General features: G+C 44.0%; 42 protein-coding genes (2 of these 42 cut by a window edge). 20 read left to right on the top strand and 22 right to left on the bottom strand.

Annotation, left to right across the window (positions count from 1 at the left end):
- Together ACWYVB_RS00505 and ACWYVB_RS00500 are read left to right on the top strand one after the other, a co-directional pair.
- On the top strand, positions 1 to 493 hold the 3' portion of the coding sequence (locus tag ACWYVB_RS00505) for a trypsin-like serine protease (RefSeq protein WP_457527532.1). It extends 839 nt beyond the left edge of the window; the window shows 493 of its 1,332 coding nt (coding positions 840–1,332); its start codon lies off the left edge, out of view; it ends in the stop codon at positions 491 to 493.
- Between the two features lie 388 nt (positions 494 to 881).
- A complete protein-coding gene (locus ACWYVB_RS00500; RefSeq protein WP_457527530.1) occupies positions 882 to 2,327 on the top strand; it encodes a bifunctional NUDIX hydrolase/phosphatase PAP2 family protein in 1,446 nt (481 codons plus the stop codon).
- 162 nt (positions 2,328 to 2,489) lie between these two features.
- Here the strand turns inward: ACWYVB_RS00500 and ACWYVB_RS00495 are convergent, their stop codons facing one another.
- Positions 2,490 to 3,299, bottom strand: coding sequence for a Cof-type HAD-IIB family hydrolase (locus ACWYVB_RS00495; RefSeq protein ID WP_164666881.1), 810 nt, complete (start codon positions 3,297 to 3,299; stop codon positions 2,490 to 2,492).
- Between the two features lie 216 nt (positions 3,300 to 3,515).
- Here ACWYVB_RS00495 and queE point away from each other — a divergent pair, with 216 nt between their 5' ends.
- Both queE and queC read left to right on the top strand, forming a co-directional pair.
- Positions 3,516 to 4,166 (top strand): 7-carboxy-7-deazaguanine synthase QueE, encoded by a 651-nt coding sequence (queE, locus tag ACWYVB_RS00490; protein WP_041852955.1) that lies wholly within the window; start codon positions 3,516 to 3,518, stop codon positions 4,164 to 4,166.
- A gap of 14 nt (positions 4,167 to 4,180) precedes the next feature.
- Positions 4,181 to 4,876: a 7-cyano-7-deazaguanine synthase QueC gene (gene queC, locus ACWYVB_RS00485; protein WP_046874947.1), complete on the top strand. Its 696-nt coding sequence runs from the start codon at positions 4,181 to 4,183 to the stop codon at positions 4,874 to 4,876.
- A 12-nt stretch (positions 4,877 to 4,888) separates the two neighbouring features.
- Here queC and ACWYVB_RS00480 read toward each other — a convergent pair whose 3' ends face one another.
- The 4 genes from ACWYVB_RS00480 to ACWYVB_RS00465 form a co-directional block, all read right to left on the bottom strand.
- The gene (locus ACWYVB_RS00480; RefSeq protein WP_457527528.1) at positions 4,889 to 6,862 is read right to left on the bottom strand and encodes a diguanylate cyclase domain-containing protein; all 1,974 of its coding nucleotides are present in this window, start codon (positions 6,860 to 6,862) and stop codon (positions 4,889 to 4,891) included.
- A 187-nt stretch (positions 6,863 to 7,049) separates the two neighbouring features.
- On the bottom strand, positions 7,050 to 7,403 hold the full coding sequence (locus ACWYVB_RS00475; protein ID WP_005395049.1) for a DUF2750 domain-containing protein: 354 nt from the start codon (positions 7,401 to 7,403) through the stop codon (positions 7,050 to 7,052).
- 167 nt (positions 7,404 to 7,570) lie between these two features.
- Positions 7,571 to 8,185, bottom strand: coding sequence for an OmpA family protein (locus tag ACWYVB_RS00470; RefSeq protein WP_457527526.1), 615 nt, complete (start codon positions 8,183 to 8,185; stop codon positions 7,571 to 7,573).
- Positions 8,186 to 8,187: 2 nt separating this feature from the next.
- A complete protein-coding gene (locus ACWYVB_RS00465) occupies positions 8,188 to 9,498 on the bottom strand; it encodes a TolC family outer membrane protein (RefSeq protein WP_005395046.1) in 1,311 nt (436 codons plus the stop codon).
- Positions 9,499 to 9,898: 400 nt separating this feature from the next.
- Between ACWYVB_RS00465 and ACWYVB_RS00460 the strand changes: the two genes are divergently transcribed.
- Complete coding sequence (locus ACWYVB_RS00460) at positions 9,899 to 12,802, top strand: tandem-95 repeat protein (protein ID WP_457527524.1); 2,904 nt, start codon at positions 9,899 to 9,901, stop codon at positions 12,800 to 12,802.
- On the top strand, positions 12,780 to 17,699 hold the full coding sequence (locus tag ACWYVB_RS00455) for a tandem-95 repeat protein (protein ID WP_457527522.1): 4,920 nt from the start codon (positions 12,780 to 12,782) through the stop codon (positions 17,697 to 17,699). The genes ACWYVB_RS00460 and ACWYVB_RS00455 overlap by 23 nt, the downstream gene beginning before the upstream one ends.
- A gap of 87 nt (positions 17,700 to 17,786) precedes the next feature.
- Here the strand turns inward: ACWYVB_RS00455 and ACWYVB_RS00450 are convergent, their stop codons facing one another.
- Both ACWYVB_RS00450 and ACWYVB_RS00445 read right to left on the bottom strand, forming a co-directional pair.
- Entirely contained in the window at positions 17,787 to 18,401 is a 615-nt protein-coding gene (locus tag ACWYVB_RS00450; RefSeq protein WP_046874950.1) for an OmpA family protein, read from the bottom strand.
- 2 nt (positions 18,402 to 18,403) lie between these two features.
- Positions 18,404 to 19,720 carry a TolC family outer membrane protein gene (locus ACWYVB_RS00445; protein WP_048626423.1) on the bottom strand — a complete coding sequence of 439 codons (1,317 nt, stop codon included), beginning with the start codon at positions 19,718 to 19,720 and terminating at the stop codon, positions 18,404 to 18,406.
- A 402-nt stretch (positions 19,721 to 20,122) separates the two neighbouring features.
- Here ACWYVB_RS00445 and ACWYVB_RS00440 point away from each other — a divergent pair, with 402 nt between their 5' ends.
- On the top strand, positions 20,123 to 25,891 hold the full coding sequence (locus ACWYVB_RS00440; protein ID WP_457527520.1) for a Calx-beta domain-containing protein: 5,769 nt from the start codon (positions 20,123 to 20,125) through the stop codon (positions 25,889 to 25,891).
- Between the two features lie 70 nt (positions 25,892 to 25,961).
- On the opposite strand, the gene ACWYVB_RS00435 is transcribed toward ACWYVB_RS00440, so the two are convergent.
- The gene (locus tag ACWYVB_RS00435; RefSeq protein WP_170903338.1) at positions 25,962 to 27,155 is read right to left on the bottom strand and encodes a class I SAM-dependent methyltransferase; all 1,194 of its coding nucleotides are present in this window, start codon (positions 27,153 to 27,155) and stop codon (positions 25,962 to 25,964) included.
- 162 nt (positions 27,156 to 27,317) lie between these two features.
- Positions 27,318 to 28,721, bottom strand: a complete 1,404-nt coding sequence (locus ACWYVB_RS00430) for a methyl-accepting chemotaxis protein (RefSeq protein WP_457527518.1) — start codon at positions 28,719 to 28,721, stop codon at positions 27,318 to 27,320.
- Positions 28,722 to 28,811: 90 nt separating this feature from the next.
- Between ACWYVB_RS00430 and yccX the strand changes: the two genes are divergently transcribed.
- Positions 28,812 to 29,084 carry an acylphosphatase gene (yccX, locus tag ACWYVB_RS00425; protein ID WP_176319437.1) on the top strand — a complete coding sequence of 91 codons (273 nt, stop codon included), beginning with the start codon at positions 28,812 to 28,814 and terminating at the stop codon, positions 29,082 to 29,084.
- A 3-nt stretch (positions 29,085 to 29,087) separates the two neighbouring features.
- Here the strand turns inward: yccX and ACWYVB_RS00420 are convergent, their stop codons facing one another.
- A complete protein-coding gene (locus ACWYVB_RS00420; protein ID WP_005377396.1) occupies positions 29,088 to 29,417 on the bottom strand; it encodes a TusE/DsrC/DsvC family sulfur relay protein in 330 nt (109 codons plus the stop codon).
- A 408-nt stretch (positions 29,418 to 29,825) separates the two neighbouring features.
- On the opposite strand from ACWYVB_RS00420, the gene ACWYVB_RS00415 reads away from it, so the two are divergent.
- Positions 29,826 to 30,200, top strand: coding sequence for a chromosome partitioning protein ParB (locus tag ACWYVB_RS00415; RefSeq protein WP_457527512.1), 375 nt, complete (start codon positions 29,826 to 29,828; stop codon positions 30,198 to 30,200).
- Between the two features lie 77 nt (positions 30,201 to 30,277).
- Here ACWYVB_RS00415 and ACWYVB_RS00410 read toward each other — a convergent pair whose 3' ends face one another.
- The 4 genes from ACWYVB_RS00410 to ACWYVB_RS00395 form a co-directional block, all read right to left on the bottom strand.
- Entirely contained in the window at positions 30,278 to 30,940 is a 663-nt protein-coding gene (locus tag ACWYVB_RS00410; RefSeq protein ID WP_005396571.1) for a Bax inhibitor-1/YccA family protein, read from the bottom strand.
- 250 nt (positions 30,941 to 31,190) lie between these two features.
- Positions 31,191 to 31,940, bottom strand: coding sequence for an amino acid ABC transporter ATP-binding protein (locus ACWYVB_RS00405; protein ID WP_005377400.1), 750 nt, complete (start codon positions 31,938 to 31,940; stop codon positions 31,191 to 31,193).
- A 23-nt stretch (positions 31,941 to 31,963) separates the two neighbouring features.
- Positions 31,964 to 33,061, bottom strand: coding sequence for an amino acid ABC transporter permease (locus ACWYVB_RS00400; protein ID WP_248380753.1), 1,098 nt, complete (start codon positions 33,059 to 33,061; stop codon positions 31,964 to 31,966).
- A gap of 1 nt (position 33,062) precedes the next feature.
- A complete protein-coding gene (locus ACWYVB_RS00395; RefSeq protein ID WP_258640104.1) occupies positions 33,063 to 34,268 on the bottom strand; it encodes an amino acid ABC transporter permease in 1,206 nt (401 codons plus the stop codon).
- 71 nt (positions 34,269 to 34,339) lie between these two features.
- Between ACWYVB_RS00395 and ACWYVB_RS00390 the strand changes: the two genes are divergently transcribed.
- The gene (locus ACWYVB_RS00390) at positions 34,340 to 34,480 is read left to right on the top strand and encodes a hypothetical protein (RefSeq protein ID WP_005396568.1); all 141 of its coding nucleotides are present in this window, start codon (positions 34,340 to 34,342) and stop codon (positions 34,478 to 34,480) included.
- Between the two features lie 6 nt (positions 34,481 to 34,486).
- On the opposite strand, the gene ACWYVB_RS00385 is transcribed toward ACWYVB_RS00390, so the two are convergent.
- Complete coding sequence (locus ACWYVB_RS00385) at positions 34,487 to 35,515, bottom strand: amino acid ABC transporter substrate-binding protein (protein ID WP_005396567.1); 1,029 nt, start codon at positions 35,513 to 35,515, stop codon at positions 34,487 to 34,489.
- Positions 35,516 to 35,975: 460 nt separating this feature from the next.
- Here ACWYVB_RS00385 and ACWYVB_RS00380 point away from each other — a divergent pair, with 460 nt between their 5' ends.
- Positions 35,976 to 36,896 carry a precorrin-2 dehydrogenase/sirohydrochlorin ferrochelatase family protein gene (locus tag ACWYVB_RS00380; RefSeq protein ID WP_048626418.1) on the top strand — a complete coding sequence of 307 codons (921 nt, stop codon included), beginning with the start codon at positions 35,976 to 35,978 and terminating at the stop codon, positions 36,894 to 36,896.
- A gap of 103 nt (positions 36,897 to 36,999) precedes the next feature.
- Here ACWYVB_RS00380 and ACWYVB_RS00375 read toward each other — a convergent pair whose 3' ends face one another.
- Complete coding sequence (locus tag ACWYVB_RS00375) at positions 37,000 to 37,482, bottom strand: YajQ family cyclic di-GMP-binding protein (RefSeq protein WP_005377415.1); 483 nt, start codon at positions 37,480 to 37,482, stop codon at positions 37,000 to 37,002.
- Positions 37,483 to 37,503: 21 nt separating this feature from the next.
- Entirely contained in the window at positions 37,504 to 38,562 is a 1,059-nt protein-coding gene (locus ACWYVB_RS00370) for a 3-deoxy-7-phosphoheptulonate synthase (protein WP_006743262.1), read from the bottom strand.
- 374 nt (positions 38,563 to 38,936) lie between these two features.
- Here ACWYVB_RS00370 and ACWYVB_RS00365 point away from each other — a divergent pair, with 374 nt between their 5' ends.
- Positions 38,937 to 39,434, top strand: a complete 498-nt coding sequence (locus ACWYVB_RS00365) for a DUF4442 domain-containing protein (protein ID WP_046876210.1) — start codon at positions 38,937 to 38,939, stop codon at positions 39,432 to 39,434.
- Between the two features lie 27 nt (positions 39,435 to 39,461).
- On the opposite strand, the gene ACWYVB_RS00360 is transcribed toward ACWYVB_RS00365, so the two are convergent.
- Positions 39,462 to 40,814 (bottom strand): hypothetical protein, encoded by a 1,353-nt coding sequence (locus ACWYVB_RS00360; RefSeq protein WP_006743263.1) that lies wholly within the window; start codon positions 40,812 to 40,814, stop codon positions 39,462 to 39,464.
- A 192-nt stretch (positions 40,815 to 41,006) separates the two neighbouring features.
- On the opposite strand from ACWYVB_RS00360, the gene ACWYVB_RS00355 reads away from it, so the two are divergent.
- On the top strand, positions 41,007 to 41,840 hold the full coding sequence (locus ACWYVB_RS00355) for a CvfB family protein (protein WP_005396561.1): 834 nt from the start codon (positions 41,007 to 41,009) through the stop codon (positions 41,838 to 41,840).
- A 283-nt stretch (positions 41,841 to 42,123) separates the two neighbouring features.
- Here ACWYVB_RS00355 and rsmF read toward each other — a convergent pair whose 3' ends face one another.
- From rsmF to ACWYVB_RS00335, 4 genes are all read right to left on the bottom strand, one after another.
- The gene (gene rsmF, locus ACWYVB_RS00350) at positions 42,124 to 43,560 is read right to left on the bottom strand and encodes a 16S rRNA (cytosine(1407)-C(5))-methyltransferase RsmF (RefSeq protein WP_046876211.1); all 1,437 of its coding nucleotides are present in this window, start codon (positions 43,558 to 43,560) and stop codon (positions 42,124 to 42,126) included.
- 150 nt (positions 43,561 to 43,710) lie between these two features.
- The gene (locus ACWYVB_RS00345; protein WP_457527507.1) at positions 43,711 to 46,359 is read right to left on the bottom strand and encodes an MlaD family protein; all 2,649 of its coding nucleotides are present in this window, start codon (positions 46,357 to 46,359) and stop codon (positions 43,711 to 43,713) included.
- Positions 46,352 to 47,602 (bottom strand): paraquat-inducible protein A, encoded by a 1,251-nt coding sequence (locus ACWYVB_RS00340; protein ID WP_109168316.1) that lies wholly within the window; start codon positions 47,600 to 47,602, stop codon positions 46,352 to 46,354. The genes ACWYVB_RS00345 and ACWYVB_RS00340 overlap by 8 nt, the downstream gene beginning before the upstream one ends.
- Before the next feature lie 24 nt (positions 47,603 to 47,626).
- On the bottom strand, positions 47,627 to 49,423 hold the full coding sequence (locus ACWYVB_RS00335; RefSeq protein WP_053807440.1) for an ABC transporter ATP-binding protein: 1,797 nt from the start codon (positions 49,421 to 49,423) through the stop codon (positions 47,627 to 47,629).
- 92 nt (positions 49,424 to 49,515) lie between these two features.
- On the opposite strand from ACWYVB_RS00335, the gene ACWYVB_RS00330 reads away from it, so the two are divergent.
- The 7 genes from ACWYVB_RS00330 to ACWYVB_RS00300 all read left to right on the top strand — a co-directional run.
- Entirely contained in the window at positions 49,516 to 49,989 is a 474-nt protein-coding gene (locus ACWYVB_RS00330) for a GAF domain-containing protein (protein WP_012841805.1), read from the top strand.
- A gap of 98 nt (positions 49,990 to 50,087) precedes the next feature.
- Complete coding sequence (gene proQ, locus ACWYVB_RS00325) at positions 50,088 to 50,714, top strand: RNA chaperone ProQ (protein ID WP_046876216.1); 627 nt, start codon at positions 50,088 to 50,090, stop codon at positions 50,712 to 50,714.
- A gap of 17 nt (positions 50,715 to 50,731) precedes the next feature.
- A complete protein-coding gene (prc, locus tag ACWYVB_RS00320; RefSeq protein ID WP_457527504.1) occupies positions 50,732 to 52,738 on the top strand; it encodes a carboxy terminal-processing peptidase in 2,007 nt (668 codons plus the stop codon).
- Positions 52,739 to 52,935: 197 nt separating this feature from the next.
- On the top strand, positions 52,936 to 53,601 hold the full coding sequence (locus ACWYVB_RS00315) for a hypothetical protein (RefSeq protein ID WP_005396553.1): 666 nt from the start codon (positions 52,936 to 52,938) through the stop codon (positions 53,599 to 53,601).
- A gap of 228 nt (positions 53,602 to 53,829) precedes the next feature.
- Positions 53,830 to 56,436 (top strand): aminopeptidase N, encoded by a 2,607-nt coding sequence (pepN, locus tag ACWYVB_RS00310; protein WP_457527502.1) that lies wholly within the window; start codon positions 53,830 to 53,832, stop codon positions 56,434 to 56,436.
- A 64-nt stretch (positions 56,437 to 56,500) separates the two neighbouring features.
- A complete protein-coding gene (locus ACWYVB_RS00305; protein ID WP_046876238.1) occupies positions 56,501 to 56,719 on the top strand; it encodes a DUF2835 domain-containing protein in 219 nt (72 codons plus the stop codon).
- Positions 56,720 to 56,920: 201 nt separating this feature from the next.
- On the top strand, positions 56,921 to 57,671 hold the 5' portion of the coding sequence (locus ACWYVB_RS00300; RefSeq protein ID WP_457527500.1) for an NAD-glutamate dehydrogenase. Its footprint extends 4,091 nt past the window's final position; the window shows 751 of its 4,842 coding nt (coding positions 1–751); its start codon is at positions 56,921 to 56,923; its stop codon lies beyond the right edge, outside the window.

Genomic DNA, 57,671 nt, shown 5'->3' with positions numbered 1-57,671 from the left:
CGAACAGACATTGGCATCATTTAATGTTGGCGAGTTGCAGCAACATAGTTTTGTTATCAAAAATTCAGGTAACACGACGTTCACTGTAGAAAACGTTCGCGCGCTTGCTTCTGGCGTTGCTGATGCTGCCGTTATTGCTAATGATCAGTGTTCTCAGGCGACGTTAGCAATGAATGCAAGTTGTCGTGTCGATGTCGAATTTGGAGCAGCTCAGGCGGGAGAAGCAAGAGTTGCTTTGAACTTCAACGTTGATAAGACCAGTACACAATATCAGGCGCTAGTGTCGGCTCAAGCGAAAACAGTGACAACGCCTCCAACAGATAACTGCGCAGCAGAATGGCAAGCGAGTACGGTGTATCTCAAAGGGGATAACGTTACTTGGAATGGCAAAGTGTGGCAGGCGCAGTGGTGGACTCAAGGCGATAACCCAGCAGACTCTGGACCTTGGGGTGTTTGGCAAGAAGTTCGCGACGCACATTGCAACTCTAACTAACCATCAGGCATTCAAAAGCTGATTCGTTGGTGACTTGAGGTAGAATTCATTCTTGGTTTCAACGAACAGCGCATAGTTATCATAAGCAGGGTTTATTGTTTTCGAATAATAAGCCCTTTTTTATTGTTCCACCTTTGAGAACCCATAAAATGTGTATGACTTTATCCTGACGCTACCTTCATATAACTGGCAGAATTGCGATCAACATTTCATGTTTTGTCTGATTTTTGTCAGGTTTGCATTAAATTACTCTCCAATGAGCTTCAAGATCATGCTTTATTCGATCAACGTTGTTTGGCATAACTCGTTACTTAATTTTTATCGAAAAAGATAAGATTAACTGCCATTATTCATTGGTTATCATAATGTTTACTTAAGGTCATATTTTGTGTTGAGACAGCTGTTATTACTCATCCTTTGTTTTATTTTGTTACCTGTTTCACCAATCTCTACGGCTAAAGCTGCCGTGAGCGAAGTAAAAGGGGCACTCTGCGTTGTTCGTGCTGACGACAAGTTAGTGCTAGTTCATGAAATATTGACGGATAAGATTTCTCTACCTGGTGGGACAATTATTGATGGAGAATCCCCCAAAGTTGCTGCGCAAAGAGAAACGTGGGAAGAAACGGGTTTAGTGGTCACGGTTGGGGAGGAACTTGGCAGAACAGACACCGCGGTTTATTACGATTGCATATCAGATTCTGAGATTATTGCTTTTTCGATGAACAATTCCTTAGGTGGGAATGAGTTACCTATTTGGTTTGCTCCTCACTACGGAGTAGAAATCGCATCAGCAATGTTACTTGGACCATCCGAGTTGCCATCATTTTTGTACCGCTATCCCGCTCAATGGCCACAAGCCATTCAGTTTTTTGAACAAGCTACTCAGCAGTCCGCATCTTATGTGACTCAGCTGATCGAATCCGCGCCTTCATTTCGTCAGATTGAATTGAGGTGGATGAAAGACTTACAAAGCTGGGTAGGGGCTTTATCAGAAACGAGTTTCGAGGTAGCGAATCAGATCTCAAATCTTGTTATAGAACTGACAGAACCTACGATACTGCTTTTTCTATTTCCGTTAGTAATGATGCGTTTTGGCAGTCGATTTGTATTCCGACTCTTTTTCGCTATTAGCGCGACGTCCCTGATGGTACTTGTAGCTCAACAGGGCTTTGCGCTTCCTCGCCCGCATGTCTATATACCAATGATGGAGTTAACACACAGCTTTGGATTTAGTTTTCCAAGTTTGCCTATTGCCGTTTGGTTTTGTGTTTTAACCTTTTTATTTCAGAGAACACATTATTTCGGTTTGAATGGTACGACCGCTGTCATGATGCTCGTCACGCTTACTATTATGTTATGTAAGTTTTTCCTTGGTAGCGCCTTTTTCTTAGATATGTTGTTTGGTGCGCTGTTAGGAAGCTTGGTAGCCTGGCATGTTCTGCGATTGGAAACAAATCAAGACGTGAATGTTGATCAAGTGCTGAGCTCAAAAGGCGTCTGGTTCATTATGACTGCGGTAACGGCGGTCATCTCTGTTATCTGGCCATTACCTGTGTTTGGCCGCTGGTTAGCTATTTTAATTACGGCATCAGCGTTGGTTATGACGTTTAGAGAGTCAAAAGTGCATTTGGATTCTCGTCAGATGATTTTTGTAACGCTTGCGTTGGTATTCGTTGAGCAACTTTATTTATACTCAAGCTCTGTTGTCTCGTTTAGTGGTTTGTGGTCATTGGTATTGTCGACGTTGCATTATCCATTGTTGATGTTGCTGTTTATCTTGCTTGCAAGAAAGCTGATTCATGAAAAACAACAGAGAGAAACAGTGCTAGATTGATGGTTGTATGCTTTCTTTCTCAGGCATACGAGTAAAAAGAAAGCCTTGCTTTACAGCAAGGCTTTTTTGTACGTTGAGTAGCTCAACAATGTGGCTTTGCGTATATCTGACGCCATGGCTGAGTTAAAGGTAATAACGTTGACGCCATAGCGGCGGAGAGAATTAAGCGTTAAGGACGAATTTTTCAATCGCTTTAGCTACACCGTGTTCATCATTACTTGCCGTAATGTAATCAGCGATTTGTTTGGTCTCTTCCATCGCATTTGCCATCGCGATACCAAGGCCAGCGTACTTCAGCATGTGGTGGTCATTTTCAGCATCACCCATACAGATCACTTCTTCCGGTTGAATACCTAGATACTCAGCAATTGCAGCAACACCAATACCTTTGTTGCTCGCTGGGTTAAGAAATTCCAGGAAAAACGGGGCGCTTTGAACCACCGTAAACTCTTCACGTATTTCAGACGGAAGCGCAGCGATGACCTCAGTTAACTTACTTGGCTCGGCAACCATCATTGCTTTGATGATTGGATGATCATCTTCTAGCGATTCAAAATTAATCTCTGTTACATTTAAGCCATTAATGTTGGCTTCGATGTCAGTGTATGGGTTTTTCTCATTGGTGATCAAGCCATGTACTTGGCTGAATGCGTGCACATAAGCGCCTAATTCTTTCGCTTTACGAGCGACTAATTTAGCTGCCTTACCATCAATGATTTGCTGGTGGATGATTTCATTTGTTCCTACGTTCTTAACCATAGAGCCATTGTAGAAAAGGACAAAATCTTTATCGGAATGGATATTCAGTTCGTCGAGCTTGCCTTGCATTCCTTCTAATGGGCGACCAGAAGCGAGAACGACAGTAACGCCTGCTTCTCGAGCCTTTGCGATCGCTTGTTTGTTTTCTTCAGAGATTGCTTTATCACTATTGAGCAGTGTGCCATCCATATCTAATGCGATCAGTTTATACATCATTTCTTACCTTAAAGTTTTTGGGAACTGTAAGTGAATAAGGTTTGGTATAACGCTAACCAGAAACCTACGCTCACCGCGACTATGAAACTACAAAATGGTCTATTTTAACAATTAATTTTTGGTTTAAATTGACCTAGACACGTGTGTCCATTAAGGTCTTCGCCTCGAAGTATTATGAGTTGAGTGAGTTCTACGTTGTATAAGCTAAATGAGATGTTTGAAACCATCCAAGGGGAAGGGGTTTTCACTGGAGTTCCTGCTGTTTTTGTTCGCCTTCAAGAGTGTCCGGTTGGTTGCTCATGGTGCGATACCAAACAAACGTGGTATGCAGATGAAAATGACCAACGTCAAATTGGTGATATTTTGGTGAAGACGGAAGATTCTCCGACATGGTGCGTCGCATCTGCCGAGAACATCGTAGAGCAATATCAACTGCAAGGCTTTAATGCTAAACATATCGTGATTACTGGTGGGGAGCCTTGTATTTATGATCTACGCCCTTTAACAAAGGCGTTTGAGGATATGGGTTGCCAATGCCAAATCGAAACGAGTGGCACATCAGAAGTCATCACGTCAGAAAATACATGGGTGACCGTGTCACCAAAAGTGGCGATGAAGGGTAAACTGCCAGTTCTCAATAGCGCGTTAGAGCGTGCGAATGAGATTAAGCACCCAGTTGGTACGCAAAAAGACATCGACCACCTTGATGAGCTATTGGCAAATGCGAATGTCGCGGTTGAGACTGTCATTGCATTGCAGCCTATTAGCCAAAAGCCTCGTGCAACGCAATTGTGTATTGAAACGTGCATTGCTCGCAATTGGCGTTTGTCTGTTCAAACTCATAAATACTTAAGTATTGCTTAAGAGCGGAGAGAGAAATGAAAAAAGCCGTTGTTGTTTTTAGTGGTGGTCAGGATTCCACGACTTGTCTGGTTCAAGCACTTAAAGAGTTTGATGAAGTTCATGCCATTACTTTTGATTATGGTCAGCGCCACAAGTTAGAGATAGAAGTGGCACAAAAGATCGCAAAGGATCTTGGCGTCAAAGCGCATAAAGTGATGGATGTTGGCCTTTTAAACGAACTTGCGATTAGCTCTCTCACGCGTGATGACATCCCTGTCTCACACGAATTGCAAGAAAACGGCCTACCAAACTCTTTTGTTCCTGGCCGGAACATCCTATTTTTAACGCTCGCAGGAATCTACGCCTACCAAATTGGGGCTGAAACCGTAATTACTGGCGTGTGTGAAACCGACTTTAGTGGTTATCCAGATTGTCGTGACGATTTTGTGAAAGCAATGAACACGGCTTTGGTGCAAGGGATGGACCGTAACCTGACGATCAAAACACCGCTAATGTGGCTAAATAAAGCAGAAACGTGGGCGTTAGCTGATCAATATGACGCGTTGCAACTGGTTCGTGAAAATACGTTGACCTGCTACAACGGGGTCATTGGTGATGGTTGCGGTGAGTGCCCATCGTGCGATTTGCGCAAAGCTGGCTTAGATGATTACCTAAACAATAAAGAGACCGTAATGCAGTCTCTTGTGAACAAGCAGGCTGCTGACGTTTAGTCGTGCCTTGCTTTACTGGCTAACATAGTCAGAACTTAGGCTAATTGGCTCATTGTATGCGTCTATAATGATGTTTTTTCCCTGCTTTTTAGCCTGGTATAAAGCTTGGTCTAGTATCGAATAAAGTTCATCAAAGTTGGTAAGCGGCATTGATGTTGAGAGATAGGCCAAGCTAGCAGTTACACTCAAATCACTATTATTTACCGTGCGTACGCACTTCTCTGAAATCGTTTTGTGTAGGCTTTGCACCCGGAAAGGAACGTCAATTTCATCGACGTTTTTCAATAATAAGATAAACTCTTCTCCACCCAAACGGCCGATATACTCTCCCTTATTGAGCTTAGCTTTAAGCACTTGGCAAACTTGCTGTAACACCAAGTCGCCAGTCGGATGACCGTATTGATCATTTATCGTCTTAAAGTCATCAAGGTCGATTAATGCTAAAACATAGCGGAAGTCTTCGTCCGCTTTGGAGGTTTGACCTTTGATGGTCTCTATAATTGCCGCTCTATTCAACGCACATGTTAGACTATCTATTTTGGCTTTTTGTCGTGTTTGTCGCTGAAGTATCAATGCCAGAATGAGCAAGACCAACAAACAGGAAACCACAAAATTATAAGTGCGCTTTTGATCGGTAAGCTTCTCAAATTGATGCTGATTTAAGCTTTTTTCATTATTCAACCGAGCGACTTGAAGATCATATTCGTACTCTTTCTTTGTGAGGTCTAATGCCTCTAATGCTTTAATATTGCTAGCGTCTCGGTTGGCCAATTCAATGTTTGAATAGGCTTCGTGGTGCTCTAATGCCAGTTTATAATCACCTTGGGCTTGGTACGCTTTGGAAAGGAGTAATTGAGCTTGTGCCTGTAATAATGGCCTAGAGTTATTGATCGCTAGTGTTAACGCGACTTTGCCATGTGCAATCGATTTTTCAGTAGCATGGTTTTTCAAATACGCGAACCCAGCAGCTAAATGCCCTTCCGTTTCGAGGTGCGTATTTTCATACGTTTCAGCAATGTCTAAAGCTTTTCTAATGTAATCTACTGCGGTATCCAGTTGCCCACTTTCGGCTAAAACCGCAGACAGCCCTAAGTAGCTTAACCCTTGACCATATGGGTAGTGGAGCTGGTTGAGTATTGTTAATGCATTTTGATAATGATTGATGGCTTTATCGAATTCTTTGGATTTCTTATACATTGCCCCAAGGCTATGTTCGACCTGGGCGACTTTGAGTGGTGTCCCTTCATCTTGACGAGCAAGTAGGGCTTGGATGAGATATTGTTCTGATTGTTCAAACTGCCCAAGCTCTGCTAGCAAATTTCCGACGTCATTGTAAATGCCAGAAGGATCGCTTTGAGCAGACATGTTGGCCAGCAGCTTTCGATAAAGGCTCAGCGCTTTTTCATAGTCACCACGATAGTTATAGTTATTCGCTACCACACGTAACGCGAGATCAATAGGGAAGTTTTCTTGGTGTTGTTGACTTAGATGGCTTTCTAACGACGAGCAATAAAAGTTTGCTTTGTGATAACGACCTTGTTGATTCAACGTATAACAGAGCTGATAGTTCATCAAAGCTTTGCCTTCAGAATCTGAAGTCTGCTTCATTTTTTGTCGCAATGAAGAAAAGCTATTTACTGAGGCGTCATAACTACCATGCTTACGTTCATTTAAGGCAAGAATGTACTCTGACTCTAACTGAGCAAAGTTATTGTTGAGAACTTGGCTGCTTCCATAGTACGGCTGCTTTATGTTCGACATGTATTCATAAATCAGCCCGCTGACGTAGAGTTTTTCGCTGTGCGATTTCGCGGTGTGGTATCGATCTTGAAGCATGCTTAATGCTGAGTCAGGATTACTTCTCAATGTGGTTTGATAAACGGCGTGCCACTGCGTGATATTTTGTTCTGGCTCAATATCTTGAGTGTCACTAGCATGTACCGGGGCGAGTAAGAGTGACGCAAGCAAAGGATAGAGCGTGCGCATATTTAAACGTGCCTTATGTTCTTTTGTTGCTTTGGAATTGGAGAATCATAGCGCTATTAATTGATCAGCGTTGTGATTGAGTTGGGTGTACGAAGAAAAAGAATAGGAAAACTATGCACTTGGTCGATATATCAAAAAAAGAGCATCAAAAGAAAGACCCCAACATAAAGTTGAGGTCTAGGAGTCGTTATGCAATGTAAAGCTTTGCTAGATCTTGAGGCTCCATTTCTTTGCCTTCTAGCTGATCGTTCCAGTTAGTACCAACAAGAACACCATCTTCTGCAAGAGTTAAAAGCCAATCTTCAACAAAGATATCTAGTGGGATTTCTAATACAGTGAAGTCAGCCCATTCTTCAACATTGTGCGCTTCTGCATCTTCTTTCGAAGACCAGAAAGGCATGACTTCACTGTTTTCGAATTCAGTTGAATCGCAAGATAGCCAACCTTCTTCATTGCGTAAACCCCAAACCAGTTGGTTTTCTTTTGTTTCTGCAACAAAAAGGTCAAGGTTTGCTTGGATATCTGATGTAAGTTTGCTCATTTCAAAACTCTCGTTGTTATGACGCCGCTAGGGTAACACTAAAGTGCCGATTCCTAAAGCATAATACGGTTATTGAAATGAGTAAAAATAAAGGAGCCGAAGCTCCTTTTCTTATGTCGTTCTAGGTTTATTAATGCTTGTTTGAACAAACATTAATACAGATATTTTTACCTTTCAGGGAGAGTAGTGAATATTGTCCACTCTTTTTTAATCTCGCCTTTATAACCAACGACAGAAGCAGTTACTCGGCGGTTTAAAGCGTGGCTGACTTCATCGGTACCTTGTTGCGCTAGGTGAGTATCTCCAAAGCCAATAATACGAACTCTGCTCGGTTCGATGTTGTAGCTCAATAGCGCCTCACGGACATTGCGCGCTCGTCTCTCTGATAGATCTTGGTTGTGCTGAGAGCCACCAACTTTACTCGCGTAGCCGTGCAGTTCGATCGACGTAGTAGGGTATTCTTTTAAAAAATCGGACAGTTCACGTACTTGTCTTCTGAACACGGGATTGATTTCATCAGAATCATTGGCAAAAAGTATTCTCACTTGCATGTTATCTGATGCTTTAATGTATTCGCCGCAACCGTCATTGTCGACTTCTGAGCCTCCAGGTGTGCCAGGGCACATATCTCGAGCGTTGATGACGCCATCGTTATCTTCATCTTGAAGGTCAGCAATTTGTTCTGCACTTGGTACAGGTCGATAGTCATACTCGTCTTCAGCAACAACCTGTTGAGTAACGGCGAGAAGACTTAATACAAATAGAATTTTCATTGGTTTCATGATCAGTACTCCACCTTTTCATTCCATTCCGTAGGCACATCGACTCGCAAGGCATTTAACAATTGGCCGGTCGCATTCATTACACGGTATTTCGCGTATTGCTCTGAATATCGAGCATCCAAGTAGTTTTTTCTCGCTTCAAATAACTCGTTTTCAGTATTTAACAAATCCAAAAGGGTTCGTTTACCGATGCGATACTGTTTCTCGTAGGCGATAACAGTTTCAGATGCCGAATCTACGTGATCCGCCAGAAACTCTTTTTGCTGAAGCGTTAAATCTAACGCGCTCCATGATAGACGAAGCCCTTCTTCAACGCTGCGGTATGCGCGTTCTCGTAAATCTTTGGCTTTGTTTAGTTGATAGGCAAAGTTTTCAGCATTGGCGACATCACTACCACCATTAAAGAGGTTGTAACGCATACGCAGCATCGCTGTCGTTTCATCACTGCTTCCTTCGATACCGCTTGCATCATCACGCCACGTTTGAGCCGCTTCTACAGATATCGTTGGATAGTAAGTTCCCTTAGATTGCTTATATTGGAACTTAGCTGAGTCTACATCTGCCATCGAAATTTTGATTACTGGATGCGATTCAAATGCCAAGTCAATTGCTTCATCTATGGTGTAGGGAATAAAGTTCTGGTCCGCTCGCGGAAAAATCAATCCTTGTGGGGACTGTCCGACAAGGCGTGTAAACGTGGTGTGGCTGTCATATAAGTTGTTCTGAGCCGCCACCAAGTTACCGTGAGCTTTTGCTAAACGAGCTTCTACTTGAGTTAGGTCAGCAGTAGACCCAAGTCCTGAGTTAACTCGCTTTTTAATGTCTTCGTAGATCTTCTTATGAACCTTCAAGTTGTTTTCTGAAAGTGTAAGAATTTCATAAGCTTTTACTGAATCTAAGTAAACCTTTGCCACTTCGAGTGCCGTGTCTTGAGCATCAGCGAGCAGTTGATAACGAACTGATTCTGCGTCAGCTGCTGTTCGATCCATATCGTTAAGTGTCGCAGAACCGTCCCATATCAACTGGGTTAGTGTCACGGTGGCTTCTTTTCTTGTCAGATCCGTTGAATCTCGCCCTGCTTCTGCTGGGTTAATGCCTTCATAACCGATACCGGCGTCTAAATCTACGGATGGGAGGTAAGCACCGCCAGATGCTTCATTCACATACTGCTTGCTAACGAATTCATTGAACGCACTTTTGATGTCAGGATTGGTTTTTAATGTGTTTTCAACCGCTTGCTCTAGTGTTTGCCCAAAAGCATGACTAGCTGCGAACACACCAATGCAAAAGGCGTTGGCACGAGTCCACTTCACTGTGATTCTCCTAGATAATAATAAAATTTCTCGAGGTGAGAGGGCTTATAAGTGGGATACCTATAAGGGCGTCAATAATTTAGCGCACAATAACATTAATACACGATGAAGTAACCTGTTGATTCATTGTTCATTTGTTTCATTCTTGATAAATCAATTCATTTGGTGGGTATAAATTTTGAATAAGGATCCCAATTTTAAAGTGAAATTGATGTTTAACAAGAGTTGAGTGGCTTTTATTAAAACAAGACAAATATGCGCATAGATTCCTATTGATGTATGACACATAATTACTTAATTGAGCATCAAATTGCTGTTATTGCACTATATAATCAGGCAATATATAGCAAATTAGTATTGTTAGTCAAAAACTTGACAGTTATTTAGGGTTAAGATTTATATGGATCGTACAGCGTTAGTGTCACTCGGTAATCAAGTCGTCGTAATAGGTTTAGATGGGGAGCTGAGAGTCCTAACAGAAGGACAGCAGCCTCTACCAGGTGAAGTGATAGTGGCAATGACAGATGCTGCGCCTCAAGACCTGAAAATTCAGCTTGCTCAAGAGCAAGGTTTAAAAGATATTTCAGACGATGTGGCACAGATTATTAGTGCTATTGAGCAAGGTCAAGACCCTTCTGCTATTGATGAAGAACTCGCACCTGCAGCCGGTGAAAATAGTGGCTCCAGTTTGCAAAATAGTGCCACGATTGTACGAGATGGTACTGAAGTGCTAGCCTCAACAAACTTTGAAACTATTGGTCTAGAATCCCTCGGCTTATCTGAAACACAAGCGTTGACCTTAAATGACTTCTTCACAACAGGTATCGAGACAAGTGGGGATGGCTCAAGTAAGCCACTTACTAATTCTCCAGTGACATTAAGCGCTGTTGAGGAAGATAGCGATCCAATCACGATAACTACTGAAGAATTACTATCGAATGTCAATATTGATGATGCCGATACTCTTGTCATTACAAACGTCACTATTGAGAGTGGGAATGGCACCTTAATTGATAACAGCGATGGATCTTGGACTTATATACCAGAAGCTGATGATGATACTGAAGTGTCATTCTCCTATGACATCATTGATGACGATGGGGGTGTTATTAATGGCACTGCTAATTTAGATATTAAGCCTGTTAATGATGCGCCAATAGCGACTAACGATGCGATTCAAACTGACGAAGATTCCCAGGTTGTAATTGATGTGCTCGCTAACGACAGTGACATTGAAGGTGACGATTTATCCATTACTTCTGCTTCTGTATCAGAAGAGCAAGGTATCGTTGAGATTGTCGATGGTAAGCTTGTTTTCACTCCGGCTGAAAACTTCAATGGTAATGCAACTATTAGCTACACTATCTCAGATGGTGAGCTAGAGGATGAAGCTCAAGTCTCGGTAACAGTAAACTCAGTTAACGATGCGCCTATTGCCCTTAATGACGCAACAATTACAGAGGAAGATACCTCAGTAACGATTGATGTTCTGCCAAACGACACCGATATTGATGGCGATAAGCTGTCTATCCAATCGGCGTCTGTGCCGAGTGAGCAAGGGACAGTCGAGATTGTTGACGGCAAGTTGGTGTTCACACCAGCTGAGGACTTCAATGGCGACGCCGAAATCACTTACACCGTCACCGATGGTTCGCTGGCCGACCAAGCAACGGTCAACGTCACCGTGAATGCGGTGAACGACACGCCTGTGGTTGAAAGTAGCATTGCAGACCAAGCCTTGGCAGAAGACTTTACGCCATACAGCATCAATCTAAATACCGCCTTCAGCGATGTGGATAACGTGGATGGCGATCTGACCTTCAGTGTCTCTGGTAATAGCAACATTCAAGTGGCAATCGTCAATGGCATTGCTACGTTCACTCCAACTGCGGACTGGAACGGCTCAGAAGCGCTGACGTTTACTGCTACCGATCCAAGCGGTGAAAGCGTCAGCCAAACGGTGAACTTCACGGTAGCGCCTGTGGCGGACATCGTGGCAGATAAAGCGACGGTTGTGGAAGACACGCCAACCATCATTAACGTCTTAGGTAACGACACGTTTGACGGCGACGATAAAATGGTGTCGCTGGATAGCAATAACGGTCCAGCCAACGGCACGGTCTCGGTCAACCCGGACGGCAGCGTGACTTACACGCCAAACGACAACTACCACGGGGCAGACAGCTTTACTTACATCGTCACGTCAGGTGGGGTATCGGAGTCCACCACGGTGAACGTCGATGTCACACCAGTGAATGACGCGCCAGTGGCAACCAATGACACGGCAACAACACAAGAAGATACCGCTGTCACGATTGATGTCCTGCCAAACGACGCCGATATTGATGGCGATACGCTGTCTATCCAATCAGCGTCCGTACCTGAAGCACAAGGTAAGGTTGAGGTTGTTGACGGCAAACTAGTGTTCACACCGGCTGAGAACTTCCATGGCGACGCTGAAATCACTTACACCGTGACCGATGGTTCGCTGACCGACCAAGCGACGGTCAACGTCACCGTGAATGCGGTGAACGACGCGCCTGTGGTTGAAAGCAGCATCGCAGACCAAACCTTGGCGGAAGATTTCACGCCATACAGCATCGATCTAAATACCGCGTTCAGTGATGTGGATAACGTGGATGGCGAGTTAACGTTTAGTGTCTCTGGCAACAGCAACATTCAAGTGGCGATCGTCAATGGCATTGCTACGATCACTCCAACGGCAGACTGGAATGGCTCTGAAATCCTAACCTTTACGGCTACCGATCCAAGCGGCGAAAGCGTCAGTCAAACGGTGAACTTCACAGTTACTCCTGTGGCAGATATCGTGGCAGACAAAGCGACGGTTGTGGAAGATACGCCAACCATCATTAAGGTCTTAGGTAACGACACGTTCGAAGGCGACGACAAAGTGGTGTCGCTGGATAGCAATAACGGTCCAGCCAACGGCACGGTCTCGGTCAACCCGGACGGCAGCGTCACTTACACGCCAAACGACAACTACCACGGGGCAGATAGCTTCACCTACATCGTTACGTCAGGTGGGGTGTCAGAGTCCACCACGGTGAACGTCGATGTCACGCCAGTGAACGATGCGCCAGTGGCAAAAGATGATGCGGCAACAACACAAGAAGATACCGCTGTCACGATTGATGTTCTGCCAAACGACACCGATATTGATGGCGATAAGCTGTCGATTGACTCGGCATCTGTGCCGAGTGACCAAGGTACAGTTGAAATTGTTGACGGTAAATTGGTCTTCACACCGGCCGAGGACTTCAATGGCAACGTTGGAAGTCGCTGATACCGATACGCCAGAAGAGCAATTAACCGTTTCTTTAGAAAACAACTCAAACGGCTACTTTGCGCTAGTTGGCGATGAAGTCAAACTGACTCAAGCGGGTGTTGACGCGGTTAACAACGACGAACTCAACCTTAAAGACCTAACGATCAGCGCATCAGTATCGGATGGTGTTAATCCAACGGTTAGCGACAGTGATAGTTTGATTGTGAATCGCGTTAACGATGCACCAACAGTCGATAATGTGATTTCAGATCAAGTGTTAGCAGAAGATTTTACGATCTACACGATTGATTTAAACGACGCATTTAAAGACAGCGACTCCGCACTGAACTTCTCAGTGTCCGGCAACAGCAACGTGTTGGTTTCGATTGAAAATGGCATCGCGACCATTAGCCCAACTGCGGACTGGAACGGCTCAGAAGCGTTAACCTTTACTGCTACCGATCCAAGCGGTGAAAGCGTCAGCCAAACGGTGAACTTCACGGTTGCGCCTGTGGCGGACATCGTGGCAGACAAAGCGACGGTTGTGGAAGACACGGCAACCATCATCAAGGTCTTAGGTAACGACACGTTCGAAGGCGACGATAAAGTGGTGTCGCTCGATACCAACAACGGTCCAGCTAACGGCACGGTCTCGGTCAACCCGGACGGCAGCGTCACTTACACGCCAAACGACAACTACCACGGGGCAGATAGCTTCACCTACATCGTTACGTCAGGTGGGGTGTCAGAGTCCACCACGGTGAACGTCGATGTCACACCAGTGAATGACAGGCCTGACAGTGAGGACTTTACGCATGTTACTGACAAGCCTTTGACGCAAGTTGTATTTGATACTGATACGAAACCTTTAGGTGATGGCGACTCTCAGGATCATATAGCGGATATTGAAGATGACTTAAATGGCAACGATTTGCATGTGCGGATTACTGAACTACCGACCTCAGGAACATTGTTCTTCAGAGATAACAACGGTGAACTGCATGAAATAAAAGAAGTCAGTGACACTCTTTATGAAAAAGATAGCCTTTACTATGAAGCTGATAATGTGGGTTTCTTATTAGGTATCAAGGATCGCCCAGATACACCAAATAGCTTCGAGTCTACAACAGATTTCAATAATTGGGGGCTAAGTGAGGACGGAGGTCCATCACACTCCCGTACTGAACATTTAGTTAATGGTTCCTCCATCACTATATCTTCTGATAGTGGTGAACTTGCTCAATACAACCGCCAAGTGTCACATATCGGAAACGGTATTGCTGACAATGATGGGCAGGGTATTGAGAAAGGCGAGACAATTACGATCGATTTGTCTAATAACCCTGTGGGCAGCGTAAACCTTGGCTTAGATGGATTAGGTGGATTGTTTGATTACGGTGATGACAACGCTGCGCTTATTACGGTTACGTATTTAGATTCAAATAATATCGAACAGACTCAAACGTTCGAGTTCTTGAAGCCTGAAGGCAACTTCATGCTATTCCAAGAAACAAGCGTTGGTTTTGGGCAAGATCTAGCTCTTCCTGAAGGTTCGGTCATTACTCAGTTAGATTTTTCTACGAAAAATGAAGGGAACTGGGAGTTACGTTATGTAGAAGGTATTCCTGCCGGAGATAGCTTTGGATATGTGGCAGTCGATTCTGAAAGTGGTGTTAGTGATCCATCTACGGTCAATATCGTTAACGAAATACTAGATGGTAATGTTGCGGAAAATGGACCTGTGGTGGAGAGCATTGCAGGTGTTACTGTTGTTGAGGGTGACGATGTCACGTTTTCTGTTTCTCTAAATAACGCAACAGATCAGACCGTTAAGTATCAAGTGGATTTCTCTGCAGAGGATTCTAGTACGAGCTCTCAAGACATTGATTTGTCGAACGCAACTTTTACTAATGGCGTGAAGTATTTGGGCGGATACCTTATTGTTCCAGCCGGAGTGAATGGCTTTGAGATTACCATTCCAAGTATTGATGATCAGTTGGTTGAATCAACAGAGAGTCTTGTGATTAAAGTCGGAGATGTATCTGGCGTTGGCTATATTGATGATAATGATGTTCCGCCAGCAGTTCAAAGCAACGAAATTTCCGGATTAGAAGACGAAGCTATTGTTATAACACTAGAACATTTAGGCATCGTTGATAGTAGTATAAGTGTTGAGTTTGACACTTCTGTTCTAAATGGCTCACTGCAAGTAAAAGGTTCTGATGGTTGGGAAGCGGTTTCTGGCAGTGTGCTCGCTTCTGATATCGAAAATGGTCTTGTTCGCTACGTTCCTGCTGAACATGAATCTGGTGCAGATGTTTTCGATAAAGATGGTGTTGGGAACGGCTTGGATACTTACGAGCAGATTCATTTCACGGTTAGTGATGGCAATTCTTCTGCTTCAGGTACGTTGAGTATCGACATAGAGCCTGTCGCGGACCCAATTAAGATTGACCTTACTTTCGGTCCAGTAACGTCTGTACCTGTGACACTAGGCGGAAGCTGGTCTACGGACGAAGAACTTAAAGATCTGCTTGAGGCAAGTAATTTACCAGGGCTTGACTTTGAACATGTGGTGACACAAACGTTTAATAACGGACATGTTGGTAATGACTTAATGCTAAGCGGTGACACTGAATCGCCACTGAGCTTTGTCGGAGATCAACAAGCAGGTGCGAACGTTGATGCTCAAGGCAGTGATATCTTTGTGACTGGAGGAGGTAATGATTCTATCTATGGCGGTATTGGTTCATTAGATGATCAAGCGGAGACGGACACAGTTGTTTACTCTGGCAAGTTGTCTGATTACAACTTCAACTATTACCCTGCATCTGACCACTCAGAGGTCCCGTATTGGATTGTCGAAGATAGCCGATTTATTGATACAAAAGATGTTGTTTCGAGCACTCATAAAGAGTCGGGTGACCACCTTTATGAAATTGAACAACTTATCTTCCAAGATGCCATTATCAAGCTAAATAACAACACAGGAGAGTATGTTGTACTTACAGAGCAGCAAGTCTCTTTTGAGCTGAACCTTGATCTTATCGATGTGGATGGCAGTGAGTTATTCATTAACGATAGCGTCACCTTAACGGGAATTCCTTCAGGGCTAACATTAGAGGTGAATGGCAAAACGGTTACTGAAAACAGCGATGGTTCTTACACGGTTGACCTTTCAAGTGAACCAAATCAAACCAGTCATCAACTAAGCGGTACGATTACTGTACCAGCCGATTACAATGGTTCGTTAGATTTTGATGTAACAGCGACGGCAGGAAGTGTTGAAGTTAATAACAATACTCAAATGGGAACGGACACGGCTTCTGTTTCAGTTCGAGATTATGATTTTGTTTCCGGTACGCATGGTGATAACAAGATAGCTGGATCTGATAGCAATGATGTGATTGTTGGCGATGTTCAAGGATTACAGATTGTCGAGGGGCAGGACTACAACATTGCTTTTATGCTCGATACATCAGGCAGCATGGGTTACGACGTTGGTCTAGCGCTAGGTGAGCTAAAAACAGTGCTGAATACTCTTACCGAAAGTGCTAGTGGCCCTCATTCGGGCAAAGTGAACGTTTTATTGACCACATTTGCTACTGGGAGCTCTCAGGTACTTGAATTAGATTTGAGTGCTGACAACGCAACATCGCAAATAGAGTCTACATTGGATGCAATTTTACAAATCGGTGATGGTAATACAAATTATGAAGCCGGGTTCCAATCTGCACTAGACTGGTTTGCTAATGCCGATAGTGGCGCAACAAACCTAAGTTATTTCATATCTGATGGTCAACCAAACCAAGCTACGGATAACAATACGAGTTGGTTTAGTGGTTGGGAGGGTGTCGTACTTGGCGTGTCAGAACAAAAGTTAGTGACGCTAGCGGATGTCTTGCCAAGTGATTACAGGTTTGGTGATACAGTCACATACAACAATAAAACAATCATAGATTTTCGCGGGGCGGTGTATTCGCTCTCTACTGGTGAACAGGTGGGGAGAATGCTTAACTCATATGTCTATGATGATTATGGAAATAATGTTCTATCTCAAGCGAATAACGCATATCAAGCATTGGCTGAATTTAGTGAGGTTCGTTCGATAGGTCTTGGTCGCTACTTAGATGAAGATTCGTTAGAAAACTTCGACTCTGATGGTGTAGTAAGAGCTAACATAGATGTAAACCAACTAGCAGAAGTGATCCTTGGTAAGGAAGTTTCATTGATGCAAGGCAAAGATGAGATTAACAGCCTTGATGGAAATGACATTATTTTTGGTGATGCCATGCGTTTCGACGTCGATGGTGAGCAAGGAGTTTCCGCGCTACAAAACTACGTAGCATCTCAACTAGGTAAGGATGTTTCGTTAGTTACGAAAGAAGAAGTTCATCACTACATTACTGAAAACCAAGCAGAATTTGAACAGTCTCGTTATTACGACCAAGCAGACACCATCTCTGGTGGTTCAGGTGATGATATTTTGTTTGGACAAGGTGGTGACGACAAGCTGTTCGGTGGTGCAGACAATGATATTTTAATTGGTGGTTTCGGCAATGATATTTTGACAGGGGGGGACGGTGAAGACATCTTTAAATGGATTGATGTGTCCAATGAACGCGACACTGTCACTGACTTCAATAAAGATGAAGACACTCTAGACTTCTCTGATCTCTTTGATGACTTATCTAAAGATGAAATTGGAGAGCTTCTTAATGATCTTCAATCAGGTGATCATACTGGTGATGTCGGAGAGTATCACGTAGAAGTGGCACCAGATGGCGGCTCGGAAGCGAACTTGAGTATTACGAAAGGTGGCTCGACATTGGACATCCATTTTGATGGTGCAAGTGTCGATGATGTGACTCAAAGTCTGATTGCAAGTTTAGAAGCGCAATACAAAGACATGTAGCATGTCTAGCCACAGGTGAAATTGAAAATCAAAAAAGGTCTAGCATTTTGCTAGACCTTTTACTTTTAAACTCAGTTCATCGCGATGTTAGCTCTTAGGAAGTGTCGTGAAAACGGTCCACTCTTTCTTCACTTCACCTTTGTGGCCAATCACCGTTGCGGTGACTCGACGGTTCAACGCATGGCTCACTTGGTCGGTGCCTTGTGTTGCAAGTACTGTGTCTCCGTAGCCGACAATGGTGACTCTATCCCCACTAATGCCATTCTTCATGAGTTCTTTTCTAACGTTCTCAGCGCGGCGCTTGGATAAGTCGAGATTGTGCTCTGCAGTACCAGTACGACTGGCATAGCCCTGAATCTCTATCGATGTATTTGGATACTCTTTCAAGAAGTCGGATAGTTCTCGAATTTGCTCCGTAAAGATAGGATTGATCACATCGGAATCATTCGCGAACAGAACTCGAATTTGCATTTCTTGCGAGGAGTCGACATACGAACCGCAGCCATCGTTATCTATCTCGGCACCTAAAGGAGTACCCGGACATAAATCGCGCTCATTAATGACTCCATCAGAATCATCATCAAGATGATCTGCCCACTGATCGGCAATTGGCGTATCAATATAATCATATTCATCGCCTTTATCGGATGAACTGCATGCCGAAATCATCAATGAGAGTGCAATAAGAGTTATGTATTTCATAATTAATACTCCACTTCTTCTAGCCATTCTTTAGGCATTTCAACCCTTAATGCACTCAACAGTTGACCTGTTGCGTTCATCACTCGATATTTGGCGTACTGCTCTGCATATTTAGAATCTAAGTAGTCTTTACGTGCCTCAAAGAGTTCGTTTTCAGTATTCAATAGATCAAGCAGTGTTCGCTTACCAATGCGATATTGTTTTTCATACGCAATAACGGTTTCAGATGCCGAGTCTACATGATCTGACAAGAACTCTTTTTGCTGTAGGGTCAAATCCAGTGCGCTCCATGAAAGCCTTAACCCTTCTTCAACATTGCGATAAGCACCTTCACGTAAGTCTTTCGCTTTATTTAACTGATAGGCGAAGTTTTCTGAGTTTGCAGCGTCACTGCCGCCATTAAATAGGTTGTAGCGTAGACGTAGCATGGCAAGTGTCTCATCACTGCGGCCTTTTAAGCCATCAGCGTCGTCACGCCATGTTTGTGAAGCTTCAATGGAAATGGTTGGGTAATTAACACCTTTAGATTGTTTGTATTGAAACTTAGCAGAGTCTACGTCTGCGAGCGCGACTTGAATGACAGGGTGTAGTTCAAATGCCAAACCTACCGCTTCATCAATGGTGTATGGAATGAAATTCTGATCCGCTCTTGGAAAGATCAACCCTTGCGGGGTTTGACCCACTAAACGAGTGAACATAGTGTGAGAGTCGTACAAATTATTTTGAGCAGCTGCCAAATTACCGTGCGCTTTTGCCAAACGTGCTTCTACCTGTGTTAAGTCAGCGGTAGAGCCGATACCTGAGTTGACTCGTTTTTTAATGTCTTCGTAAATATCTTTGTGAACCGCCAAGTTATTTTCAGAAAGCTTGAGTATTTCGTAAGCTTTTACTGCGTCTAAATACACTTTGGTGACTTCAAGTGCTTTATCTGATGCATCGGCCAAAAGTTGAAATCTAACTGACTCTGCATCGGCTGCGGTACGATCGATATCATTTAAGGTTGCACTGCCATCCCATATGAGCTGAGTTAGTGTTACCGAAGCTTCCTTTCGAGTGTAATCTGTATCCCCACGTCCCACCTCGTCAGAAGGGTCTAATCCCTCGTAACCAATGCCCGCATCTAAATCAATAGAAGGTAAGTAGGCGCCCGAAGAGGCTTCATTTACGTATTTTCGACTGGTGAACTCGTTAAATGCGCTCTTAATGTCAGGATTGTTTTTTAACGTCAATGCCACGGCTTGCTCTAAAGTTTGACCGAAAACGGGTAAAGACACTATTAAACTACAGCAGCAAGCAATATTTAGTCGGTTCCATTTCACGGTATTTCTCCTAAAAATTCGTGTTGCTTTTTGCTATTTCATCTCATAACTGAGACGAAACATCATAAATAACAGTGCTTGAGTAAGGGATTTATCAACCTACTGTTAAAACTAGGCTTTTGTTTAAAAATTCCAGAATTTCGCCTTTTTAAACCTTAGCACATATGGCAAATGTTGCTCAGCAACACAGCATGTTTAGGCCAGAGAAAAGCGTGAATTCTTAATATCATAGCGTTTCGCAGCTAGCGTAACTCTGTACTTTTTGAATAACTCCGCCCCTTGAGTTACCAAGCATCCCACGAGCTGCGCATACAACGAAAAAATGATGATTTTGACTAAACTATAGACGTAAATGTAGGGGTGACAAACTTTTGACTTGGTTTGAAGTGGGGCGAGGTAGATATGGATCGAGTAACTTTGAGCTCATTGATGGGCAACATCGTGGTTATCGGGCTGGATGGGGAAATTAGGACCCTAGAAGAGGGACAACTACCTCAACCAGGAGAGTTAATAATTGATGAGGTATCAGATACTTCTGAGCTTGTGATCGAGCAGGTGACACCACAAGGAAGTTCGATAAACGTAACTGATGATATCACAGCGTTAATTGAAGCAATTGCTAGTGGGGAAGACCCGACTGAGCTGGGTGAAGAGTTTGATCCTGCTGCAGGTGAAGGAAACGGGTCTAGCCCACAAAATACGGGGGCTATAGATCGCACAGGTGCTGAATTACTCGCCAGTACCAATTTTGAGACAGTGGGAACTGACGGAACAGGATTTTCAAGTACTCAGGTAGAGACGCTACTCGATATTTTCCAAATACAACCACCAGAACCAACAGCAATATCAGTTCCTGCAACAGTAATTGTTCAAGAGATTTCTAGCCCAACTGTCAATGAGGGCGATCTGGTTTCCTTCGACGTCACACTTAACCAACCAACAGAAGACAATATCAATATCACTTTTTCTCTGTTCGATCAGACTGCGACTGGTGGATCTACTGACGAGAGCGGAAGTGACTACGTCAACGAGAGTGTTCTCATAACATTTTCCGATGGCACAACAGAAGAAATCTCAGTCGATGACAACGGTATTTTTACTGTGTCGGTCCCGTTAGGTGAAAATGGTTTTACGGTTTCTCTCGATTCTATAAATGACTCTATATTCGAAGGTCCAGAAACATTTACGCTTTCTGGCAACACAGAAGAACAAAGTACACCTGCAACTGGGATTGCAACCATTGTTGATGATGGTAGTGGGCCAGGTTTAAGTCCTGATGATGATCGCCCAACGGTAACGATGAGTGATGCAGGGACGATTAATGAAGGTGAGTTAGCTAGTTTTAAAGTGTCGTTATCTAATCCATCAGCTATAGATGTTGAGGTTGAACTGACTCTCAACTTAGGCGATACCGAAGCCGGTGACTTAGGTTCCTTAGAATACAACACGGGAAGTGGTTGGGTCACGGTGCCAAACGATGGTGTGGTGACCGTGCCAGCAGGGCAAACTGAGTTTGATGTGCGTATTGCTTCTATTGATGACGCCGTTTATGAAGGCCCTGAAGATTTCAGTGTGACAGTAACTGGCATTGGCGCGGTGCAAGGCAGCGATACAGGTACGGCAACGATAGTGGACGACGGCAGTGGTCCGGGTCCCGATCCAGACGATGACCGTCCGAGTGTGGCTATTACCGACGCTGGCACCATTAATGAGGGTGAGACTGCGAACTTCAAAGTCACCTTATCGAATGCTTCCGAGTCGAGTGTTCAAGTTGAACTTGGCCTCAACTTAGGCGATACCGAAGCGGGTGACTTAGGCTCCTTAGAATACAACACAGGCTCCGGTTGGGTTACGGTGCCAAACGACGGTGTGGTGACCGTGCCAGCAGGGCAAACCGAATTTGATGTGCGTATTGCTTCTGTTGATGACGCCGTTTATGAAGGCTCTGAAGATTTCAGCGTGACGGTAACCGGCATTGGTGCGGTGCAAGGCAGCGATACGGGCACGGCAACGATTGTGGATGACAGCAGTGGTCCAGGTCCCGATCCAGACGATGACCGTCCGAGTGTGGCTATTACCGACGCTGGCACCATTAATGAGGGTGAGACTGCGAACTTCAAAGTCACCTTACCGAATGCCTCAGAGTCTACTGTTCAAGTTGAACTTGGCCTCAACTTAGGCGATACCGAAGTCGGTGACTTGGGCACCTTAGAATACAACACGGGAAGTGGTTGGGTTGCAGTGCCAAACGATGGCGTGGTAACGGTGCCAGCCGGACAGACCGAATTTGATGTGCGCATTGCTTCTGTTGATGACGCCGTTTATGAGGGTCCTGAAGATTTCAGCGTGACGGTAACTGGCATTGGGGCGGTGCAAGGCAGCGATACGGGCACGGCAACGATTGTGGATGACAGCAGTGGCCCTGGACCTGATCCCGATGATGACCGCCCAAGTGTAACTATTACGGATGCTGGCACCATTAATGAAGGTGAAACAGCTAACTTCAAAGTCACGTTATCGAATGCCTCAGAGTCAACAGTTCAAGTTGAACTTGGCTTCAACTTAGGCGATACCGAAGTTGGAGATTTGGGCACCTTGGAATACAACACGGGAAGTGGTTGGGTCACAGTGCCAAACGATGGCGTGGTGACGGTGCCAGCCGGGCAAACCGAATTTGATGTGCGTATTGCTTCTATTGATGACGCCGTTTATGAAGGTCCAGAAGATTTCAGTGTAACGGTAACGGGCGTTGGTGCGGTACAAGGCAGTGATACCGGCACGGCAACGATTGTGGATGACAGCAGTGGCCCAGGTCCCGATCCAGACGATGACCGTCCGAGTGTGGCTATTACCGACGCTGGCACCATTAATGAAGGTGAAACAGCTAACTTCAAAGTGACGCTATCGAACGCGCCTGAAGCCGAAACGCAGGTGGAGTTGGGTCTTAATCTCGGCGATACCGAAGTTGGAGATTTGGGCACCCTAGAATACAACACGGGAAGTGGTTGGGTTGCAGTGCCAAACGATGGCGTGGTGACCGTGCCAGCCGGCCAGACTGAGTTTGATGTGCGTATCGCTTCCATTGATGACGCGGTTTATGAAGGCCCAGAGGATTTCAGCGTTACGGTGACGGGCATTGGGGCGGTGCAAGGCAGCGATACAGGTACGGCGACGATTGTGGATGACGGCAGTGGTCCAGGTCCCGATCCAGATGATGACCGTCCGAATGTCTACATCGTTGAAGATAGCGTGGGTGTTAACGAAGGTACCGATGCTGTGTATACCGTTAGATTGTCGGCGGCGGCCGATATCGATGTGACCGTCAGCTTGAACACCTCAACCGACGGCAGCAACACGGCGGAAGCGGACGATATAGGTAGCTTTGTGGTGACCCTTGCTGATGGTGTGACAGTGGTGAATGCCAACAGTGACGGTACGTATACCATTCCCGCCGGTGAGAAAGAGCTGAAAGTCACTGTGCCAACCACAGATGATGGCGTCTACGAAGGGGATGAAACCTTCACTGTGGCGGTACAAGGTGACACGGGCGTCCTAGGCAGTGACAGTGCGCTGGGCATTATTTACGACGGTGGTAACGGCCCTGGTCCCGATCCAGACGATGACCGTCCAAGTGTCTATATTGTCGAAGATAGCGTGGGCGTGAATGAAGGTACTGAGGCTGTGTATACCGTCCGGTTGTCGGAGGCTGCCGATATTGACGTGACGGTAAGGTTGAGCGCATCAACAGGAGGAACTAATACGGCAGAGCCTGGCGACATTGGTGCTATTAAGCTGACATTATCTGATGGAGTAACTGTGGTGACCGCCAACAGTGATGGCACGTATACTATCCCAGCAGGTGAAACCGATCTCAAACTGTTTGTCCCAACCACGGACGACGATGTGTATGAAGGAGATGAAACCTTCACGGTTGCAGTGCAAGGTGCAACTGGAGTACTTGGTACTGACACGGCGTTGGGTATTATTTACGACGGCGGTAACGGCCCTGGTCCTGACCCGGATGATGATCGCCCGACCGTATCTATCTCAGATGCGGGTATCGTAGATGAGGGTGATATCGCGACGTTTACCGTGTCATTGAGTAATGCTTCGGAAGTTACAGTCCAGGTGCAGTTGACCTTAAACCCAGACGAAACAGAAGTGGATGATCTTGGCTCGCTAGAATATAACACCGGAGCAGGTTGGGTTGCTGTGCCTGTCGATGGCATCGTAACAGTGCCAGCAATGCTTACCGAATTTGATGTGCGCATAGCGACCATTGATGATGAAGTTTATGAAGGTCCGGAAGACTTCAGCGTGACCGTGACGGGTTTGGGCGCAGTTCAGGGCACCGATACTGGTTTGGCGACCATTGTGGATGATGGCACTAAAACGGATGACGATCGACCAACTGTGTCTATCTCGGATGCGGGTACCATTGATGAAGGTAATTTCGCTACATTTACCGTGTCATTGAGTAATGCCTCAGAAGCAGCGGTCCAGGTTCAGTTAACGCTGAATCTGGATGAAACAGAAGTAGGTGACCTTGGCACTCTAGAGTACAACACCGGTTCAGGTTGGGTAAGTGTACCTGTAAGTGGCATTGTGACGGTGCCGGCAGGTATGACGGAATTTGATCTACGCATCGAATCAATTGATGACGGTGTGTACGAAGGCCCTGAAGATTTCAGCGTTACAGTAACTGGCTTGGGAGCAGTGCAAGGCAGCGATACTGGTCTGGCGACCATCGTGGATAACTCACCACCTACAGCCCGTGATTTCATCATTTCGCTCGATGTTCAAAATGGTGTTTTCCCGGTTCAGGATGTTGAGTTTGATGGATTAACGACGTCTGGGGAACAGCGTGTTGAAGATCTCGAAGATGACGCAGTTACTGCAAATGATGATGATATTTTAATTCAGGTCGTTAGCCTTCCTGAACACGGTGAGCTGTATTATGTGGATGGAAATGGACAGGAAGTCATTATAGACGAAACCACACAGTTCCCTGAAAACACAGAGGTTAGGTATCGTCTGACTGAAGATTTCTTTGAGGAGCAGAGCTTTGACTCAGCCGACCTTCTTGAAGAACAAGGGAAAGATATCTTGGTGGGATCCTACACTCCTCCTAACTCGAACTTAACGTTCACTGGAGGTCAGATCACCACCATTGGCAACAGCATCATCTTTGATTCCGACGCTCAGATTTCAGTCGATTTTGCGAATCAACAGGTCGGGTTGGTTGTCGTTTCGCCAAATGAAACGGGTCAGGGTGATGAAATCAGTACTGGTGAATATATTACGTTAGAACTGGATGAGGATTTATCAGCTAACGAAGCGAAACTGAACTTAGCCAGTCTGAATGACCGCTTCAACAGTGGTGGTGCATGGTTAACGGCATACATCTTCCTAAATGGTGCACTTGTTGATGTTCAGCAGTTTTACTCAACGGATATTACTTATACCAGCAACCACGAAGGTTCTATTACCGTTGCGTTAGCAAATGGCAGCTTTGATGAAATTCGACTTACTCCAGAAACCGATAGCGCGAGTGATAAAGCGGGCTTTACCTTGGTGGGGACTGAAATTACCAGCTTTACTGATGTGAACGATGACTTTACTTATCAGGCAATCGACACTGATGGTGCGGTAAGTAACGAAGCTACGGTAGCGGTTGATTTCGAGAACGTCACGGTAGAGGCTGTTACGGCGCTTGGTTATCAAACCATGGCCTTAAATTCGGATCTGAATCTGGTTATGGGTACAGATGGCGATGATATTCTGGTTGGTAGTGAAGGCAATGACCTGATCATCGGTGGTTTAGGTAATGATATCTTGACTGGCGGTGAAGGTGATGACGTATTCAAATGGACAGAAATGCAATCCGCAACTGACACCGTGACGGATTTCAGTGACGGGGATCAGCTCGATTTTACCGATGTATTTGATGATATGAGTGGTACTGATATTTCCACATTACTTGATGATCTCGGCTCGGGCGATTATCACGGAAGCGTGGATGATATCACGGTGGCGGTGACTGAAAGTGGAGGTAACTCAACTCTGACCATCAATAAAGATGGACAACAGTTGGAGGTTAATTTTGACGGAGCTTCTGCTTCTGATATTGCCAATAGTTTGATTTCTAATCTTGAACAATTACGAGAGTAAATGATTCAAAATGAAAAACGGAGCGAAAGCTCCGTTTTTCATTTAGTAATGCAGTAAGTTCGGGCAATAATTAAAGCACTTTACATGCAAAACCTTTTAAGTAGAAACCCTCTGGATATGCTGTATCGGTTGGGTGGTCAGCAGCTTGTTCAAAGCGCTCCACAAACTTTACTTGGCGGTTAGCATCTACGGCTGCGTCAGCAATGATTTTCTGGAACAAAACTTGATCCATCAAGCCAGAGCACGAATAGGTCAGTAGGGTACCGCCAGGTTTTAGGATTTGCATTGCTAGCATGTTGATGTCTTTGTAACCACGACATGCGCCGTTTAGTTGGGCTTTACTGTCTGCAAACTTAGGTGGATCCATGATAACTACATCGAACTGAGTTCCTTGGTCACGATACTCACGAAGCAGTTTAAACACGTCTGCGTTTAGGAACACGGCGCGCTTCTTCGAGATATCAAATTCATTCAGTTCTGCGTTGAACTTCGCAGTGTCTAGAGCAGGTTGTGATACGTCAGCGTTTATCACACGCTTTGCATCACCTTTCAGAGCGTAAAGTCCGAAGCCACCTGTGTAAGAGAAGCAGTTAAGAACTTCCTTGCCTTTCACATATTTCATCGCTTGCTGGCGACTATCACGTTGATCTAGGTAGAAACCTGTTTTATGGCCGCCAACGATATCTACACTAATCTTTACGCCATTTTCTTCGATGACGACCGATTTAGGTGGCTCTTCGCCGTGCAAGACGCCCGTGGTTTCTTTCAAACCCTCTTTCTTACGTACCGCGACGTCAGAACGCTCGTACACATTACAATCAGGGAAGCACTCAACTAGAGCATCAACAATAGCCTGTTTATTGTGTTCTGCGCCAGCACTGAGAAGTTGACACACAAAGAAGTTTTGGTAACGGTCAATCGTAACGCCTGGCATACCATCAGACTCTGCCGCGATAAGGCGGTAACCCGTAAGGCCATCACGTTCGATAATGTCTTCACGAAGAAGTTGTGCGTCTTTTAATCGTTTTACGAAAAACGCGGTGTCGATTTCTTCTTTATCAAAACTCCAAATACGAGCACGAATTTGTGAAGCTGGCGAATATGCCGCTTTAGCTAGCCATTTACCGTCGTGAGTGAATACATCAACCGTTTCGCCAAGAGCGGGTTCGCCCTCAACTTTGTTGATGCCTCGAGAGAAGATCCAAGGGTGCTTGCGCTTGACCGATTTCTCACGACCTTTTACCAAATAGATAGCAGCTGTCATTTCATTAGCTCTTGTTGAATTTTGAAAGGGGCGTATTGTCCGGGATGTGAATGGTAAAAGCAATATCCCTCGGCAATCCAGTACATTGTAGTGGCTTTTAAATACAAAAAAGGGCCACCAAAGTAACCCTTTTATTTGAACTGGTCGTAACAGATTACGTTGCTACGCTTTAAGTCCAGTAAGGAGCGACTCCATGGTGTCGCTTTGCTTACGCAGTTGATCCACGTTTTGTGAAGTCGTGCTGATCATATTGCACACGTTATCTGCTTGAACTCGAATCTCTTCAACGCTTGAGGCGATATTGTCCGCGACTACACCTTGTTCTTCAGCTGCTGTTGCAATTTGAATGCTACTGTCGGAGATAGTTTGATTTTTATCTGCCAAAGAGCCGATTTCGTGACTCACTTCCGTCATGAGGTTTTGTCCCTCATTTGCATTGTTGACAGTCACTTCCATCAGTTTAGTAAGTGATTGACTGTTACGCTGTAATGATTCGATCATCGCTTGGATTTCAACGGTCGCTTGCTGAGTGCGTCCCGCAAGAGCGCGAACCTCATCCGCAACGACCGCAAATCCACGACCTTGCTCACCAGCACGTGCTGCTTCAATGGCTGCGTTCAATGCAAGTAGGTTAGTTTGCTCGGAAATCCCATTAATGGTTGTCACGACTTCATCAATTTGTGCGGCATTAGCATCTAACTCCGCTACTGCCTGAGACGCAGATTGAATCTCATTAGAGAGGTTCGAAATCGAGTGCAGTGTATTCTCTACTTTTACTTGTCCAGACTGAGCCACGCTACGCGCATCATCGGTTTGCGCGCTTGAATCGTGAGCTAATGTCGCGACTTCTCGAATCGTTGATGCCATCTGTTCTGTTGCACTCGCAAGAGAGTTGAGGTGCTCTTGTTGCGTCGCAGAAATATCTGAACTGTGATGAATTGATTGATTCAGGTCTGAGCTAATTTGTTGCATTAACGCCACAGACTCTTGAATCGACAGCACCATTTGTTGCTCTCGTTCTGCAACTTTGTCTATCGTAATAGCAATTTCACTAAACTCGTCGCGAACTGGGAAGAAGTTCATTCTCGCGGTGAGGTCACCTCCCGCAAGGGTGTTTAATGCTTTATTCATCGTGAACATTGCGCCGCCGATAAACGTCATGATGTAGTAAACGCCAAGCGCGAGAATAAACAAGCTCACACAGATGATGCTCACTTGAGTCGTTGATAGGGCAGTCCATAAAGAAAGTTCATGGTTTGCAACCAAGCTGTACGCACCATTTAGAACAGACACGGATTGCGGCCCTGAGCCAATAGAAACGGTTTCTGAACTAGCTATGAGGTTTGCTACTTGCGATTGAGAAAGGTTGCCTGCCTCTATCAGACCTTTCATAAGCATGAGCTCTTCTTGGTACATACTTGAGATCAACGTATTAGCCGCGCTATTAAGGACGAGAGTGAGAATGACTAAAGCAAGAAGAGGGAGAACGAAGAGCAAATAGAACTTTTCTTGAATCTTTAAGTGAATGAGATACTTATCAATCCAGCGGAATGGAATTTCTTTCATAATTATAATAACCGTGCAAAAACCCACTATCCTTAGTGGGGTGAATAGACGAAAAGAATATATCACTCAGTAAAAAGAAGCGGTACAAAGATGAACGTAAAGTGTGAGAGATTTATAGTAAAAGGTCACGTTCAAGGCGTCGGCTTTCGTTACCATACTTCCCATCAAGGATTGAAACTGGGTTTGACGGGTTACGCGAAGAACCTAAACGATGGTGATGTTGAAGTGATGGCGTGTGGAACAGACGCACAAATAGTTGCGTTTTCCGAGTGGTTGAAAGAAGGCCCGCGAACGGCAACAGTAGAGAGTGTGATACAGGAGTCTGCGTCATATAAGCCGTTGCGCGGTTTTAAGATTTTGTAAATTCTACAAGCATTTAGCTGGCTTTGGTAGGCCGGCTAATTTAGTCGCTTGTTTGGCTGGCCCCTTTTTAAACAGCTTGAATAGATACTTACTGTTACCTTTTTCTGGACCGTGCGCTTTTTCCATTGCTTTGACAAGCATACGCACAGCAGGGGAAGTATTAAACTCTTCATAAAAATCTCGCACAAAGTGCACAACTTCCAAATGAGCATCCGTAAGCTCGATGTCTTCTTCTTTTGCTAAAAGCTCAATCATACCTTCTTCCCATTGAGTATGATCCAGTAAGTAGCCTTGAGCATCAGTTTCAATTTCTTTGCCGTTGTAAACGAACATAACGTTTTATCCGTTAAGTGAACATGGATGTTTATAGATTAGCGACAGGTGAGGATGTTCTCAACAAAAGAATCTCGAAGTAGTGCCGAGCGAAGCAAAAGCGTACAAAATGGTGAGTGCTTTTTGACTAAGCGAGGTGCTTTGATATAAATGCTCTTTTATTCAAATAAATAGGAAACTATTCAGTTTGTTAGAAATTTTTCGGGGTGAGTACCAATAAAATTGCATGGATATCCAGGCTTATTCATTTTTGTTTTGTTTTTTTCTTGGCTACTTGTCTGAATATGGAATTTTATCTGTGAATGAATAGCTTACGACGTTGTGTTTGCTCTTATAGACCGATATTCTCTTGGTTGATAAGCAACCTACATTCTGGCTGTAAACAATAACGATGACAAGGAGTTAGTCATGTCGAAACAACGTTACATTGAAATAAATGACAACGTAAAATCCATTTGGTCTATTGAGCGTATTTGGGAGATCGCGGAGTCCCTACCTGTAGAAGAAATTGCTATTGATGATATCAAAGGCCCTAATGAAGTGACCTGGTTTAGTGATGATGGACCACAGCCAACCTGTCGTGAGATCGCGAAGCATTGCCAACGCATCAACAATGCCGATTTGTCGTATCCCGTAATTTTAACCAATGATTACCGCGTTTTTGATGGTATGCATCGAATCGCCAAGCAAATCATGTTGGGTGAAGATACGATTAAAGTGAGACGTTTTAGAGAAAACCCTGAGGCTGATGAAGTTATCGAGTTAGCAGTCGAACAGGCGTAATGTACTTAATCACTGACAAAGAAAAAGCCCGAAGGAAAATACCTTCGGGCTTTTTAAATTCATCTTGTGTTGAACGATTAATCGTCGTTCATAATACCTAGAATGCTTAGTAGGCTGATGAAGATGTTGTAGATTGATACATACAAAGTTACTGTCGCAGAGATGTAGTTTGTTTCACCGCCACGAATAATGCTTTGTGTTGTCATCAGGATCGCCATCGTAGAGAAAATGATAAACAAGCTGCTCAACGCCAAGTGTAAAATGGTTGATTGAATAAAGAAGCTTGCAATCATACCCACAACAAGCACAACAAACAGCGATAGCATCAAGCCGCCCATCATAGATAGGTCACGTTTTGTTGTTAGTGCATAAGCTGATGCCGCCATGAAAGATAGCGCCGTACCACCTAGAGCGGTTAATACGATATCGCCCATCCCAGCACCGATGTACATGTTTAAGATTGGACCAATAGTGTAGCCTAAGAAACCAGTGAATAAGAACGTAAACACAAGGCCAAGGCTGTTGTTACGGTTTTTCTCTGTTAAGAATAACAGGCCGTAGAAACCAACCAACATTAGGATGATTCCTGGATGTGGCAGGTTAAATGCCATTGCTACGCCAGCAACGACTGCCGACCATAAAAGCGTCATTGAAAGTAGTGCGTAAGTATTACGCAACACTTTGTTTGTTTGTAGAGCACTTTCTTGTGTTGAAGTGCGGGTAAACATTGGACTGTTCATAATCTTCCTCGATAAGAGACTTTCTTTTAAGTACATTTATGGGATTGAAAGTTCAAAAAATCAAGCCCTAACCATGCGTAACTTAGATAAAATAATAATAGAAATAAGATGTTATGTATTTGACAACTTGTAACACAATATTACTGCAGAGCAAAGTCATAGTGATTGTCACACAGAATTTTGAATTTAGTAACAAAAAGCACCGACTTCATTGAAATCAGTGCTTTTATTATGCCAGTTGGAAAAGATCTTAGTGATGTAAGATTTGCGCTAGGAAATTTTGAGTTCGATCTGATTGAGGGTTTTCAAAGAAATCAACAGGGTTGTTCTCTTCGATGATCTCTCCTGCGTCCATAAATATCACGCGATCGGCAACCTCTTTCGCAAACCCCATTTCATGTGTCACACAGAGCATGGTCATGCCTTCCTCGGCGAGCTCGACCATTACATCCAACACTTCGCGAACCATCTCCGGATCAAGTGCTGATGTTGGTTCATCAAAAAGCATGACTTTAGGGTTCATACACAAAGAGCGAGCAATCGCCACGCGTTGTTGCTGACCACCAGACAACTGGCCAGGATATTTCTCTGCTTGGTCCGGAATTTTAACGCGTTCCAGATATTTCATCGCGACCGCTTCTGCTTCGTCTTTTGGCATCTTCTTCACCCAAATAGGCGCAAGCGTGCAGTTCTCTAGCACGGTTAGATGAGGGAAGAGGTTAAAGTGCTGAAAGCACATGCCCACTTCACGGCGCACAGCTTCAATATTTTTTAAATCTTCAGTTAACTCCGTACCGGAAACATAGATGCTACCAGCTTGGTGCTCTTCGAGGCGGTTAATACAGCGAATCATCGTTGATTTTCCTGACCCTGATGGGCCACAGATTACGATTTTTTCCCCGCGCTTAACATCGAGGTTAATATTCTTTAGTACGTGAAACTCACCATACCATTTATTCATGTCCTTCAATTGGATCATATAGTCTTGTTGTTGCGTCATAATACGTCCTTGAGCTTGATGAGTTATCGTTTGTGACCGGTATGAAGTTTGTTTTCAAGCCATATCGAATAACGCGACATGCCAAAACAAAATACCCAAAACACCAACGCGACAAATACATAACTTTCAGTAGCAAAGCCTAGCCAGTCAGGGTCGGTGTTTGCTGCTTGTCCTATACCTAGTACGTCAAACATACCAATGATAAGAACCAAACTGGTGTCTTTAAACAATCCGATAAACGTGTTCACGATAGAAGGGATCGTAATCTTCAGCGCCTGTGGCAAGATAATAAGCCCTGTTTTTTTCCAGTAACTTAACCCAAGTGCGTCGGCAGCCTCATATTGGCCTTTTGGAATCGCTTGTAAGCCACCCCGTACTACTTCGGCCATGTAAGCCGAGGCAAACATCACTACACCAATAAGAGCGCGAATAAGTTTGTCTGTCTCTGATCCTTCGGACATAAACAAAGGCAGCATAACGGAAGCCATGAACAGAACGGTAATCAGTGGCACACCACGCCAAACTTCAATATAGACGGTACAAATACTGCGAATGATGGGCATCTCTGAACGTCTACCGAGCGCGAGTACCACACCAATCGGTAATGAAACGACAATACCGACTAGCGCAATGATGAGCGTAACGAGTAATCCGCCCCATTTGTGTGTATCGACCACTTCTAGCCCAAATATCCCACCATATAACAGCCCAGCGATAATGAATGGGTAGATGTTTACGAAGAAAAGCCAAATCCAAATCCGTTTCGGTGTCTTTTCATACGCTAGCAACATAGTAAATATAGCCAATGTGATATAGAAAAGGCGAGGGCGCCACAGTTCAGACTCAGGATAGAAACCGTACATGAACTGCTCCCAGCGCACGCTGATAAATACCCAGCAAGCACCTTCTCGGCTGCAGTCGTCACGCGTCGAACCAATCCAGTCCGCGTTGATAAACGCCCAATCAACGATATGCCAAATTGCACTAAAGACAAGATAAGCAAGAATTACGGTAACAATGGAATTGACAGGTCCATTAAATAGGTTTTTCCGCATCCAACCAACAAAACCGACGGTATTGGCTGGTGGTGGGAGATCCGGTTGAAATTGATGAGTACTCATATTATCTCTCCACCAGTGCGACTTTACGGTTATACAAGTTCATTAATGCAGACGTAATCAAACTTAAGGTTAAGTACACGCCCATCGTCATCGCAATGATCTCAATCGCTTGCCCCGTTTGGTTCAGGGTAGTACCTGCAAAGACAGAGACAAGATCTGGGTAACCAATCGCCATCGCTAACGATGAGTTTTTGGTGAGGTTGAGATATTGACTGGTTAAAGGTGGAATAATAATTCGTAACGCTTGCGGAATGACAACAAGCTTTAAAGTTTTCGTGCGTGGTAAGCCCAGCGACATCGCCGCTTCCGTTTGACCATGGCTAACCGCATTAATACCAGAACGTACAATTTCGGCAATGAAGGAGGCGGTATAAACGCTCAATGCCAAAAGTAGTGCGGCAAGTTCAGGAATAATGCTAATACCACCTTGGAAGTTAAACCCTTTCAGTTCTGGATAATTTAGTGAAATTGGCATACCAGCAAGGAAGTAGACAATCAGCGGAAGGCCAACCACTAAGCCTAAAGCTATTCTTCCCATTGGCGTTTGTTGCCCAGTTAGGCGTTGCTTGTTATTCGCCCATACATTAATCAGCAAGCTGGCGATCACCCCGAAGATTAATGCAGCAATAACAAAGCCACTGCCTGGCTCCATTTCTGGTGCTGGAAAATATAAACCACGAACATTCAAGAAGATGGCTTCGCCAAGGCTCAAGCTTTGACGAGGTGAGGGTAATGCTTGAAGAACAGCGAAATACCAGAAAAATATTTGTAGAAGAAGTGGGATATTTCGGAACGTTTCGATATAAACAGCAGCCAAGCGACTCACTAACCAGTTAGAAGAAAGGCGAGCGACCCCCATGGTAAAACCAATCACAGTAGCCAGAATAATACCTAATACGGAGACCAGCGCCGTATTTAGAAGGCCAATAATAAACGTTCTGCCGTAAGAGTACGTTTCATCGTATTCAATTAGCGTCAGCCCGATACCAAACCCGGCTTCTTGATTTAAAAAACCGAAACCCGTAGCGATCCCACGAGCATCTAAGTTATTCAGTGCGTTGTTAATAATCGTGTAAAAGAAAAATACCAGTGCAGCTATGGCAATGATCTGGAAAATAGCAGAACGAAAGGCGGGATTATAAATCAAGCTCTTGCTTCCGCTCGGTTTGGACATCGTACTTGGCGATGCATCTTTTGTCGGTTTCATACAGCGATAACCTCAAACCTTAGTTATAGATATCTGCCTGTATAAATAGTCACGTCCTTGCTGGTCGAAGCATGTTTTCACCAGAGCTAAACGGCGATATTCGAGTTGAAATAGCCTATCTAAGCGAATACTTCTTGCCATTCAATGAGCGGTCCTTACTCATACAGATGGATAAAATCAAGAAAAAGGGCGGCATGAACCGCCCTGATTAACTCGTTCTATCGGATTGGTGGCGCGTACATAAAGCCGCCTGCATTCCATAGCGCATTAACGCCACGAGAAATTTCTAACGGTGAACCAGTACCGACTGTTCGTTCGAAGCTTTCACCATAGTTACCGACTTGCTTGATAACTTGGTAGCCCCAATCATCACGAATACCCAAACCTTTGCCTTTCGGACCGTCAACACCAAGAATACGTTTGATGTTTGGATCTTTCGATTTCAGCATTTCATCCGCATTTTTCGAACTAATACCATACTCTTCGGCGTTAATCATTGCTGATAATGTCCACTTCGCAATGTTGAACCATTGGTCATCACCTTGACGAACGACAGGACCTAGTGGTTCTTTAGAAATGATTTCCGGAAGAACGGCTGCAGAAGAGGGATCTTTCAGGTTCAGACGCAATGCATAAAGACCAGATTGGTCAGTCGTTAACACATCACAACGTCCTGCATCGAAACCTTTTGACGTTTGGGCTGCTGTATCAAATACGACTGGCTTATATGACATACCGCTATTACGGAAGTAGTCAGCAAGGTTCAGCTCAGTTGTTGTACCGGACTGTACGCAAACTGATGCACCATCAAGCTCTTTTGCGCTTGAGATGCCAAGATCTTTCTTCACCATAAAGCCCTGGCCATCGTAGTAGTTTACCCCTACGAAGTTGAGGCCAAGTGCCGTATCACGATGCAGTGTCCAGGTGGTGTTACGAGAAAGCACATCAATCTCACCTGATTGAAGCGCAGTGAAACGTTCTTTCGCGGTTAGGGGTACATATTTAACTTTCGTTTTATCCCCAAGAACGGCTGCAGCCAGTGCTTGGCAATATTCTACGTCGATACCTTCCCATTCACCTTTTGAGTTAGGGTTAGAGAAACCAGGTAGACCGGTACTTACGCCACAAGTAAGAAAACCTTGTTTTGTGACTTTGTCCAGAGTAGTGTCTGCTGCTTGAGCTGATGTTGCCATCATCGCAGTAGAAGCCGCTACGACGGAAGCAAGAACTGTGAGTTTATTTGCCATTTGTATCCTTCCTGTATGATCCATGTTTAATCAGGAGTGACCTGAAATAACGTGTCCAATTCGTTAGAGTTATCGTCCTACGTGATTGATTTTCGAAGAAACGGTATTCGATAGATCAACCAGTTATAAGCGTAGGAAAGGATCTGTTAATTCTCAAATATATAATTTAAATGAAGTTTTGAGAGAACTTACAAAGCGCCTTGAGATTTAGAATGACGAAATGTTAATTGTTTGTAAATAGTGCAAATCATGGACAATTTGGTGCATCAGAACAATCAATAGAAGAGTGAACAATACAAGAGAATAAAAAGTTGTTATTAAAACTGTCATTAGCTGAGCTTGGTGAAGTTCAGTAAAAATTCGAACAAAAATTATTTGTGATACCGAAACAGGGTGATGAGCTTGCCCCATTTTTGGTAGCATGGTCCGCAACAGCTAATTAGAGTAATCATGGATTGAAATGCGATATTTTCCTCTGTTCTTAGATTTAATCAATAAACCCGTTCTTGTCGTGGGCGGTGGTGAAGTGGCAAGCAGAAAGGTGGAAGCGTTGCTAAAGGCAGGGGCGGATGTCACTATCGTTTCTCCAACGTTGGTCGATTTTCTGTCTAAGCTTGCTGCAGAGCATCAAGTGCGCTGGGTGCAACGTTTCTATTCAAGTGACATTGTCACTAAAAACTTTGTTCAAGTGTGGGCCACGACAGATAATCCTGAGCTAAATCACCAAGTGTATAAAGATGCGAAAGAATTAGGCATCCTAGTGAACGTTGTGGATGATAAGCCTTATTGTGACTTCATTACGCCCTCTATGATCAATCGTGGCCGCATACAAATTGCTATTTCTAGTGGCGGCGCCTCACCAGTTTTAATTCGAAACATCCGTGAAAAGCTTGAATCGATACTGCCACAAAACATGGGGTTGATGGCGGACTTTGCTAACTCAAAGCGTAATTCGATTAAAGAAGCACTACCTAGCGTCGATTTACGTCGTAAGTTTTGGGAGCAATTCTTCTCGAATCCTGAGGTTGAAAACGCGCGAGATAATAGAGAGTTAGAAACGATTTACCAAGCGACCATGGCAACACCTTTGGATGAAAAGGGAAGTTGTACTTGGATACAGGTAGGGAAAGACGTTGAGATGTTGCCAATTAAGGCCGTGCGCTACATGCAACAAGCCGAGCTAGCACTTTACTCAACTCGATGCGAAGCGAACGTGTTAGAGCTAATACGAAGAGATGCAGAGCGAGAAGCTTTCTCCAGCGCAGCTGAACTCTCTGATATGTTGACCAAGGCTAAATCTGAAAAGCTTCGAGTTTGCGTGTTTATCCCTAAAGGGACGAGCGAGTTCTTATTGCTGCAAGGGCAGGACTTGGTGATATAACCACGTTAAAAAGTGGGCACTTGGCTTCTCGATTAAAAGGCCAACAAAAACGCCAGCGAACTATGCGCTGGCGTTTTTAAACTAAGTTACTTCTCAGACTGAGTTAATCACGGAAGTTGTTAAACTGGAATGGTATGCCCATCTCTGCTTCACGAATCGCTGCCATTGTCGCTTGCAGGTCATCACGTTTCTTACCAGTAACACGTACCTTGTCGCCTTGAATAGAGGCTTGTACTTTTAACTTTGCGTCTTTGATAAGTTTCACTACTTTTTTGGCTGTTGGTGTATCGATACCTTGGCGGAAAAGCAGAGTTTGGTGCCAGTTCTTACCAGTTACATCTGGGTCCTGTGCATCCATTGCGTTTGCATCAATATTACGCTTTGCCAAGTGGCCACGTAAAATATCGCGCATTTGCTTAAGTTGGAAGTCACCTTCCGCAGACATTTTTACGTTTTCTTCTACTAGCTCAAAGCTCGCATTAACGTTGCGGAAATCGAAACGAGTAGACAATTCACGGTTAGCATTATCAACGGCATTACGTAGTTCAACCGTATCGATTTCAGAAACAATATCAAACGATGGCATGAAGATTCCTTGATTATTTTGTTATAGGGACTTTCGGGATTTAACGGCGTTTGCCAGCATATCTAGCATTGTAGCAGTATCTTCCCAACCTAGGCATGGGTCTGTAATAGATTGACCATACGTTAGGTTGTTGATGTCAGTCATTGGCTGATTGCCTTCAAGAATAAAGCTTTCAGCCATGATACCCGCAATACGAGTACTGCCTGACTTAATTTGGTTACAAATGTCTTGAGCAACGTCGATTTGTTTTCTGTGCTGCTTCTGACAGTTTGCGTGGCTGAAATCCACAACCAAACGTTGTGGCAAGCCAAACTCGGCTAGAGCATCACACGCTTGTTTTACTGACGCTTCATCAAAGTTAGGGCCTTTCTCTCCGCCGCGTAAAATAATATGACCATATGGGTTACCACTTGTACGGTAAACCGTCATGCGGCCATTCTTATCTGGAGAGTAGAAGTAATGCGAGGCTTTCGATGCGCGAATTGCATCAATTGCAATTTTTACGTTGCCATTTGTGCCATTTTTGAAACCAACTGGGCAAGACAGCGCCGATGCCATTTCACGGTGAATTTGCGATTCTGTTGTACGAGCACCGATCGCGCCCCACGTGATCAAATCCGCGATGTATTGACCAGTAATCATATCAAGAAACTCAGTAGCAGTCGCAAGACCAAGCTTGTTGATATCCAGTAGTAGTTTACGTGCTTTATGGAGGCCAGCTTCAAGCGCGTAAGAGCCATCTAGGTTAGGGTCGGTAATCAAACCTTTCCAACCAACTACTGTACGAGGCTTTTCAAAGTAAGTACGCATCACGATAAACAGTTCGTCTTTGTACTTGTCTTGGATTTCACTCAGGCGAGTGGCGTAATCAATGGCAGCTTCAGTGTCGTGAACAGAACACGGACCTACAATCGCAAGAAGGCGATCGTCTTCACCCGATAAAATGTTTTCAATCTGACGACGAGATTGAGCGATACGGTCTGCAACGTCATCCGTAATAGGATGTACACTACCTAGCTCTGCTGGGGTAGGCATTGGACCCAAAGGTTGGGTTCTCAATTCATCTGTTTTTATAGGCATGTTATAGCTTTATTCTCTATTGCGAAGGGGTAAAGATAACGGAATTACAGGCAGGAATAAACCGTTTCACGGGAATCTTCGCCAGGAAATACCGAATTGTATACAAAGGTGTAGGTATTCATTTAAATGACTTATGTATAAATGACAAAACTTGATCATTAAATCAATATATATAAATTTGAATTTATAACCATTTCATCTATCTCACCGTTAGGCAATCAAGATAACTGCGGCAAACCTCATGTTTATCTGTGTGACAATGTCACTAAAATGGTGGCTAAATAACTCGTGAGATCGAGCTTTTGTTAACATTTCTTTGACATCTATTTCTTTCGTTGATTAACTGGTCTGACTAGATTGGTAAGGAGACCAAAATGTTATCAGCTGTACGTCGTGCAAATTTGTACCTAAATCTATTTGGCTTTTCTAAAGTGCCTCTGATTTGGCTTTGTCATCCTAAGATCATTGCGATAGATAGCGAGCACGTTGAGGTTCGAATCCCTTTGCGAAGAAGAACAAAGAACCATTTGAATAGCATGTATTTCGGCGCTTTAGCGGTTGGGGCGGATGTAGCTGGTGGTTTTCTTGCTATGAGCAAGGCGCAAGAAAAAGGAGAAGCGATCTCTTTAGCATTTAAAGGCGTCAAAGCCGAGTTTTTAAAACGTCCGGAAGCGGATGTACACTTTGTGTGTAACGATGGTCATGTCATTGATGAGATGCTCGATCATACGTTGGCAACGGGTGAACGAGTGAATCGCGATGTAAAAATCGTCGCGTTGTGTCCTAGCTTACATGGTGACGAACCTATGGCTGAATTCTCGTTGACTCTTTCGATAAAAAAAGCAGCCCAACAAGGAAAAGAGGCTGCTTAGTGGTTTGCTGTTTTAAAGAATATCGCTTTAATTGAGTTCAATCTGCTCAATCGAGACGATTTTGGAGCGGTTTAAGACCACTTTCCAACGGTAATAAACAGGCTCATCGGTGTGGTTGTCCTCTTTGACAATCACATTGAGCAAATGACGTTTCTCTACCGACTCTTTGGTCACTTGCCCTTCATTTAAACGGTAAACTCGGTTTGAGCTTTTATCCATCAAGCGGATGATAGGGCGCAAACTGATGTTCAGTGTTTCTCTTGTTTGCTCATAACCACTCAAGAATAGAGAGGTCGCCATTTCGGTTTTCTCGTGATAATGAAGTATCTGCTCTTCGCGCTGCACGACGCGCTTCTTACGTATTCTTTGAATCTTATCTGGCAAGCTACTTAACGTACGATAATCGAGCCACTCTAATTTTCTGCCGACCACTTTTTTCGTTGTTGGATCAACATACTTCTTACGCCACTTTGGCTTGCCTTTACGGATCCATCGCCACATCGCATCGCGCAAATCATCTTTAAAGATTTCTCGTAGAGCATAAATAAATGACATCGCGATAATGAAGGACGCGGAAATTTCCCCAAGGTAATCGCGAGCGAGAATCACGGTTGAGGTCACGACAACCATCACCAAGCCAGTAGCAATACCTTTGATAGCACGCTTGATGTTGTTACCCATTGATATGGTTTCTTCACGAAGCACGATAGGGTGTTCAATCAAGCGTCTTAGCAAGCGCATTTTGTTAGATAGGCGAGTAACGTCTTCAACGACTCTTGGAGAGTTGTACTTGTTGAGTTTTCGATGGGCTTGCTCTTTTTCACAGAGCGTGATCAAGCGTTTCTTAATCGTGCCATAATCGCCTTCACGCGGGAGATGAGCCACTAGAGATAAAAACTTTTGCTCGGTATACCAAGACAGATAGTTATCGATGTTAACGTAGTACCGTTTTAAGTTCTCTTCATAAGGAATAGAACGTCGCAAGCGCTTTAAGATCTCAAGCGTGAGCTCGATAACTTCGTCTACTTCATCTTCCGTTACGGAGTTGTTCTGATGCTTGTTTAAACTTGCTACCGCTTTGTCTAGCGCGATAACGTATTGGTACGCGAACAAACTCAAACTTACTCGGTATTGTTGATTCGACAGGCGTCCACGTTTGGCAAGTCGACTGTGTACTAGCGGTAGAAGGATTTCAGTACTGTAATAAGAGCGTTGCTGTGTGATTGAAGTGTAATAAAATTCGGATTCACTGATGATATCGGCGTTTAAACCAAGCTCACCAGGTATAAAAAAGTAAATATCTAGGTCGACACTTTTGCTCTTTGCGAGTGCATGACTGATTTTTAATGTTATTGAGTCTTGTTTATCGACGGTGACCAAAGAAAGCTCCTGACTTTGTTAAAGCATTCTTAACTTATGCGTACTGTTGAGCAGGTAAGCATAAAAGTGCTAAAAGAGTGACTGGGGCATATAGCTGAACGACAACAGCATAACAGAGCACTATGCTTTTCTCTCTGATTTTCTTGTTAGTTTAGGTATAATTCCACGTAAATTTAAAAAGAGACAAAATCAATGATTAAAATTGGTCAAATTAACAGCTTAGAAGTCATTAAAAAGGCTGATTTTGGCGTATTTCTGGATGGTGATGATTACGGTTCTGTTCTACTGCCTAATAAGTATGTACCAGAGGGTACTGAAATTGGTGATCATGTAGACGTATTTTTGTACTTCGATTCAGAAAGCCAGCTTGCTGCGACCATTGAAAGACCTATTGCCCAAGTGGGTGAATGGGGCTTAATGAAGATTGAGGGCGTCAACGCGACAGGTGCTTTTGTAAATTGGGGCATCAAAGAGAAGGATTTACTTATTCCTTTTAGTGAGCAACGCACTCGCTTCTCTGCGGGACAAACTATTCTTGTCTATGTTTATACTGACAAAGCGTCAGGCCGCATTGTTGGTACGACTAAGTTCAACAAATGGTTAGACAAAACTCCGGCGAATTATGAAGTTAACGAACAAGTTGATTTGATCATCGCAGAGCGCAGTCAACTTGGCTACAAAGCGATTGTTAACGGAAAGCATTGGGGCATGATTTTCCCATCAGATGTGTTTGGTAAGCTTTACATCGGTAAGAAACTGAAAGGCTTTATTAAGCAAATTCGTGAAGATGGCAAAATCGATCTCGCGCTACAAAAAGTCGGCGTGGCAAAAATGGACGATCTTTCTAGCAAGATTCTTGATCTGTTAGAGAAGAAAGGCGGCTTTTTACCTTTGAACGATAAGTCTTCTCCTGAAGCGATTTTTGACGCTTTCCGTACAAGTAAAGGTACTTACAAAAAGACCATTGGTGGATTGTACAAGCAGGGCAAGATTGTTATCGAGAAAGACGGCATTCGTCTGGCGTAGCCCAAACTCACGTATAGCGGATCGGCAGCCAAAAAAACGGCCCAAACTTTTCCTTTTTTTGGGCCTAGGGGAAACGGCTCCGCAGAGCCTGCGCTAAACTTTTTCCAACAATAATTTTGTTGGTGAACATAGAGAGAAATGCCATATCAAAGCATTACTTTGATACAACTAGTTTAGTACAGCGTATCCGGATCGCTAGCGAGCCCAGTTGCTTTCATACTTACGAATTAAAAAGCCATCGCAAATACGATGGCTTTTCATTTATTTATGATTTGCTACTTCTTTAAAATAAGTTCTTATCTCGTACTAATTCGCGAGGAAGACCATTCTTTATTCTGTTGCTTACCCATTTCCCAAGGCCAATGACTGCGCCTTGATAGGTGACAAGCACTTCGCCTTTACCTGTTTTCATTCCCTCAGGAATCGTTTGTGGGCGAACATCACGTCCCATGTACCATTCGCGCGCTTCTTCAATACTGAGTTCAATGGCGTTTGCCTCAGAGCCTGTCGCTAATGCCGTTGCCACCTGATGCTGCCAACGGTAGCCATTTTTATGGGCTTCCGCGATCTTGATCCCCATACGGGAGAAGCGTAATTCGCCGATCATTGGCTCTAAAGAATTAGGGAACAACCAGACATCTTTATCGCGAAGCCATACAGAACTGTCATTTGGAAGTTCAATACCTAACGCACTTTGCAGCTGTTGGGCAATTTCAACCGATTCTTTTTTCGATGCTTTGGTAAACGGGAACTTGCCCATGCGCTTTTTGACCTTTGGTGGTTCAACAGCAGCCAGTTTACGAATTCTTGCAACAAAGAACCCTTCGCAGTCGTAGACCTGTGGAAAGATATGCAAAAAACCTTCTTCAGTTAGAGCAGCATTTGCGTTTTCAAACAAGGTCTCAAGGCTTTCAAACTCAACGGCATCACCAAAGGTTTCTTTCAAGTGATGACAAACTTGTTGGTTTTCTTCGGTACTGAGTGTGCACGTTGAGTAAACCATCACACCACCGGGCTTTAGTGCATGGAAGGCGCTTTCAATAAGATCTTTCTGTGTGTCAGCTATGTCGAGCACGGAAGCTTGCGTCCAGTTTTTCATTGCATCTTCGTCTTTGCGAACGGTGCCTTCGCCGGAGCAGGGCGCGTCGAGCAGAACCGCATCAAATTGTTCTGGTAGCCAACCGCCAAAAACGCGCCCATCGAAGTTACTTAGTGCGGCGTTACGTACACCACAACGTTCCACGTTGGCATGCAGCACTTTTACACGACTTGCGGCGTATTCATTAGCCACGAGAACGCCTTCATTGTTCATTAAAGCCGCGATTTGAGTGGTCTTTGATCCTGGTGCAGCTGCTGTATCTAACACGGCATCGTAAGATTCGTCATTCATAAACAGCGCAGATACTGGCATCATTGAACTGGCTTCTTGAATGTAGAATAAGCCTGACATGTGCTCTGCAGTGTTGCCTAATGGTACAACTGACTCGTCCGCTTCAATCCAAAACCCTGTGTCACACCAAGGCACAGGAGAAAGCTTCCAGCCTTTTGCGTCTGCACGTTCTAGAAACGCTTCAACACTGATCTTCAACGTATTAACACGAATACTTTTGCGCAGTGGCTTTTGGCACGATGCGATAAAGTCTTCCATGTTGAGGTGAGCAGGAAGGATAGTTTGGATTTTTTCCAGAAACGCGTCTGGGATGTAAACATTAGGATGCAATGTGGGATCTCGTTTGCAGAATTTGTGGCAAATAATATACGAAAGCGAAGCAGAAACGAATAGTGACAAGGACCGAGCAATAAAAAAGAGCAGCGATTGCTGCTCTTTTAAGGTAATCAAACTTCAATTGTATGTGAATTGAGCTTTATTCTACGGCTTAGGAATCGCAGTACGCCATTGAGTCCAGCCTTCTTCAGCTTGTGGATATAAAAAGAAAGATTGCCCACTTTTTGCCGCTGGTGGAATAGTCGATTGCTCTGGCGTTGAAAACGCAATTCCTCCGCGAACTAAACTATCAAATGTGCCCGCTTTGATGTTCGCACCAGTAATTCCGATGGAGACATCTACTCCTGAAACATTCCAAAACACACTGTTTTGACGAACGAGGTAAGCATATTCAGGCTGTATCTTGATGGTCGTGACGACGCGATCGGCAAATTCTCCTAGGCTCACGTCGGTTACTTGGCCGACTTCCATCTGGCGGTAAAGAATAGGCGTTCCGACTTGTACTGAGCCTCGTTGTTCACTTTGTAAAGTAAACATCATGCCCTGAACACGTTCTGAACCGTTTTCCAACTGAAAATCAAATTTAGCTTTACCTTTACCTGGCTCAACACTGATGGATTTCGACACCAATGCGCCAAGGTTTTTCACGCCCCCTAAGCCAATCTCTGGCTCAGTTAGCCAAAAATGTGAGCCTTCAACCGCAATGTTTTCTACGTATTCAGGTAGAATTCTTGCGGTAATTTCAACCATATTGCGACGAAAATTCGGTACAACCAGTGTGACTTCACCAACTTTGACGCCTTGATACTCAATCGGCATTCCTTTAGCAATCTCTTGCGAGCCGTCGGTTTCTAAAGCAATGACGCGTCCAAACTTGCGAGCGGTTTTTTGATCTGTATATAACTTCCAGTTGTCTCCAATTTTGTTTTCAACGCCAGGAACAGAGTCAAAAGCGATGCCTCCTTCGATTAACGATTTTAAAGGGTGAGCTTTTACACTCACACCGGCTAGCGATGCATCTATCTCGATCCCTGAACGGTTCCAAAAGACGGTTTGCGGTGTTACGAGGTAAGCAAAGCGGTTTTCGATGGTTGCTTTAATTAACACACCGCCATCAACCAATTGGAAATCGGAGACGTTACCAACAGGAAGATTACGATAGAGCAGAGGGCTGCCTTTGGAAATCGGCGGCAATTCAGAAGCAAACAGTGTGAGTGCTCTAGAGCCACTTTGGTTGTACTGTGCTAGTTCTGCCAATGATTCGTTCTGGAACAGTTGATACTCTTTTTGAATATCTTGCTTGCCTTCGCTTACAAAGCTAATGGACCCAGTTAACAACTGTTTTGCCGGAGGAACGGTAACGCTGAGGCCCGATTCCGTTAACTCTGCAGAGGCACTTCCGGTTACATAAAAACGGTTGTTTGATTTGATCAGGTGTTTGTATTCATGATCAATCAATACGTCCATAAATACTTCATGTTGCGATTTTTTACCTTCTTCAACTAAGCCTACGTTGATAATTGAACCGACAACGATGCCTTTGTAAAGCACGTTGGCACCGCTATCTAGGCCAAACGAGTTGTCAGACACTAAACGAATAGCGATGGACTTTTCTTGCTGTTGGTTAAAAACGTTTTTACGAATGGCAGTAAAGCGGCGAGAGCGATCACCGGCACCTGGCACAATGGTTAAGAAGTTTCCTCTCACGAGATTGGCAATGTTTTCAACACCAGAGAGGGACACTTTTGCTTCTTCTAAGACGAATCGGGTACCTGTCGTCAGCATGTCACTGAAAGCTGGTTGAATTGCCGCTGACGCTAATATCACTTCTCGCCCTTCGGATAGGCTTAAGTCTGTAACTTGGCCAATCTCGATTCCGCGATACATAATGGGTGCGCCTTCGCCACTGATTTTACTGTCATCAGGGAGGACGATTTTAACAGCGATACCTCGACCTGCGGTTTTCAAATCTTTATACAGATGGAATTCAGTATTCTCTTCTACAGGCTCACCGTCATCCGGAGAATCGACGGCGATCGCGCCTCCGAGTAGAGCACTCATGCTTTCTAGCCTTACATCGACGCCTTCAAAACCGATGCTGGCACCGATTCCACTTACGTTCCAGAACCGACTGCGGTTGTTAATGATATGTCGGTATTGATCCTGGATGTTGGCTTGAATCGTGATAGATTTTGCGTCTTCATCCAGCTGGTAGCTGTAGACTTCACCGATTGGAATTTTCTTATAAACAATTTGAGATCCAATCGACACACCACCTAAATCGCGGCTTTTGAGTTTAATGTTCAAACCTTGTGAAACGCGCAAATCTGTTGGTGCAGAGTCTAACGCATGGAACGTTGTTTCAAACTCTTGACCATCTCCAGGTTGAATCGATATGTAATTACCCGACACGAGCGCATCGAGCCCAGAAACTCCCGTTAGGCTTGCTGTTGGTTTTACCAGCCAAAAGCGAGTTTTATCGTTCAGCAATTTTGCCGCTTCAGGGTAGATATCGGCATCAACATAAATACTGCCGAGATCTTCAGTGAGGTTAATGTCTCTCACCATACCGACTTCTAGCCCTTGGTAACGGATAGTGGTTCGCCCAGCGACCAAGCCAGCAGCGTCAGAAAAATAGATTTGCACCCGTTGTCCTGCATCGTGTATCGACTTCACCACAAGCCAGCCAGCTAAGACCATGGTCAAAATTGGCAAAAGCCAAAGAGGAGATATGCCTTTGCTCCGCTTTACATCTGGTACGTATGACGTTTGAGAACTGTTCTGATCACTCATTCATTGACTCTTTTTCTGATTGTGTTGGGCCTGTTTGGTCCCAGATTAGCCTTGGATCAATACTTTCCGCTGCAAGCATGGTCAATACCACGACAACACCAAAGGCCACGGCGCCATATCCTGGTGTGAAATCAAGTATCTGACCACGATCGACTAAGGTCATCATGATAGAAATAACAAACAAGTCCATCACAGACCATTTACCGATCCATTTAACAACAAAGTAAACCATCATTCGTTGTCTCTTAAACACCGAACGTTTGAATTGAATGCAAAGCATGATGTAGGCAAGGCCAAGTATTTTTACAACTGGCACAACAATACTGGCCACAAAAATGATCACTGCGATGCCATACATACCGCTTTTTACCAACCCAGCTACGCCTGAGAAAATAGTATCTTCCAAACGTTTGCCATTGGTCAGCAAGATGGAAATAGGAATCAAGTTGGCTGGGAAAATCGCTATCGTTGCCGCAATGAGGTAAGCCCACGTCTTCTGAATGGAGTTGGGCTTGCGATGATATAACTCGTGGTGACAACGCCGACAATGGTCACCTTCAGGTTGAGACAGGTGGCACTCATGGCAATGCACGTCTTTGTGTTCAAAGGAATAAAGGCTTTCTGGTTTCCAGGCTTCCCAGTAACGACGCACACTGATTCGAGAAACTAACAAAACGGTAAATATCTGCAAAAGAACCAGACCAATTAACCCTGGGCCTACAAAAATGTCGGAATAATCTTGGAGTTTGAAGCAGGAAATGGCGATGCTAACTAAGAACACATCCAGCATTACCCAATGTTTCAAATGTTGAATTAGCCACAGTGAAACACGAAGCCCTCGAAACCACCGTTGATGCAGCGAGATATGTGCCGTAACCACTGAAACACAAACCGTCAGCGGCGCTAGAGAGCTACAAAATAGAATAAGCAGTGAAAGAAGAACAAAGCCTTCTTCCATCAATGTGATCATCCCTGAAGGTAGGGTTGCCGGAATCATCACACCAAAGAGTCGGATACTAATAAAGTTAAAAAAGTGTGATGGAATAAATAGCAGGATACAGGTTATCGCGACGGCTAGATTACCTGAGAGGCTAGGGCTACCGCCTCGATACAACTGTGTGCCACAACGAGGACAGTGTGCATTTTTTCCATTGGGTAAGTCGACGATATCGACAGGCAATTCGCAACCTTGGCACAAGCGCACATTATTTGGCTGCATGGCGTGCTTAGACAGAGAGGTCATAACGACCTCTCTAACTTGAACGATTTAAGCGTGGGACTGTATGCCCCCATATAAGGTTTGATATAAGCCTTCTTGCTCAACTAACTCACCATGAGTACCTGTTTGCGTCACTTTTCCATCTTCAAGCACGTAGATCAAATCGGCTTGTTTTACGGCTGATAGACGGTGCGCAACGATTAATGTTGTTCTACCACGTAAGAATTCAGTCAATGCTTTGTGCAATGCCGCTTCAGTAGCGGTATCAAGCGCAGACGTGGCTTCATCTAAAATAACAAATTGAGGATCACTCAGCACCATTCTTGCGATGGCAAGGCGTTGTCGTTGACCACCTGACAAACGAATGCCGTTACGACCGACTTGAGTATCCAAACCGTGATTCAGTTGAGAAATAACATCTTGCAGCTGAGCTACTTCAAGAGCTCGCCAAAGTGACATTTCGTCAAAATTCCCACCGAGCGTTAGATTATGCCTCAAGGTGTCGTTAAATAGTATAGGTTGCTGTAATACCACGGCAATTTTGTCGCGAATTACTTCAAAACCAATATCTTCTGTTAATTCATCATTAAAGCGAATGCTACCGGAGTTTTGACGATAAACCCCAATAAGTAGTTGTATTAAGGTCGACTTACCGCCTCCGCTCGCACCAACTAGCGCCACTTTCTTTCCTGCCGGTATATGTAAAGAAAGGTTATCTAGAACTTTGTTTTCATTATTATAAGAGAAGTCTACGTTTTCTACTTTAACATCGACTTCTCTGTCTTCTTTGAAAGGATTTACCTTAGGTACCGGTCTTTGTTCTTCTTCTAATACTAATAAGTCGTTGATGCGTTTTAACGCAGCTTTCGCGCTGTACCAAGAAAACTGAATGCCGAGCAGCTCTTGAACAGGAGACAACATAAACCATAGGTAACCAAAAACAGCAAAGATTTGACCAATAGTGAGGTCACTAAACATGACCATCAGCATGGCGACAGCTCTGAATAACTCAAAACCGATTAAGAAGAGTAAGAAAGAGACGCGACCTGCCGCCTCTGATTGCCACGCATACTTGTCTGCATCCACGCGAACTTGGTTCGCACTGTCTTTGAGTTGCTGGAGAAATTCTCGCTCTTTATTAGCTGCGCGCAGCTGGTAAATGCCATCTAATGTTTCAACTAAACGGTTTTGGAAAATTTCAAAAGAATGATTTTCCTTCCGTTTCAGATGTTTAACCATACTTCCTAGTTTACGTGAGAAGTAAATGACAATAGGGTTAACTAGCAGAATAAATAGACCAAGTCGCCAGTCGAGCCAAAGCAGAACGATGGCAGTACCAATGACCGTTAAAAAACTGATAACGAATTTTGCTAACGTAGAACCAATAAATTTATCGATGGTTTCAATGTCAGTGATAAGGTGGGCGTTGATGCCTCCGCTGCCTTTGGTTTCGTATTGGCGGATGCTGATACGACCAAGTTTGTCGATCATTTTACTGCGCATCTCAAACGTGATCGTTTTAGAAACGAGTGTAAATTGTCGGCTTTGAAGGATATTTAACCCCTGACTTGCAGCTCGCATCAGGACGACCAAGAAAAGGGTGAAAAATATATAACCCGTCGGAGTGTGCCACGCTTCAGGGAGAATGGCATTCATAGCAGCTAAGCCTTTTGCTGGTTGGTCCAATAAAACCTCATCAACCATCAACGGCATGAGAAGGGGGATTGGAACACTAATCAAGGTTGCAAGCACCGCTATCAAGTTCGCTATGATCAGCTTGGACTTGTGCTTTTTTACTTGTGTTATCAACCAAGAACGGCTAATAGTGTCATTTTTCAGAAGCATTGTAATTGAGAATAAGTCCTATTATAAAGTAGGGCTGCATTTTAGCGCCATACAGTGAGAATGGAAGCTTTTATAGTAAGTAGGAAGTTAATATGAACATAGAACAATACCATAGACTAACCAAACAAGCCGTTGCTCTAATTGAGTCTGAGCCAGACTTTATTGCTAACCTAGCAAACTTGAGCTCACTGCTTTTCATGGAATTGGACGATCTTAACTGGGCTGGCTTTTACCTAGCAAAAGGTGAAGAGCTCATTCTTGGTCCGTTCCAAGGAAAACCAGCTTGTGTCCGCATTCCTATGGGGCGCGGTGTCTGTGGTACTGCTGCAAAAACTAACACTATACAAAGAGTATACGACGTTCATGAATTTGAGGGACATATAGCGTGCGATGCAGCGAGTAATTCGGAAATTGTGATTCCATTTTCTATTAATGGAAAGGTGGTTGGTGTCCTTGATATTGACAGCCCAAGTATTGGTCGATTCAATGAAACAGACGAAGAAGGTCTCACTCATTTCATGGCTGAAGTAGAAAAGCTGCTTAATTCACACGCGAACGACGCATAAATTAGCCCTCGAGTGTGGTTTTTCCTTGGCATGTCACTATAATACGAGAATATTTTTTCTTAATGCTTCGCGGAAATCCGCTCAAATCAGGAACCCTCATGACTGAAAAGTTAAAAAACAGCAAAGAAGTTATTGCATATATTGCTGAATGTTTCCCTAAGTGCTTTACTTTAGAAGGTGAAGCAAAACCTCTGAAAATTGGTATTTTTCAAGATCTTGCGGAACGTCTAAGTGAAGACGAAAAAGTAAGCAAAACACAGCTTCGTGCAGCGTTAAGACAGTACACTTCATCATGGCGTTACCTACATGGTGTAAAACCAGGTGCAGTACGTGTAGACCTAGACGGCAACCCTTGTGGTGAGCTAGAAGAAGAGCACGTTGAACACGCGAAAGCGACACTTGCAGAAAGCAAGGCAAAAGTTCAAGCTCGTCGTAAAGAACAAGCACAAAAAGCTCGTGAAGAGGGTAAGGCGAAAGCGAAACCAGCGGCTAAAAAGCCTCAACAGCCTCGTCGTACTAACAAACCAAAAGTACAAAAAACAACTAAGCCTGTAGAAACGCGCGCTCTAAATGCTGACGAAATCACAGTAGGTAACGCAGTTAACGTGAACATGGGCAAAGGAAACATGGCAGCGACCATTGTTGAGATCAATAAGGATGATGTACGTGTTCAACTTGCTAACGGCCTACAAATGGTTGTGAAAGCGGAGCACTTGCGCGCATAAAGGAGATACTCCTACGCATGAATTGCCGTTCAAAAGTGACACTGATTGCTGCTAGCTTATGGCTAGCAGCATCAGCTCAGGCTCTCGAAGCCAAACTACATAAAGATGACTTGCCGGTTCTCGCTCCTGAAGTTCAGCACGAAACAGCTAGCAAACGAGTCACCTCTCGATTTACCCGCTCTCATTATAAGCATTTCAGCCTCAATGATGATTTCTCCAAAGCGATCTTTGAACGCTATGTAGAATTGCTTGATTATAATAGAAATATTTTTACTCAAGCGGACATCGACTCTTTTAAAGACTGGTCAATTGAGCTTGATGATCAGCTAAAAGCTGGTAACAACCAAATTGCTTTTGATGTTTATAACCTCTCAATGCAAAAGCGTTTTGAGCGCTTTGCTTATGCGTTAACGCTACTCGACGAAGAGATCAAGTTTGATACTGACGACGAGATAGAGTTAGACCGTTCTGAAGCTGCATGGCCAAAAGACGAAGAGGAGCTCAACGAGTTATGGCGTAAGCGCGTGAAATATGACGCGTTAAATCTGAAACTGACTGGCAAAGAATGGCCAGAGATTAAAGAGGCTTTAGAGAAGCGTTATAACAACGCGATGAAGCGGATCACACAGACGAATAACGAAGATGCATTCCAGTTATATATGAATGCCTTCGCCCGACAAGTCGACCCTCATACTAGCTACCTTTCTCCACGTAATGCTGAGCAATTCCAATCGGAAATGAACCTTTCTCTGGAAGGCATTGGTGCTGTTCTGCAAATGACTGACGATTACACAGTAATTCGTTCACTTGTTGTTGGTGGCCCTGCGTCGAAGAGCAAGCAGCTTGGCGAAGGGGATCGAATCATCGGTGTTGGACAAGACGGTGAAGAGATTGTCGACGTGATCGGTTGGCGTCTGGATGATGTAGTTCAATTAATCAAAGGCCCAAAAGGCACAAAGGTTAATCTACAGATCTTGCCAGAAGGTAACGATGCGAAGAGTTACATTGTCACAATTGTTCGTGACAAAGTTCGCCTAGAAGATCGCGCAGTGAAGTCGGAGATCATCGAAAAAGATGGTAAGAAGATTGGTATTTTAGAAGTGCCAAGTTTCTACGTCGGTTTGTCGAAAGATACCGATAAACTGCTTGCTGAGTTAAAAACCAAAAACGTTGACGGCGTAATCGTTGATCTACGTAACAACGGTGGTGGTGCATTAACGGAAGCGACAGCATTAACAGGGTTATTCATTAAAGAAGGTCCTGTTGTTCAAGTTCGTGACAGCTATGGTCGTATTAAGGTGAACGCCGATACTGACGGAAAAGTGAGCTACGATGGTCCACTGACGGTGTTGATTAACCGCTACAGTGCTTCGGCGTCTGAAATTTTCGCCGCAGCGATGCAAGATTATAATCGTGCCATTATTTTAGGTGAAAATTCTTTCGGCAAAGGTACGGTTCAACAGCATCGTTCACTGAATCATATCTACGATCTATTCGATAAAGAGCTAGGCTACGTTCAGTACACGATTCAGAAGTTCTACCGTATTGACGGTGGAAGTACGCAGAATCGTGGTGTTGCACCCGATATTTCGTACCCAACACCAATTGAAGCTTCTGAAACGGGTGAAAGTGTAGAAGACAATGCACTACCTTGGGATCAGATTGATAAAGCAAAATATCAAACCTTCCCAAGCAACGAAGCACTAGTTGAAAAACTCACCGCTCTTCATAACAAGCGTATTTCTGATGAGATGGAATTCCGTTTCATCAATGAAGACATAGAGAAGTATCGTAAAGAAAAAGACGATAATATGTTGTCTTTGAACGAGAAAGTTCGTAAGGCTGAATCGGATAAAGCGGAAGCACTTCGTTTGCAACGCATCAATGAGCGTCAAGCTGCTTTAGGTAAGGAAGCATTCAAAACATTGGATGATATACCTAAAGATTATGAAGCGCCTGATGTTTATTTAGATGAGTCTGTCGCGATTATGGTTGATCTACTCAAGCAGAAAAATCAGTCATAATAACTGGCAATTCAAAGTAAAAAGAGTGAGTCTTTCAGGCTCACTCTTTTTTTTTATGTCTTTTCATCTTTGTTTGTATTGAGTATCAAGTAAGATATTCGCTTATTTTTTCCCAATAATTTACGTGATCTACATCTAAAATTTCGCGAAAGTGAGGACTACTGCCTAAGCTAAAAGAAAACGATAAGGATGCCGATATGAAATGGTTCTTTATTTTACTTAGCTTTTGCTGCTTTAGTGTGTTTAGCGGAGAAAACACCAGAGAAGATGAATTAAGTCACTTTGACACGCCGTTTCTCATCGGAGACTGGTATTTAATGAACCCAAACCCCGAAGAGTCGGCTGAAAATTTTCGTGCGATAAAACTGTCACTGGGTTCCGACTACAGCTTTTCTATTGATATTCAAAAGAAAGATTATTCTGTCGATCATTGGGAAGGATTGTATAACGCCAATGAAGACACCATCGTTCTTGGCTTAAACACAGATGAGCCTCAAATTTATGCCTATCGCAATAATCACAATACACTTGATCTTAATGGTGTGACTTTTACTAAAGGGTTGTCTAACTCGCTAGCGGGCATATGGTCTAGCTCTTATGTATCCGGAGATGGCCTTGTGGCAAACAACATCAACCATATGGATCTGATACTTCAACCTGACTTCGTGTTTATGTTTCGGGTATCCAACGAAGAAGGGGATGAGTCAATCAAGCAAGGTGTTTTTTACACAGAAGATGAATATTTAGTCTTGCTCTATGAAAATGGCGAGCACGGGACCACCTATAAGCTCAACAAAAATGAATTAACGATCGAAGATTCAAATGGCGATATGTACGCGGTACTTAATCGGGTAACGCCTTGATAGCTTATCTTGCTACGACAAATTACGCGAGCATACGGTAAATTGTCAATGTTGTTTAAATGTTAATCAAAAAACGGAGCTAGAGCACTAAAAGCTCCGTTTTTTGATGGAAAGACTTGTATTCTGATACCACAACCCCTACAAATAGCTTATATAGTGATACCAGAACGGCATTTTTGATCATGCAGTCTGGTATTTTTGTTGTTCGACATACAAGGATTTATGCTCATGTCCCAAGCTCCCCAGGCCAAATATCGTAAAGATTATCAAGAGCCATCTCACGCGATTACCGATATCGATCTTACGTTTGATCTTTATGACAGTGACACCATCGTTACGGCGATATCAAAGGTTGCTCAAAAAGGCGATACAACAACGCTAGAACTCGATGGCGAGGGGCTTGAGCTGCGCGCTGTAAAAGTAAACGGTGAGGATTGGGCTCATCACGAAGTGAAAGAATCATCGCTTGTACTGACCGATCTTCCATCCGAGTTTGAACTTGAAATCGTCACCAAAATTGATCCTGAAGCGAATACAGCACTCGAAGGTTTATACAAATCAGGCGGCGCATTTTGTACTCAGTGTGAAGCTGAGGGCTTCCGTCGTATTACTTATTACTTAGATCGTCCTGATGTTCTGGCAAAATACACGACAAAAGTGATCGCAGATAAAGCCGCTTATCCATATTTGCTGAGCAATGGTAACCGAATTGCAGAAGGCGATGCAGAGAACGGTCGTCATTGGGTTCAATGGCAGGACCCGCATCCAAAGCCAGCTTACTTGTTTGCTCTTGTCGCAGGGGACTTTGACGTACTGCGTGACAAATACACAACGATGTCAGGTCGCAGTGTTGATTTAGAAATCTTTGTTGATAAAGGTAACTTAGATCGTGCAGGCCATGCGATGACATCGCTGATCAACTCGATGAAGTGGGATGAAGAACGCTTTGGCCTTGAATACGATCTGGATATTTACATGATCGTTGCCGTTGATTTCTTCAATATGGGCGCAATGGAAAACAAAGGCCTAAACATCTTTAACTCAAAGTATGTTCTGGCTAATGACCAAACGGCGACCGATCGTGACTACTTAGGTATCGAAGCTGTGATCGGTCATGAGTACTTCCACAACTGGACTGGCAACCGTGTCACTTGTCGTGACTGGTTCCAATTAAGTCTAAAAGAAGGCTTAACCGTGTTCCGTGACCAAGAATTCTCTTCTGACTTAGGCTCTCGCGCAGATAACCGTATCGATAACGTACGTATCATCCGTGGACCTCAGTTTGCAGAAGATGCAAGTCCAATGTCACATCCAATTCGTCCTGACAAAGTCATTGAGATGAACAACTTCTACACGCTAACAGTGTATGAAAAGGGCAGCGAAGTTATTCGCATGTACCATACACTCCTTGGCGAAGAGGGCTTCCAAAAAGGGATGAAACTTTACTTTGAACGTCACGATGGTACTGCTGCCACATGTGAAGACTTTGTTTCTGCAATGGAAGATGCCACCGGTGTCGATTTAAAACAATTCCGTCTATGGTACAGCCAGTCTGGTACACCGACGCTGCGCGTAAATAGCGAATACAATGCCAATGCAAAAACTTACGCACTAACGGTAGAGCAATTTACGGAGCCAACGCAAGACCAGGCTGAGAAGCAAGCGCTGCACATTCCGTTTGATATCGAGCTGTACGATTCGAAAGGTCGAGTTATCCCGTTGCTGATTAACGGTGAATCTGTTCACAACGTGCTAGATATTAAACAAGATAAGCAAACGTTCGTATTCGAGAATGTCGAAGAACAACCAGTGCCATCTTTGTTGCGTGAATTTTCGGCACCAGTAAAACTAGAATACGACTACAGTGATGATGAATTAGTCTTCTTGATGAAACACGCGACGAATGACTTTGCTCGTTGGGATGCAAGCCAAATGCTATTGGCTAAGTACATTCGTCAGAACGTGAAAAACGTTCAAGCCGGACAAGAAGTATCGCTTTCTGAAGGCGTGATAGATGCGTTCCGTGGTGTGCTATTGGATGAGACGCTTGAGCCAGCTTTCATTGCTCAAGTTTTCTCTTTGCCTTCAATTAATGAGATTACTGGCTGGTACCAGCAAATTGACATCGATGCCGTAGACAAAGTGCTAAACAGCATTACAGTGTCACTTTCCCAAGAGTTAGAAGATGAGCTAAGTGCAACTTATCATACACTGAAGCAAACAGAGTACACGATCGATCATGCTGCGATTGGCAAGCGTGCATTACGTAACCGTTGTCTGCAATACCTAGCACATACGAAAAAAGGTAATGATTTAGTGAAAGCACAATACGCATCTGCAAATAACATGACAGATACGATTGCAGCGATGAGTGCGGCAAATAGTGCTCAGCTTGAGTGTCGTGAAGCTCTTATGGCAGACTATAGCGATAAATGGAAGCACGATGGTTTGGTTATGGACAAGTGGTTTGCACTTCAAGGTAGCAATCCTGCAGAGGATGCACTTGAAAAAGTAAAAGCAACCATGAACCACGAAGCATTTAGTTTGAAGAACCCGAACCGTACGCGCAGTTTGATTGGCTCGTTCTTAAGTGCTAACCCTGTACGTTTCCATGATAAATCCGGTGCAGGTTACCAATTTGCAGGAGAAATCCTTCGCCAACTTAATGATTCGAACCCACAAGTCGCATCTAGAATGATTGATCCTTTGCTTAAGTTCCGTAAATACGATGAAGGTCGCCAAGCTTTGATCAAAGCAGAACTTGAAAAGCTCAAAGCAATGGATAATCTTGCTAAAGACTTATTCGAAAAAGTGACTAAAGCACTAGACGAATAGTAAACAACACAATAGGGTGGTCATTAAGGCCACCTTATTGTTTATGTCACTTAGTTTTTACTTCATGAACTATTACTACTTCAACCTCAACATTTCATATCAAACGTTTTTATCCCATTATTCTGGCGCGGCAAGTGTTGTTCAAGTCGTCACACATAATGGTTTACGTTTGCAGTTACCCGCCGCACGATTTAGACCATTTCTTAGTCAATTAGGCATTAAAGGCCAGTTTAGACTAACAACTGACCAAAATAATAAGTTTCTTAAGTTAGAAACTCTGTGATGTATTGTATTTGCAGAGAGTTAAATAGGAATCTTAGTCACAGAATCGGACATTTCACCTCTTACCACCACGATTAGTTGTTAAACATTTGTAATTATGCTTTTACAATGGGCACATGCATTACCTATGCTTAGTTTCTAAGGTAACAACCTAGCTACTAAGTCCCCCTACAAAACAACAATTCTAATGTGGAGTGTGAATATGACCGCGCGTGAAAATGTAGTGCCGGTTCTGCTTGAAAAAGTTTACCAACTGATTCAAGACAAACTCGAGCTTTCTCACCAAACGCTTGTAACTAAACTTGCTCAACACTTATTCAGTAACATTGCTGATGATGACCTGATTCAGCGAAACGAATCCGATCTTTATGGTGCTGTCGTCAGCCTTTGGCACCATATCAATGAAAAAAAACCAGAAGAGATTTCGGTACGAGTATTTAACCCGACCGTAAGTCGTCAAGGCTGGCAATCCACACACACAATCGTAGAAATTGTTGTTCCAGATAGTCCATTCTTAGTGGACTCAGTCAAAATGGCTTTAGCGCGTTTGGATCTTGTTTGCCACTTAATGTTAAACAACCCAACACAGATACAGCGTGATAAAAAAGGCCAAGTTACCGACGTAAACGGTGAGGGTGGTGTTCTTCAATCACTGTTCCATATCGAGGTAGACCGCCTTACTAGTAAAGAAGAGATGCAAGCGCTTAAAGAAGAGCTGTTAAAAATTCTATCTGACACTCGTTTAGTCGTTGATGACTGGAAGCAAATGGTTGATAAGCTTAAGCTTGTGACTGATGAACTTGAGAAAAATAAAGATCGTGTTTCTATCCAAACGGATCGTATGGACGAAACGATCGCATTTCTTCGTTGGCTAGAAGATCATAACTTTACCTTTATGGGTTACAAAGATTATGACTTAGAAGAAGTCAATGGTGATACCGAGCTTGTTCCTG

Source organism: Vibrio sp. JZG10, from assembly GCF_054064075.1.
Note: the sequence above shows the minus strand (reverse complement) of the source record. Positions and strands in the feature narration are given on the sequence as shown.

Coding starts and splice junctions, on each gene's coding strand:
- ACWYVB_RS00385 (WP_005396567.1), bottom strand. CDS start 35,515: ATGGCAAATAAACTCACAGTTCTTGCTTCCGTCGTAGCGGCTTCTACT.
- ACWYVB_RS00375 (WP_005377415.1), bottom strand. CDS start 37,482: ATGCCATCGTTTGATATTGTTTCTGAAATCGATACGGTTGAACTACGT.
- ACWYVB_RS00395 (WP_258640104.1), bottom strand. CDS start 34,268: ATGAAACCGACAAAAGATGCATCGCCAAGTACGATGTCCAAACCGAGC.
- ACWYVB_RS00410 (WP_005396571.1), bottom strand. CDS start 30,940: ATGAACAGTCCAATGTTTACCCGCACTTCAACACAAGAAAGTGCTCTA.
- ACWYVB_RS00440 (WP_457527520.1), top strand. CDS start 20,123: ATGGATCGAGTAACTTTGAGCTCATTGATGGGCAACATCGTGGTTATC.
- ACWYVB_RS00365 (WP_046876210.1), top strand. CDS start 38,937: ATGTTATCAGCTGTACGTCGTGCAAATTTGTACCTAAATCTATTTGGC.
- ACWYVB_RS00340 (WP_109168316.1), bottom strand. CDS start 47,602: ATGACCTCTCTGTCTAAGCACGCCATGCAGCCAAATAATGTGCGCTTG.
- ACWYVB_RS00415 (WP_457527512.1), top strand. CDS start 29,826: ATGTCGAAACAACGTTACATTGAAATAAATGACAACGTAAAATCCATT.
- yccX (WP_176319437.1), top strand. CDS start 28,812: ATGAACGTAAAGTGTGAGAGATTTATAGTAAAAGGTCACGTTCAAGGC.
- ACWYVB_RS00305 (WP_046876238.1), top strand. CDS start 56,501: ATGAACTATTACTACTTCAACCTCAACATTTCATATCAAACGTTTTTA.
- ACWYVB_RS00335 (WP_053807440.1), bottom strand. CDS start 49,423: ATGCTTCTGAAAAATGACACTATTAGCCGTTCTTGGTTGATAACACAA.
- proQ (WP_046876216.1), top strand. CDS start 50,088: ATGACTGAAAAGTTAAAAAACAGCAAAGAAGTTATTGCATATATTGCT.
- pepN (WP_457527502.1), top strand. CDS start 53,830: ATGTCCCAAGCTCCCCAGGCCAAATATCGTAAAGATTATCAAGAGCCA.
- ACWYVB_RS00495 (WP_164666881.1), bottom strand. CDS start 3,299: ATGTATAAACTGATCGCATTAGATATGGATGGCACACTGCTCAATAGT.
- ACWYVB_RS00330 (WP_012841805.1), top strand. CDS start 49,516: ATGAACATAGAACAATACCATAGACTAACCAAACAAGCCGTTGCTCTA.
- ACWYVB_RS00455 (WP_457527522.1), top strand. CDS start 12,780: ATGGCAACGTTGGAAGTCGCTGATACCGATACGCCAGAAGAGCAATTA.
- queE (WP_041852955.1), top strand. CDS start 3,516: ATGTTTGAAACCATCCAAGGGGAAGGGGTTTTCACTGGAGTTCCTGCT.
- ACWYVB_RS00420 (WP_005377396.1), bottom strand. CDS start 29,417: ATGTTCGTTTACAACGGCAAAGAAATTGAAACTGATGCTCAAGGCTAC.
- prc (WP_457527504.1), top strand. CDS start 50,732: ATGAATTGCCGTTCAAAAGTGACACTGATTGCTGCTAGCTTATGGCTA.
- ACWYVB_RS00380 (WP_048626418.1), top strand. CDS start 35,976: ATGCGATATTTTCCTCTGTTCTTAGATTTAATCAATAAACCCGTTCTT.
- ACWYVB_RS00315 (WP_005396553.1), top strand. CDS start 52,936: ATGAAATGGTTCTTTATTTTACTTAGCTTTTGCTGCTTTAGTGTGTTT.
- ACWYVB_RS00475 (WP_005395049.1), bottom strand. CDS start 7,403: ATGAGCAAACTTACATCAGATATCCAAGCAAACCTTGACCTTTTTGTT.
- ACWYVB_RS00435 (WP_170903338.1), bottom strand. CDS start 27,155: ATGACAGCTGCTATCTATTTGGTAAAAGGTCGTGAGAAATCGGTCAAG.
- ACWYVB_RS00390 (WP_005396568.1), top strand. CDS start 34,340: ATGTTTTCACCAGAGCTAAACGGCGATATTCGAGTTGAAATAGCCTAT.
- ACWYVB_RS00460 (WP_457527524.1), top strand. CDS start 9,899: ATGGATCGTACAGCGTTAGTGTCACTCGGTAATCAAGTCGTCGTAATA.
- ACWYVB_RS00450 (WP_046874950.1), bottom strand. CDS start 18,401: ATGAAATACATAACTCTTATTGCACTCTCATTGATGATTTCGGCATGC.
- ACWYVB_RS00405 (WP_005377400.1), bottom strand. CDS start 31,940: ATGACGCAACAACAAGACTATATGATCCAATTGAAGGACATGAATAAA.
- ACWYVB_RS00470 (WP_457527526.1), bottom strand. CDS start 8,185: ATGAAACCAATGAAAATTCTATTTGTATTAAGTCTTCTCGCCGTTACT.
- ACWYVB_RS00400 (WP_248380753.1), bottom strand. CDS start 33,061: ATGAGTACTCATCAATTTCAACCGGATCTCCCACCACCAGCCAATACC.
- ACWYVB_RS00430 (WP_457527518.1), bottom strand. CDS start 28,721: ATGAAAGAAATTCCATTCCGCTGGATTGATAAGTATCTCATTCACTTA.
- ACWYVB_RS00370 (WP_006743262.1), bottom strand. CDS start 38,562: ATGCCTATAAAAACAGATGAATTGAGAACCCAACCTTTGGGTCCAATG.
- ACWYVB_RS00480 (WP_457527528.1), bottom strand. CDS start 6,862: ATGCGCACGCTCTATCCTTTGCTTGCGTCACTCTTACTCGCCCCGGTA.
- ACWYVB_RS00355 (WP_005396561.1), top strand. CDS start 41,007: ATGATTAAAATTGGTCAAATTAACAGCTTAGAAGTCATTAAAAAGGCT.
- queC (WP_046874947.1), top strand. CDS start 4,181: ATGAAAAAAGCCGTTGTTGTTTTTAGTGGTGGTCAGGATTCCACGACT.
- ACWYVB_RS00345 (WP_457527507.1), bottom strand. CDS start 46,359: ATGAGTGATCAGAACAGTTCTCAAACGTCATACGTACCAGATGTAAAG.